Below are 43,675 nucleotides of genomic sequence, written 5' to 3' on the forward strand. Positions count from 1 at the left end.
TAAAGTTAGGGTCGTCTGGGGCATCAATAACCGCTTGTTCGAGCTGATCAAGCGCAGGCACCAGAATTTGGGGCACGTACTGACCACCAAATTCGCCAAAATACGGGTTAAGCTTGCTCATAATTATCCTTTTACGTCTTTAACTGGGGCCGAGATACGTTGACTGTCTTGGTGACATCTATCCTCTCAGCTAAATCAACTATCTCGAAAAATCAATAGCGGCGAAGAGCGCGGAACGCCGCATTTAACTTGTTGGCATCCTTCACCCCAGGCGCATGCTCGACACCGGAGTTAAAATCCAGCCCAAGGCAACCTTGTTCGGCCGCTTTGGACGCATTCTCGGGGGTGAGCCCGCCGGCAATCATGACTTTGTCTTTGGCGGTTTTAGGGATCAGGTGCCAATCAAAGGTTTTGCCCGTGCCGCCAGATTGTTGGCCGACTCGGCTGTCGATAAGGTGACGGTCCGCATTCACGCCGTCTAAAGCCGGTGCGACATCAGAGACACCGTGCGCTTTCCAAATTTCACAGTGCTCAGGGAGCTTCTCACGCAATGCTTGTAGATACGCTGCATCTTCATCCCCATGCAGTTGCACCGCGTGAAGGCTGAGCTGTTGTGCGTACTCAGCCACGGTGTCTAGCGCATGATTTTGGAACACGCCGACATAGCGCAGCGGCGCACCTTGCTGGACGCGCTCGGCCACGGCGGGAGTCACCGCGCGCGGCGAGTGCTCAACAAAAATGAGTCCGCCGTAGACAGCGCCAGCGTTGAAGGCTGCGAGGGCATCGTCGGCGGTGGTGAGCCCGCAGACTTTATTCTCTCCTAAGATCACTTTACGTAGCGCGAGGGTAAGATCGGGCTCTGCCATTAATGCACTGCCAATCAAAAAGCCATCCGCATGGTGGGCAAGATCGCGCACATGACGATGACTATGAATGCCACTTTCTGAAATCACGATCGCTTTTTCGGCCACTTGTGGTGCTAAGCGTTTGGTGCGGTCGCGATCGATGCTTAAATCGCGCAAATTCCGGTTGTTAATCCCAATTACCACCGCCCCTAAGGCATTGGCACGTGCGAGCTCGTCTTCGGTGCTCACTTCAGTAAGCACGCCCAGCTTTAGCGACTCGGCTAAATCGGCCAGCTCGCGGTATTCGGCGTCGTCGAGTACCGATAGCATCAATAAGATTGCATCGGCTTGATAATGACGTGCGAGGTAAACCTGATACGGGTCGATAATAAAATCTTTACAAAGCACAGGCGCATCGACTTGTGCGCGCACGATCGGTAAGAAGTCAAAACTGCCTTGAAAGTGGTCCTCGTCCGTCAAAACCGAAATGGCCGCGGCAAAGGGTTGGTAAGCACGGGCGATACTGGCTGGATCGAAGTCTTCTCGGATCAGGCCTTTTGAAGGTGAGGCTTTTTTGCACTCCAAGATAAACTGTGACCCCGGCGCGGCCAGTGCAGCACGWAAATCGCGATCACTGAGCGTCAGTTGGTCGATAAAGCTATCCAGCGGCTGAGCACTTTTGCGCGCGGCTACCCAGCGTTTCTTGTCATCGACAATGCGGCCTAAAATGGTGTCGTTGAGGGCTGAGGTGGTCATACTGCGCTCCTTTGTGCTAACGCTTGCATGATGGTGTAAGGCTTGCCCGACGCCATCACGTCCAAGGCCTGTTGTGTGTTTGCTTTCAAGTCTTCTTGTCCGAATAAGCGTAGCAATAGTGCCACATTGACGGCCACCGCGGCTTGCTGGGCGTCGGTGCCTTTACCTTGCAAAATCGCGCGGATCATCGCGCAGTTTTGCTCCGGTGTGCCCCCAGCAATACTGTCCAGCGGGTGTTGGGATACACCAAAGTCGCTGGGGGTTAAGGTGTAATGCTCAATTTGGGTCGGGGTGATTTCTGCCACCGTTGTGGGGCCGTGGATAGCCACTTCATCCAGACCGTCTCCATGAACCACGGCTGCGCGCGTCATGTTGAGGTTTTGCATGGTTTGTGCAATCGGCGCAACTAGGGCTTGGTCGTACACGCCCATCAGCTCAATGCTAGGTTTCGCCGGATTAATTAACGGCCCAAGTAGATTAAAGRTGGTGCGTGTTTTCATTGCTTGGCGCACGGGCATCGCGTGTCGTACGCCGGTGTGGTATTGCGGCGCGAATAAAAAGCAAACGCCCAGATTATCCAAGGCCTCGCGGGCGTGGTCGGCAGGCATCGCCAAATCAATGCCAAAGGCGGCGAGTAAATCCGATGAGCCCGATTTGCTCGACACCCCGCGGTTACCGTGTTTGGCCACTTTCACGCCACAGGCGGCGGCGACAAAGGCGGCCGTGGTTGAAATATTAATGGTGTTCGCGCCATCGCCTCCCGTGCCGACGATATCGGCAAACGGATAACTGGGGCGGGGGAAAGGTTCGGCGTTGTCAGTCAGTGCTTTTGCCGCGCCTGCGATTTCTTCAGGCGTTTCCCCTTTAATCTTCAATGCGGTTAATGCAGCCGCTAATCGCGCTGGCTCGAGCTCGCCCTGAATGATCGCACTAAACAGCTGCTCGCTTTGCGCTTGGCTGAGTGACTGTTGTTGGTAGAGCGTCTCTAGTAGTTGATCCATCACTGTACTTAACCTCGGTATTTGTCTGTTCGAGCTCCGTGCTTATCTGGCACGTGTTGTTGTAAGCGCTGATAATAGCCACTGGCCCAATCGATGGTGTGGGTGAGCAGGGCAGCACCTTGTGCGGTCAAAATAGATTCTGGGTGGAATTGATAACCGACCACGTAGTCGGTATTACTCACCACGGCCATCACTTTTTGCGCGTCACCATCCAAGGTCGTGGCGATGACATCCAAGCTGGCCGGCACCTCAGTCGCCACCAGCGAGTGGTAACGGGCCACGGTGAGTGGGGATGCCAATGGGCCAAATACCGCATGTTGCTGGTGGTGCATGGCTGAGGCTTTGCCGTGCATGATGGTGCCAGCTCCGGCGACTGTGCCGCCGTAGGCTTCGACGATCGCTTGCTGACCCAGGCAAATCCCTAGCATCGGCACTTGGCCGCGCAGCCTTTCAATCAACGCGGGCATACAGCCGGCATCGGAAGGCGCACCCGGGCCAGGGGAGAGCACCAGTAGCGGCTGGGGCAGGGAGCGAATATGACGAACAATCGCCTCGGCCTCTAAATGATTGCGGAACACCGTGACCGGGTAACCCAGTGCGCGAAATTGATCCACCAAGTTGTAGGTAAAGGAGTCCATGTTATCGAGCAGCACGATGTCCATTTGCGGGGTACTCATGATTGGCCTCCTTGGTGGGCGGTTTGAATCGCATGGATCACCGCTTGAGCTTTGCCGCGGGTTTCGTCCGCTTCGGCTTGAGGGTCAGAATCAAACACCACGCCCGCGCCGGCTTGCACGGTGGCAAGGCCGTTTTCAACGTAGGCAGAGCGGATCACAATGCAGGTATCCATCTCGCCTGATCCGGTAAAGTAGCCCACGGCCCCGCCATAACTGCCGCGTCGGCACTGTTCGGTGTCACGGATGAGCTGCATCGCGCGAAGCTTGGGCGCACCGGTAAGCGTGCCCATATTCATACAGGCTTGGTACGCATGTAGCGCGTCTAGATCAGGTTTCAGCTGACCCACCACCCGAGATACTAAATGCATCACATGGCTGTAGCGGTCGACTTTGAGCAAGTCGGCAACATGGCGGCTGCCGGGCGTGCTAATTCGCGCCACATCGTTGCGGGCCAAATCGACCAGCATCATGTGCTCGGCGTTTTCTTTTTCATCATTGCGCAGCTCAAGCTCAATGCGGCTATCCAAGTCGTGATCAATGTCGCCTTGGGCGGTTTTTCCGCGTCGGCGTGTGCCCGCGATGGGATAAATCTCAACCTGATTGGTCGCTTGGGTGTATTTAAGGGCGCTTTCTGGCGAGGCGCCAAACAAGCTAAATTGGCTATCGCGCAGATAAAACATATACGGGCTAGGGTTGCCACGCTTCAACGCTCGATAAGCATTGAGCGGTGACGGACATGCGAGGGTAAAGCGGCGCGATGGCACCACTTGAAACACATCACCGGCAATCACGTGCTTTTTCAACGCCTCAACCTGCTGACAAAAGTCTGAATCGGAGACAGAAACCGCGACGCTGTGATCAGTGACCACGGGCGCTTCTGGAAGTGGTGCAGGCGATAAGCAGGCTTCTTTGATGCTCTGCAAGCGACGCGATAAATCCACATAGTGAGCGCGGGCGTTATCACCCCCAAATAAGGTGCCTTGTAAGCGCGCTTGGCGGTGCTGGTGGTCAATCACCAGTAAGCTTTCTGCAACATAAAAAAGGTAGTCGGGGCAGTGCTCGGTGCCCTCCACCGCTGGCAGGGTTTCAGTGCTAGCCACTAAATCATAGGCAAAAAGGCCACCGACAAAGAGGGCATCGTCAGGTTGGTTATCCAACGCGACACTTTGTTTGATAACACGCAGGGCATCAAACACCGACGCTTGGCGTAGACGGGCGTCTTCATCTAACAGCGCGCCATTGTCGTTAGGATGGCGGAACGTCAACGTTAGGGCGGGGAAGTCTCCTTCGTTGGCCTGCGCTACCTCACAGGCGAGGACTTTCAGCGCTGCGCTCTGGGCGATGCTCTCCAGCAAATGACTGCCATTATGGGTGAGCGCTTGTAAGGTGACGCGCTGCCCGCGGCATTCAATGCGCACGGCGGCATCGATCAGCATCAGGCTTTTAAGGTTGCGTTTGGAGTCAATCTCTGCCGACTCCAACAGCATGCTATAAGGCTTATCTTGGCACACGGCGGCATACAACTCGGTCGGGTCAGCCACATAAGGCACCGAGAGTTGGAGCGTATCGAGCTCGCCATGTTGGGGATCATGAGTGTTCACAGCTTTCTCCCTGCCGCTTGCACAAAGGGGGTGAGTTCTTGCATTAGCTGCGCGAACATATCGCCGGTTAAGGCTTGGTGACCGTCTGACAGTGCTTCGCTTGGGTTTAAGTGGCTCTCCACAATGATGCCATCCGCGCCCACGGCCGCGGCGGCGCGTGATAGTGGCGTCACCAGCTCTCGCACGCCCGTTCYGTGGCTTGGGTCGACCAACACTGGCAAATGGCTGCGCTGCTTCATCAAGGCCACAGCATTTAAATCCAAGGTGTTACGTGTGGCGGTTTCGTAAGTGCGAATACCGCGTTCACATAAAATCACATTGGGGTTACCCGCATCGACAATATATTCCGCTGCCAGCAAACATTCTTCGATAGTGGCGGAAAGCCCACGTTTTAACAAGACAGGTTTGCCAGTTTCGCCTACCGCTTTGAGTAAGCCATAGTTTTGCATGTTACGTGCGCCAATTTGCAAGCAATCAATGTACTCGCACACGGCGTCGACTTGGCTAATTTCCATCACTTCTGACACGGTTGGCATGCCAGTCAGCTCACTGGCTTGTTTGAGTAGCTTTAGCCCCTCAACTCCCATGCCTTGGAAATCATAAGGGCTGGTGCGTGGTTTAAAGGCACCGCCCCGCAATACACGTGCACCATGAGTTTTAACGCGCTCCGCCACGGATAGCAATTGAGACTCCGACTCCACCGAGCAGGGGCCTGCCATGACCACGAAGTGTTGACCGCCTACAGGTACATTGCCGATATGCACCACGCTGTCGTGCGGCTGCACATCACGGCTCACGCGTTTGTACTTGGTTAAAATCGGCTTGACTTCCTCAACCAGTGGGTTGGCCTCAAAATGGCATTGTTGCAACACACGTTCATCACCCAGTGCGCCCAATACAATGCGTTCCACACCCGGCATATAAAGCGGTTTTAACCCGCATTGTTCAATTTGATTGAGGAGGACGTTGGCATCCTGCTCGGTGGCTTGGGGTTTAAGTACAATAATCATCAAATATCCTTATCAACTATGTTGCGGGTTACCGTGACTGAATGCGTAGTGGCACGATAACGCGTGATGGCAAAACTGAGAGACAAAAACGCCCGCATCAGTGGCGGGCGTTGTGAATAAGGTTGCTGTTTATACAGCGCGTCACACAGCCCGTGAGGAGCCGTGCCACCAAATAAGCGCAACAGAGGTCATGGATGTCGCCAACACACTCACGGCCTGTTCGGCAGTGGGTGCAGTGTGAATCGAATGTGATCTAGACGCGGCGTTGAAATACATGCTGCGAGACTCCGTCGTGACTGTTACCCTTAGCGCCATATTGCTCCCCGAGACTGAGAAGTGGTGCGCGTTAACTTGTGTACTAGTAAACTGATATTTTGCTTCTGTGTCAACGGGGAATTCAAAAAGAATGCAGAAAAAGTGCGGAATAAGCACACGATAATAAACAACAAAGATATTCACCGTGCCCGCCGAGCGCTGATTAACTTGGCGCATTCGCATCGACAGAGCTCGCATGGCGCGTACTTAGCCTCAGGCTGATAAGACACAAACCGACAGTGCTAGAGCGCGAGCGCATTAAGGAAACCCGATACACCATGATCATTGACTTACATAGCCATACCACTGCCTCCGACGGCCGCCTATCACCAAAAGATTTGGTGCAGCGCGCGGTCGAGCGTCGCGTGGGCGTGTTGGCGATTACCGACCACGACACCACCGCTGGGCTGGTGGAGGCGCAAGCAGAAATCGACCATCAAAACTTGCCCCTTACGCTGGTCAACGGCATTGAAATTTCGACCTTGTGGCAGAATTTTGATATCCACATTGTGGGATTAAATGTCGACCCCCAGCATCCGGCATTAACCGCATTGATTGCCGAACAAGCTGAGCGACGGCAACAACGTGCTGAGCTGATTGCTGAGCGGTTAGAGCGCTCGCATTACACAGGGGCCCTTGCAGGTGCGCGTGAACTGGCTGGTGATGCACCGCTGACCCGCGCCCATTTTGCACGTTGGTTAGTCGAACAAGGTCACGCGAAAACCATGCAGGCCTGTTTCAAGCGCTTTTTAACCCGAGGGAATACCGGCTATGCACCGCCTAATTGGTGTTCGATTGCAGATGCGGTTGCAGCGATCCATGAGGCCGGCGGGCAGGCGGTGCTTGCTCACCCAGGCCGATACAAGCTCAAAGCCAAGTGGTTGAAACGATTACTGGCTGCATTTTCTGAAGCCAATGGCGATGCTATCGAAGTCGCTCTTCCTCAGCAGTCGCAACAAGAGCGTCGTTTGCTGGCCGATTACGCGCGAGATTATGGATTGTTGGCCTCGCTGGGATCGGATTTTCATTATCCTTCTCCGTGGACAGAGCTGGGCCGCAATTTATGGCTATCCAAAGACAGTCAGCCGGTTTGGCATGATTGGACATGGTTAGACGCGGCTGAACAAAAATGGCAATCAGTAAATCAACTAGATAGCGACAAGCCAGACGCGTTACAATAGACGTATAAGAAGGATTATCCGGCGCGCTAGCCACCAACGCTGGATCGCGGTTGAGCATCCTAAAGTGGCAGAGCTAAAGCAGGAGGAACCATGAGTCAGTTTTTTTACGTCCACCCAGAGAACCCGCAAGCGCGGTTGATTAATCAAGCGGTGGCGATTATCCGAAATGGTGGGGTTATTATTTATCCGACCGATTCGGGCTATGCATTAGGCTGCCAACTAGAAAACAAACAGGCGCTGGAACGCATTTGCCGGATTCGTGATCTCGACAAAGACCATAACTTTACGTTGCTATGTCGTGATTTATCCGAGTTATCGCTTTACGCTCGGGTGGATAATACCGCGTTTCGCTTGATTCGAAATAACACCCCCGGTGCTTACACCTTCATTTTGAAGGCGACGAAAGAAGTGCCGCGCCGATTAATGAACCCGAAGCGTAAGACCATTGGTATTCGCGTACCGGATAACCGCATCGCGCTTGATTTGCTCGAGGCGTTGGGCGAACCCTTGATGTCGACGTCATTGATTTTGCCGGGCAATGATTTTACCGAATCAGACCCTGAGGCAATTCGTGATCATCTCGAACACAGTGTGGATTTGATTATGCACGGTGGCGTATTGGGTGAGCATCCCACCACAGTGGTTGATTTTAGTGAAGGCAACCCAGAAATTCGCCGCCACGGCAGTGGTGATCCACAACCATTTGAATAAAAAATGAACCAAGTGTCACCATGAGCCGTAACTACTCATACAGTGCAATTGCATTGTGACAATGTGCTAGTTCTGATGTTGTGTCAGCGTCATGTTGACCTTCCATTCCCGCCCAGCCGCCTTGCTGGGCGTTTTTTTATTTTAAAAAGTCAGAGCCAGCCGAAACTGTTTCTCTATCCCCTAGGTTCTTGGTATTATTCGCCTCCTGATGACGAAAACCGTCAGCAAACCAATTAATGCCAACCGTGACAGTGATGACGCCTGTGAAGGCGACAGTAAGGTAAGACAAACATGAGCGAAAAATTGCAGAAGGTGCTAGCGCGTGCTGGCGTAGGTTCACGTCGTGAGATGGAAAGCTATATCCAATCAGGGCGAGTGAGTGTGAACGGTGTGGTTGCCAAGCTTGGCGATCGTCTTGATGATCCGAGTGCGCTGGTGCGTGTAGACGGTCATCCTGTTCAGCTAAGTGCGCCTTCTGAGTCTGTGTGTCGAGTCCTCGCATACAACAAACCGGAAGGCGAATTGTGTACGCGTAGCGACCCAGAAGGTCGCCGCACTGTCTTCGATCGTCTTCCTAAGTTAAGAGACGCCCGTTGGGTTGCTGTCGGTCGTCTGGATGCAAACACCTCAGGCTTGTTGCTATTTACCACTGATGGTGAATTAGCAAACCGACTAATGCACCCAAGCCGCCAAGTGCAGCGTGAATACATGGTACGTGTATTTGGTGAGGTGAACGAAGACATGGTGCGTAATCTTGTCTCTGGTGTTGAGCTAGAAGACGGCGTAGCGCGTTTTGAGGACGTTGTTTACGCGGGTGGCGAAGGCATGAATCATACCTTCTATGTGGTGATCACCGAGGGACGCAACCGTGAGGTGCGCCGTTTGTGGGAAACCCAAGGGGTGACGGTGAGCCGTCTGAAGCGTGTTCGTTATGGCGATATCTATCTCGAGAAAGACTTGCCACGTGGTGGCTGGCGCGAGATGGAGCTGAAAGAAGTGAACTACTTGCGAGAAATGGTTGAAATGAAACCAGAATCGCAAACAGTGATCACCCCAGAGGATCAGAAGCGCAAAAAATCGCGCCAGAAGATTCGCCGTGCTGTTCGCCGCTATGAAGAACGTATTGATTCCGATAGCAAACCGAAAAAAGCGCGCCAAGCGCGTCGTGGTAACGCACCCGCTGGTGGGCCGAAAGGCAGTGGACCTAAGCCTAAACAAGGCAACTCTCGAGCAGGCGCGCCGCGTGGCAAAGGTAAACCGCGCACCCGCAAATGACGTTTTATAGAGCGGCATTTTAAAAAGCGTAACCTGAAGCCCGGCACCTGCCGGGTTTTTTATGCGCTGTTTTTACCTTTCTTCAACCTGCATTGCCTCTCATTCTATCTTCATCCACATGATAACGATTCTTGTTTGTGATAATGTGCTACTTATCGTTTTATTAGTAAATGGATGTGATGAAAGCGGCCGAGCAGCACATCGCCACACGTTTTAACCGAATCGAACGTGTGTTGGCGTATATTCATGCCAACCTTGACCAACCCTTAAATGTGGCAGACCTAGCCGCGTTAAGTTGCTGGTCACGTTGGCAGTTGCAGCGAGTTTTTTCGGAACAAACTGGGGTCAATGTTGCGCACTACGTACGAGAGCTAAAACTTGGGCAAGCGGCGCAACAGCTTGTCATGGGTCAAAGCCGTGTCATTGATATTGCGTTGATGTATGGCTTTGGCTCCGAGGCGAGCTTCTCGCGTGCATTTCGGCAATATTTTGGTATGACCCCGCGTCACTATCGGCAGCGCGGCGTGATGGATGGTATTCGCACACCGATGCATATTGCTAGTCTGACAACCTCTCAACCATCTTGGCTGTCTGTGCATATTCAAACGCGAGAGCCAATGCACCTAGTAGGCCAGCTTGGCTATATTCGAGGATTATTTTCATCACAGCCCGACTTTACCCATGTCGTGCCTGAGCTTTGGCAACACGTCCATCAGTCATTATGGTACGCCGGTGAGTGTGAAAGTATTGGCGCGATTAACGTTACCCAAGCGGAGACACTGGGTGAGCCTTTACCCTATTTAGCCGGTCAAGTCACAATGCATCCGCCTGAAGACAATGCAATTACTCACTGGATAATCCCTGCCACAACCTATGCGGTGATCACACATACTGGCCCGGTGAGTGCATTGCCGGAAACGCTTAAGGCTTTTATCTACCACTGGCTGCCTCAATCTGGCTACACATGTACCGACGGGGTTGAGTTAGAGGTTTATCCTCCACACTATCAGCCTGCCGATAAGCACGCTGTGATGCACTATTGGGTGCCGCTCGACACCGCACACATTGCACCAAATTGAACAGTTTTTATCAGTCCTGCCCTTACAATGCGAATGATTTCGTTTTCCATTTAAGTTGTTTGAGTTGTAAGAAGGACGTTTTAATGCAGGCACCAACATCTCGCGTATTCGCCAATGGTTGGCGACGCTCGCCGTTAGCACTTATTATCATGGGGACACTTACCAGCGCGTTGGCCCATGCTGAGAATGAACAGAGTGATATTGAAACCATTCACGTGCTGGGCGATACCTACCGAAATACTGCCACTAAAACAGTACTGGCACCAGAAGAGACGCCTCAAGCGGTTACCGTCATCGACCGAGACACTATCGAGCAACGCCAAGCCAGCTCATTAAGTGAAGTAGTGCGCTACACCCCCGGCGTTAATACGGAGTTGCGAGGTGGGGCAGTGACGCGCCTCGATTTGTTTAATATTCGGGGCTTTATTAACTATCAAAACTTCTTTGATGGTCTCGCAGTGCCATACAACACGTGGAATTTGCAGCCGCAAATCGATCCGATTGCCATCGAACAAGTCGAAGTTTTTAAAGGGCCGACGTCGGTGTTATACGGGAATATTCCACCGGGTGGCATGGTGAATATGATCGCCAAAACGCCGCAACAGCAAGCTGCACATCGCGTGGCGGTGAGTACCGATTCGGACGCGTTGCGTGAAGTGTCGGTCGGCAGTACGGGGGCAATATCAGATACCTCACTGGCTTATCGAATGGTGGCACTGGCTCGGCAAAAAGACGGTCAGGCGGGTGACTCGGAAGAAGAGCGGTATGTGGTTGCCCCATCGTTAGATTGGCGGGCGTCGCCAGATACCTTGGTGAACGTTAACCTTTATTACCAAGCGGATCCGGCGGCGGGGATTTATACTTCATTACCCGCTAAAGGCTCGGTATTGCACAGTGACAAAGGCCGTTTATCAAGCGACAGCTTCTCCGGTGATAATCATTGGAACACCTACGACCGAGAATTCTTGATGCTCGGGTACAAGGTGCAGCATCAGCTTTCTGCCGATTGGTCATTGCTTCACACAGCACGCTACACGGATGCAGATTTACTACAAAAAAACATGTATCACCAGAAGAGCAGTGATGGTCAGCACTACCCGCGCAATGCCTATCTTACCGACGAATCTATGACGTCTTGGGTTGTCGACACCCAGCTATCAGGAGATTTGCGTTGGGGGAAAGCGCAACATTACACCTTATTTGGGCTCGACTATCAGAATATGTCTTCTGATGTTAGCTATGACGACACGCTAGCGGGTGTCGTGCCGGATATTGATATTTTTCACCCCAATAACCATCAGGTTGACCCAAGCGCCCTGACCTTCGTTTATCAAGATCAGCACGATATCGAGGTGGCGCAGACAGGCATCTATGCTCAGGATCAAATCCTTTGGAAACAATGGGTTTTACTTGCCGGTGCGCGGTACGATGAATATGAGTTAAAAGACGATCAACGTACCCTGTATGCGGGGACACCCAGTGGTTCAGATAAAACAATTCGCCACTACAATTTAGCATTTCGTGCTGGGGCAATGTATCAATTCAACAACGGTATATCGCCTTATCTCAGCTACTCAGAAAGTTTTGAACCCACGGATATGGATAATCGCGGTAACGTATTTGACCCATCCACGGGAAAACAATGGGAAGCGGGGCTTAAATATCTTTCACTAGATGGCACGACGGGATTCAATTTGGCGCTGTTTGAGCTCAAAAAACAGGATGCCTTGGTCAATGATCCCAACGACTCCTATGCGAAAATTCAAACCGGTGAAATTCGATCTCGTGGGATAGAAGTCTCCCTCGATCACGCGCTGAGTGTGGACACAGACGTGTCACTGACTTACGGCTACATGGATATGGAAATTACGGACGACCCTAATCTTGAGGGAAAAACGCCTGTTTGGGTGCCAGAGCAAACTGCCAGTGCATGGCTGAATCATCAAGTCAGTGCGGGGACTCGAGTCAGTGTTGGTGTGCGTTATGTCGGTGAGTCACAGGGTAACGCCAACAATACCTTTACCGTGCCGGATTATACGGTGTTTGACACCGCGATTCGCTATGACTTATCGCAGCTTTCCTCGTCGCTTTCTGGGGCAAATGTGTCGCTATCTGCAACGAACTTGTTCGATAAGACCACATATAGCTGTTTTGATGAGTTGAACTGTTGGTATGGCGATGAGCGAAATATCAAGGCCAAGCTCAGCGTCGATTTTTAACCAGTGAAGCACGAAAAGCGCCCCAGTCTTGGGGCGTTATCGATTAGCGTTTCGGTTGCGCATCAATACACTGACCGTGCTCGTTAATACCTTCTGGCGCCATCAGGTAAATATACAGCGGCATAATATCGAGCGGGGTTTTCAGTGTTTGTGGATCCTCGCCGGGGAACGCGCTGGCTCGCATGCTGGTGCGGGTGCCACCCGGGTTGATAGCATTAACACGGACCTTGGTGTCAGACATCTCATCCGCCAGTACTTGCATCATACCTTCGGTTGCAAACTTAGATATCGCATAACTGCCCCAATAAGCACGACCTTGGTGGCCTACCGTTGATGTGGTAAATACAATGCGCGCGTCATCCGACTTTTTCAGCAACGGGAGTAGGGCTTGTGTCATTAGCATGGTCGCTTTGACGTTCACCTGCATGACATCATCGTGCGACTTCTCATCAATTTGGTCGAAAGGGCTGAGTACGCCAAGTAGCCCCGCGTTATGCAATACGCCATCTAAGCGACCAAACTGTTGCTCGATGGTATCGGCCATATCCATGTAATGCTGACGCGTAGCGCCGAGCATATCCAATGGGATAATGGCTGGCTGTGGCGCGCCCATCGCATCAATCTCGTCGTATACGGCTTCAAGCTTTTTCACAGTACGGCCCAGCAAAATAACCGTTGCGCCTTTTTCGGCGTAACTTAATGCGGCTTGACGGCCAATACCTGCGCCTGCACCGGTCACTAAAATGACGCGACCTGCTAGGGCATTTGAGGTAACTTGATATTCCACGATACAAATCCTTATTTATTGTTAAACGTAGATTATTGTAAGGTTGCGGGTGATGTGTGACAACCAAGCGCGTGATGCGCTGTATTAAGGCATTGCCACCAAAGCGAGACAAAGAGGATACAACATTGGAATTTATTGCGGATTATGGGCTGTTTTTGGCCAAAGTCATCACCTTTTTAGTGGCTGCAGTGGTACTGGTTGCCCTGGTTCGTGCCGCGAACGACAAGGGCGGACAAAAGGGGAGCCTGAAGATCACCGATCTGACTGAGAGCTTTAAGCATCATCGTGAAGCACTGGAACACCACCTTTACAATGAGGCTGAGCTAAAGGCGCGTGATAAGGCAGAGAAAAAAGCCAAGAAGGCGGAAAAGAAAGCCCAAAAAGCCGCGGCGAAGAAAGACAGCGAGCACAATCCGTCACGTGAGCCGCGATTGTTTGTACTGACCTTTAAGGGCAGTATCGATGCCCGTGAAGTGGAAGGGTTACGCGAAGAAATTTCTGCCATTCTCGCGGTGGCGACATCTGACGATGAAGTGTTAGTGCGTCTAGAAAGTGGCGGGGGCATGGTGCATGGCTATGGTCTTGCCGCTTCGCAGTTAGCAAGAATTCGGAAAGCGGGCGTGCGTTTGACCATTTCGGTCGATAAAGTCGCCGCCAGCGGTGGCTATATGATGGCGTGTGTGGCGGATAAAATCATTGCAGCACCGTTTGCCATCATCGGGTCAATTGGTGTGATTGCGCAATTACCAAACTTTAATAAGTTACTGAAGAAGAACGATATCGAGTTTGAGCAACTGACCGCCGGTGAATTTAAGCGCACCCTGACGATGTTTGGTGAAAATACGGATAAAGCACGTGAAAAATTCCAAACCGAGTTAGAAGAAACCCACGACCTTTTCAAAGGGTTTATCACTGAGCATCGTCCGACATTAAATGTGGATGCCGTGGCAACGGGTGAGCATTGGTTCGGTAATCAAGCCATTGATTTGGGTCTTATCGATGCGGTGAGCACCAGCGATGAATATTTATTTGAGGCGGCAAACAGCGAGCGTCATATCCTTGCGGTGAGCTATCATCAGCGTAAAAACATCGCAGAAAAGCTTGCAGGCGCCTCAGCAGAGGTTGCTGATCGCGTGTTACTTAAATGGATCAGCCGCGGCCAGCGTCCCTTGATTTAACGCTTGTTTGGCATCACACCATCACGTTTCACCGTGATGGTGTGGTTTCAACCGTGGAGTGAGCAAAATCTTGGCTATGATTGGAGTCAAAACACACAAATATTGTGAGCCAAGCCAAAAATTATCGTTTCTGTTTGGCTATTTATCGGGTCGCAATGGTAATGATTAGCGCGTTTTTTCCCGAATCTGTCTTTAAAAGATGGACCACAATAAATGATCACAATTAACTAACAATTGTGGAAGGGACAAGCAATCAGCGTGTTTTACTGCGAATTTAGTTGATATTCGGTCAGACTCGCTCAATATTGTAAAACAGAAAGCGTCTTACTCACTATCATGAGTTTGCAACGCAACGAATTATCGACAGTTTTTAGCGCAAAGGGCGTACATTAGGTCATTATGGGCAAATCTCTCGTCATCGTGGAGTCCCCAGCAAAGGCGAAAACGATCAACAAATACCTCGGCAAAGACTTCATCGTGAAGTCGAGTGTCGGGCATGTTCGTGACCTGCCAACTGGTTCGACGCAGGGCGGCAAAAAAGCCGCTCCAGTGTCAACGAAAGGGCTCAGCGCCGAAGAAAAAGCGCGAATCAAGAAAGAAAAAGAAAAGAAGGCGCTCATCAACAAGATGGGCGTCGATCCTTACAATGGCTGGCAAGCGAAATACCAAGTCCTGCCGGGTAAGGAGAAAGTGGTTGCCGAACTCAAGCAGCTAGCGGAAAAAGCGGATCACGTTTATCTCGCAACGGATTTGGACCGCGAAGGGGAAGCCATTGCTTGGCACCTGCGGGAACTGATCGGTGGCGACCATGATCGCTTCAAACGCGTGGTGTTTAACGAAATCACCAAAAATGCGATTACACAAGCCTTTGAAACACCGGGCGATGTCAATATTGATGGCGTCAATGCGCAGCAAGCTCGCCGTTTCCTCGATCGTGTCGTCGGGTTTATGGTCTCACCGTTGCTGTGGAAAAAAGTTGCACGTGGCCTATCGGCGGGTCGTGTTCAGTCGGTGGCGGTAAAACTGCTGGTTGAACGCGAGCATGAGATTAAAGCCTTTATTCCAGAGGAATTCTGGGATGTGCATGCGGATACCCTAACGCCGAACGCACAGGCACTTCGTTTGCTGGTGGCACAACAAAACGGCAAGGCGTTCAAGCCGAAGAACAAAGATCAGGCCATGGCGGCGGTGTCAGCGCTTGAGCATGCAAGCTTTGTGGTACGCGATCGCGAAGATCGTCCGTCAACCAGCAAGCCGTCTGCGCCTTATATCACCTCGACATTGCAGCAGGCGGCCAGTACTCGCTTGGGCTTTGGGGTGAAAAAGACCATGATGCTGGCTCAGCGTTTGTATGAAGCCGGTTACATCACCTACATGCGTACCGATTCGACCAACCTCAGCAAAGAAGCGGTCGAAGCGGCCCGTGGCCATATTGCGAGTGAATATGGCGAGCAATATTTGCCAGAGTCTGCGAATGTGTATGGTGCGAAGGCGAATGCACAGGAAGCGCACGAAGCGATTCGTCCCTCTGATGTGGGTGTGAGCGCGAATGATCTGCAAGGCATGGACCCAGACGCCCATCGTCTGTATGACTTGATTTGGCGCCAGTTTGTTGCCTGTCAAATGATGCCAGCGAAGTATGATTCAACCACACTGACCGTCGCAGCCGGTGATTTCTCGCTGAAAGCGAAGGGACGTACGCTGCGCTTTGATGGTTGGACACGCGTTCAACGCCCATCGGGTAAGAACGAGGATCAAACCTTACCGGCTGTTGATGTGGGTGAAACCCTCAAGTTAGAGCAGCTTGATCCTAAGCAGCACTTTACCAAGCCACCGGCACGTTTTACTGAGGCCGCACTGGTAAAAGAGCTTGAAAAGAGAGGGATCGGTCGACCATCGACCTATGCGTCTATCATTTCCACCATTCAAGACCGCGGGTATGTGCGGGTTGAAAACCGTCGCTTTTACGCTGAGAAGATGGGCGAAATTGTGACCGATCGACTCAACCATAGCTTTGCTGATCTGATGGATTATGATTTTACCGCGCGGATGGAAGCGTCGTTAGACAAAATTGCCGTCGGTGATATCGATTGGAAGGCAGTGCTCGATAACTTCTTTGCCGACTTTACGTCGGAGTTGGAAACCGCAGAGCAAGACGAAGACGACGGTGGGATGAAGCCCAACTACATGGTGATGACAGATATCGACTGTCCAACCTGTGGCCGTAAAATGGGTATTCGTACCGCGTCGACAGGGGTATTCCTTGGTTGTTCAGGCTACGCGTTACCACCGAAAGAGCGTTGTAAAACCACCATCAACCTGATGGATGAAGATGGTATTGTCAACGTGCTTGAGGAAGACGTTGAAACGGCCGATCTTCGAGCAATGAAGCGTTGTCCGATTTGCGAAACCGCCATGGATTCTTACCTAATCGACCAGCACCGAAAACTGCACGTTTGTGGTAATAACCCAAGCTGTGAAGGTTATGTGGTCGAAAAAGGTGAATTCAAGCCAAAAGGCTACGATGGCCCGGTCGTTGAGTGCGACAAGTGTGGTAGCGATATGGTGCTGAAAAATGGCCGTTTCGGTAAATACATGGGTTGTACTAACGAGGAATGTAAGAACACGCGTAAGATCCTCAAAAATGGTGAGATTGCTCCACCGAAAGAAGATCCCGTGCATTTCCCCGAGTTACCGTGTGAAACCTCGGATGCGTATTTCGTATTGCGTGATGGTGCATCGGGCCTATTTATGGCCGCGAGTAATTTTCCGAAATCTCGTGAAACGCGCGCACCTTTGGTTGAAGAGCTTCACCGCTTTAAAGACCGTATTTCTGATAAGTTCAAATACTTAGCAGATGCGCCGCAGGAAGATCCGGACGGACGTCCGACAGTGGTTCGCTTTGCGCGCAAAACAAAAGAAAACTATGTGCGCAGTGAAGAAGACGGAAAACCGACAGGTTGGTCAGCGTTCTTTGTTGATGGTCAGTGGGAAGTCACCGACAAACGTAAGAAAAAAACCAAGGCTGACTAAGCCATAGCGCTTGTGATTCAAACCCGCCAGTACGGCGGGTTTTTTCGTTGTAGGCATGAGTGAACCTTTGCTTGATCCGTCCCAATATCTTGTCGATACCAATTGCTAAAATGCCGCCTTTCATTTCTTCTCTGAGGCCATATGGAGCTTCATCAATTAGTCAATACACTGGGCCAAGACTTAAAATATCGTTATGGCGAACGTGTTCATAAGCTCACATTGCATGGCGGTTTTAGCTGTCCCAATCGTGATGGCACACTTGGGCGAGGCGGGTGCACATTTTGCAATGTGGCTTCGTTTGCCGATGAGCAGGCTCAGCATGGCTCGGTAAGCCAGCAATTGCAGCAACGGGCTAAAGAAGTTGATCGCGCTCGACGCTACCTTGCCTATTTTCAGGCCTATACCAGTACTTACGACGAAGTCACACGCTTAAAAGCCTTGTACGAGCAAGCACTCGCGCGGGAAAACATGGTGGGGCTTTGTGTCGGTACACGCCCTGATTGTGTGCCACAGGCCGTATTGGCGTTGTTGGCAGATTATCACCAACAAGGGTTTGAGGTCTGGTTAGAGCTTGGCTTACAAACCGCTCACGATAAAACCCTAAAGCGCATTAATCGCGGCCATGATGTTGCCGTCTATGAAGCTGTTACCCAGCAGGCGCGCGCGTTGGGGATAAAAGTCTGTACCCATTTGATCGTGGGTTTGCCAGGCGAAGACTTGGCGGCACACCAGCAAACCATTGATCGGGTCGTGGGTGTCGGGACGGATGGGGTTAAGCTCCACCCATTGCATATTGTTGAAGGCAGTACCATGGCGAAGGCGTGGCGAGCAGGGCGTCAGTTTGCGATGTCTTTAGACGACTATGTACGCAGCGCGACCATGATGATCCAGCGAACTCCGCCAGAGGTGGTATATCATCGTGTGTCTGCCAGTGCCCGTCCACCCACACTGCTGGCCCCTTTATGGTGCGAGAACCGCTGGCTCGCGATGACGGCAATCGCGAACCAGCTGGACAGTTCAGGCGCGCAAGGCGCAGCACTCGGCCGGCCATTTATGCCTCGCTAGCGTGATGACGCTTGGGGAGCAAACGCGCCGCAAGACGGCGAAAAAGGTGGCCAATGTCTTGTAGAATAAGATACAAGCATGGGACCAAGAATAGCGTCAGTAGGGTCGCAAACATCACTGCAAAACCGAGCGCGACCGCCATGGGGATCACGAACCGTGCCTGCAGGCTGGTTTCAAACATGATGGGGAGTACCCCTGCAAAGGTGSTGATAGAGGTAAGCGTAATGGCACGAAAACGCGCACAACCGGCTTCTATTACCGCTTGTTTTATCGCAACTCCCGCTTCTCGAGCATGATTGATGTAATCCGTCATCACTAAGGAGTCATTCACCACCACACCTGCAGCTGCGATCAGACCAAATGTCGACATCAAGCTCAGATCGATATCAAACCAATAGTGCCCCCATATGGCGCCGGTTAAACTAAAGGGGATCACGGACATAATGATCAACGGCTGCGTGTAGCTTTTTAGCGGCACCGCGAGCAGGGCATACACCACTATCATCCCCGCAATAAAGAACAAGATTTGCTCGTTTTGCTGTGCTTGCTGCTCTTCTATTGAGCCGCTTAGCTCGGTGGTGACATCGGGATAACGCGCCAGAATATCGGGAATAATGTCCTGATCGATGGTGTCGATAATCGCGCCAGGCTCCACTTGCTCTTCGTCGATCGCGCCATACACATACACGGTACGGAATCCTGCCTCTCGTCGTAAACTGTTCACGCCCGGCTGTTGTTTTAGCGCCACCACATCCCCCAACATCACTTGTTGACCTGATGGTGTAGTGATGATGGCATAACGCAGTGATGAGAAGGCTTCACGGGTGAGTTTGGGGTAACGTACCATCACTTTCACCTCTTCGCCGTCGCGGATCATCCGTTGCGCTTCGCCGCCATAGAAGCTTCCTCCCACCTGCGTGGCAATGGTGGTCAGATCGAGCCCGAGATCATAAGCGACGGGTGTAAGTGAGATGAGCACCTCTTGACTCCCTGAGTCAATTGACGAGGAGATATCGTAAAGGCCCGGCTGCTGATTAAGTCGAGACATCAGTGCAAGCCCCGCTTGATTCAAGGTAGTGATATCGGGTCCGAACAGGAGGTAGCCAAACTCGTCGCCGTCTTCACCGCCATTAACATCATCCTGAATCGTGAGTGTTTTCACGCCGGGAATATCTGGCATTGCTTCGCGCCAACGACGAGACAGCTCAAAGGTGGTGAAAGGACGAACGTCGTCATCGACCAAGGGGATCACCAACTCGCCAGATGTGCGTCCATCGTTAAATACGAGGGTATCTTTAATGATGTGCTGCCCAGTTTCTAACGCGATTTGGTCATCAACGCGATATACCATGCTCTCGATAGCTTTGAGGGCGTCAATGGTTTGTTCACTGGATGCATTGTTATTCATGGTCAGATTGATGCTGGGAAAGTCATGCGGGACTTTAGGTGTTGGCACCATACGCACATGGTTCGCAGTAACCAGACCAATCGCAATCGTCAGCAGGGTGATAAAGGAGGCAAGTACCGACCAGCGCCAATGCACGCAGAATGTGACTGCTCGTTGGTAAGGGCCACGGATAAAACGTTGGAACTGTTGATTGAATCGCTCCCTTATACTGTGGTGCTTGGGGGGCGTAAAATGGGTGTGTGCAAGGTGAGCCGGTAAAATCAGCTTAGATTCAATTAAGCTAAACACCAGACACAACATAACGATCGATGCGATACCGAAGAAAAAGGCGCGCTCTGGGCCGCTGGACATGATAAAGGGAGCGAACACCGCAATGGTGGTGAGTACGCCGAATGTGGCGGGTGTCGCGACGCGTTGTGCCCCTTTAACCACGTTATCCACGCCACCGCCGACTTTTTCAACTTGGGTGTAGACACTTTCACCGATCACGATGGCATCGTCGACAACAATCCCCAACACCATAATAAATGCGAAGAGCGAGACAATATTGATGCTCACGCCAATCAATGGCATTAACATCACGGCACCTAAAAAGCACACCGGTAGGCCAATCATTACCCACATCGCGAGCTTGAAACGCAAGAAAACGGTAAGCAATAGCGCAACCAATACCGCCCCTTGAAGCAGGTTTTTAAGCATCATATCGAGGCGAGCGTTTAGGTAGTAGGTCATATCAACGACCGACTTTAGCTTTAACCCTGGCGGTAAGGTCTGGTTTTTGGCGTCAATGTATTGGCTCACCGCGTCGGCGACCGTCACCATATTTTCGGACGCTGTCGCTTGTACATTTAAGAAAATGGCATTTTGCCCTGAGTATTTAAAATACAGCTCGCCTTCGGTGAAGCCGTCTTTGATAGTGGCAATATCTTGAAGCAGCAAACGGCTGCCATTGGGGCCAATTTTGATCGGAATCGAGCGGAATTCGTCGCCACGATAACGTTGGTTTTCAACCCGAATGGAGATCATGCCATTGTTGGTGCGCACTTCACCCGCAGAGAAGTTCGCAGAATAACGGGCGATAGCATCACTGACCTGATTCAAGGTCAGATTGTATTTCTGCAGTACCTGTGGAGGGACTTCAATCGCAATTTCATAGGTAGGAGCGCTGAGTTCAACCAGTGTTACGTCTTCAAGTTGGAGCAGTTCATCTTCAATTTTCTGCGCCACAGGCTTAAGCGCGGTGAGGGGTTTATCTCCTACCACCGCCATGCTTATCACGGTTTGTCGAAACTCAACTTGCGCGACAGTCAGTGGTTCCATATTGCCGGGTAAGTTAGATAGGGCATCGACTTTTTGTTTGACTCTATCAAGGACAAGGTTGAGATCTTCGCCGACATCGACTTCAATCGCGACGCGGCCATAGCCTCGTCTTGCCGTAGAAACCACCGACTCAATGCCGCTGACATCTTTGATGGCTTCCTCCACTTTGACCAAGATACTCTCTTCGACTTCTTGTGGTGAGGCGCCAGGGTAGTCGGCGGTGATATGGATATAATTGATTTCAATGTTGGGGAACATCTGACGCTGGATAAAAAAGTAGCTAGCGACCCCCATCACAATAATAAAAATCATGATCAGGTTAGCGGCGACCGGGTTATGGGCAAAGTAGGCGATCAGGCCACGTGATTGTGTCGAATCACTCATCATTGGCCTCCGCTACCTGAGAGGCGAGGCGCACCGTCATTCCCTTTTCTGGAAATTCCGGTAGGGTGACGACCAACCTGTCGTTTGGCTCTAGACCTTGGTCGGCAAACATAAATTCGCCTTCCGTACGGACGACTCGTATCGTCCGTGGCATCAGTTCATTGTTATCGTTTACCACCCAAACTTGTCGATTCTGAATTAACTCCTGAGGTAATTTAAAAACGTTACTCAGTGTGGTGCCCGTAAACGTGACTTCGACATAGCTACCGAACGGAAGAGGTATTGCGTCGCTATTGATCCCATAAGGGTCATCAAGCCTTACGACCACTTGCATCATTCGGGTGCGTTTTTCAACCACCCCTAAATCTCTAACGACCTTTCCTTGCCGAGAAACGGGTTGAGCACTGTTACGTGTAATAGTGGCCCCGATACCAGCCAACTGCGTCGGCAGAAAAGCACTGTCAAAGCCGGGAATGGGGAGATGAATCTCCGCTGATTCAATATTGTTGAGTGTCGCGACAGGCGTGCCGATGTTGATGTATTGGCCAACCCCGATTTCGCGAGACACCACTAAGGCATCATAAGGTGCTGTCACCTGACAGTTAGCAAGATCGCGCTGTGCGCGTTTGAGCGCAGCCTGTGCGGATTTGACGCGCGCTTGTGCACTGAGAACTTGAGGCTTTCTCAAGTATAAATCTGTCACTTGTGAGGCGGGGAGTGTCTTTGCTTGTCGCTGAGCGACAGCGGCTTGCGCTTGTTCTTCAATCAGCGCGGCTTTGGCACTGGCGAGATCCGCTTCAGCGCTTAGCACAGCAGCCTCATAATTATCCGGTTCGATGGCAAAAAGGATTTCTCCACGCTTCACAATACCGCCAGCGACAAAGTTTGGATGCCAACTGACCACTTCACCTGATACCTGAGCCGCGATTTGAGTGGCCTCAACCGGCATTACTTCACCGTGTGCTCGGAGGACAACTTGGTGTTGCATCGGAGAAATGACTTGGGTTTCTACCACTGGCGCGGCTTGTGAAACAACGTCTGCCTTAGTTTGAGGTTCAGTCGCAGCGATTGCCGTATAGGCGAGGTAGCCAAGGGCAAGAATAAGCGGTGGCGCAACCCAACGAAGTCCTTTCATTTACAGTGGATCCCTTTTTAGCTGGTTGACGTTACATGCGACGTGTCTGATTTCTCTGTTAAGTATTGACCAACTTATCACGCAACACCGCTTGACGGACTACGTTCGCCATGAACCTTTGATGATGGTCTTGTTTTTTATGGTTTAATTCGTTTTGTCTGTCATCCGTAATGTGTTCATGCCCATCGCCATGTTTAGCGATACGTCTCAATTAAGCGGACGATCCTTATTATCGTCTGTTGCTCATGGTTGGACGGTTTTGATTAGTTGTACTTATTTTTCGTTTTAAAATTTCATGTTTCATCAATTAGTGCGGGTGATCACGGCTAAAAAGCGTCATTAAATAATTTATGTTGTAAATTAACAGAGTTCTAGAGCGTTTTAATAAGCCATTTATTTGTAACGTTAAACAAGTTGTGAGGTTTTACGTCAGTTTTTACTGGGTTTTTTGTCAGTTAAGCGGTGAGACGTTGAAGGCTATGCATTAAAATCCTGAGGTTATGATGACACGCTCTCAGGAGCGTGAACCCTATGTCATGTTGGCCGTAAATTTATTTTTTGTTATCTAAATCAGTTATTTATATTGTTATCAGTGGTTTCATTGAAAGTAAGATCTATGTCATGAAACTGTCAGAATCTTGCCCTCCATCATATTATTCGTATCAAAAAATAAGATTATGTTGATGTTTTTCTCTGCGTATTTAGTCTGGAGATGTGGTTACACGAAATGTGTAAGCAGCGGGGCGAAAACACGGGCGACAAGCTCGGTTTTCAAATCGGTTTTGAACTCTAAAACACTAAATAACGCACAGAGACAAAACCAAAAATCTTGGAGGCAGCAGGAGTTTTCCATGAATAAGATTTTTAAATTATCCGCATTAGCTGCGGCAGTACTCTCTGCTGGCGTGGCAATGCCAGCACTCTCACAGGAAGCAACAGCAGATTATTCGACAAGTACCTCTCCTTTTTTCTCTGATGCGACGATTAGTGGCAATCTCAACTTTTGGATGCGAGCCCGTGATCGCGCAGGTACAGATGCCAATGGCAACGATACTGCCAAAGAAACCAACCTTGACCACGGCTCTATCTACGCAAATCTTGCCTTTAACTCAGGCTACGCGGCGGAAGTGGTTGGCCTTGATCTGATGGCCTTTAGTACATTTGATATGTGGCAAAACAGTAACCCAGACCACGAAATGAACTTTTGGGGCGTGAATAACCCCTACGACAAGCAGCCAGATGATAGCGAATGTACGGGCGCATGGGACGAGGAATGTACGGATAATGGCGTATCACTGGCTACCGCGGCGGCTAAATTTAAGTTTGGTGACAATGTAACGGCGAAGCTTGGTTATTTTCAGCCCTCTGTGCCAAGCACAATTGGTGTTAACTGGTCTTTTGCGCCGGGCACTCATGTAGGTGGTGAGTTAGGCCTGAAGTTCGATAATCTTAATATGGGCCTTGTCGTTTCTGAGCGCTATAAGGCGCCTTGGTTTAAAGAAACCTATGAATTTCAAACCACCAACGGAGAAGATGCTGGCACAGCGTATTCACTTGGTGCTGTTTATACTTTGGATAACGGTATTTCTATTGATGCAGCATATGGTGCATTAACTGATGGTGACCGCTGGAATGCGCACGTTAAAGTGAAAGGCACGACCGAAGGTGGCGTGTATTGGTCGCCGCAACTTTATGTGGTCGATGATGATGAACAATATGATAGCACGGCATTCCAACTCGCTATGCTTACTAGTGTGTCATCAGGTCAGTACTCGTATCGAGCGGAAGCAACTTATACCGAAGCCGATTCAGGAGACCCTGCTAAGGTACAAAATCTAGCGTATCGTTTGACGAGTCAATATGGCGGCTCTAATGGTGCTTATGATATTTGGTGGAATAACCGCTCGGATTTTAACCATGATGAAGAACTGGCGCTATTTGGGTCGTTATCGCGTGATTTCTCGGATATTGGGGCTAAAGGCTTTAGTGCAGGCTTTAACGGTGCTTATGGCTTTGGATCATCCGCCAAAGGGTATGATGATCTAAAAGAGTACTCCTACAGTCTGTTTGCAAATTATGCGATTCAAAATGGTGCACTTAAAGATGCGAAGGTCAGTTTTTACTTCACGCAGTACTTCAATGATACCGATGCACCAAGCTGGAATGGCTACACCAATCTATTCCAAGATGAGGACGATTTTAAATTAACCTTAGCAATTCCTTTCTCCATTAAATAAGGTCTTTTTGGTACTGTCTTTTAGCTGAGCCTAGCGCTCAGCTTTTTTTATGTGCTGTGCAATCAAATCACATAAGGTTGCCAGCGCATTTTTATGTGAATGATCGAGCGGGTAAGAGGCATTCAATCGAAAGCAATGGGCAAACTGTGCGTGTGTCGCAAACATATTACCCGGCGCGATACTGATATGGTGTTTGAGCGCAAGGTGGTAAAGTGCGGTGGTATCACTGCCTTTGGGCAAAGTTATCCATAAAAAATACCCTCCTTGGCTGTTAATGACACTAACGCCTTGCGGTAAATGGGCGATCAGAAACTGATAGGTCACTTTTTTTCGTTCAGCCAGTGTGCGACGCAGCTGCTTTAGGTGGTGTTCATAGTTGCGGTTATGAAGATAATGCGCGACGGCAAGTTGAATGGGGACGCTGGTGGTCACTGTGCTCATTAGCTGCAGCTTTTGTAGTTTCTGGGCTTGATCACCGGCTGCCACCCAACCAAGGCGAAAGGCATCGACCAAGGTTTTTGAGAAAGACGAGCAGTGCAAAACATGACCGCTGTTATCGAACGCTTTAGTCGGGTGCGGTTTGTGTTCGCCATCATAGAGTTCGCCATAGACATCGTCTTCGATTAAATACACCTGATAGCGTTTGACGAGTTCGGCAAGGCGTGCTTTTTTTGCGTCTGACAGCGAATATCCCAACGGATTTTGATGATTGCTCATCAGCCAACAAGCGCGGATTGGATGCGTTTGCAAGGCGCGTTCAAGTGCATCAAGATCAATCCCTTCCGTCGGATGTGTTCGGATCGCCATCGCTTTGAGCCCCCGGTTTTCAAGGGCTTGTAGCGCACCGTAAAACGCCGGACTTTCAACAGCGACCCAATCCCCAGGTTGTGTGACCGCGCGTAAGCTCAGGTTAAGCGCATCCAACCCGCCCGCGGTGATCACGATTTCATCGGGAGAAACCTGCATCCCCTGCGCTGCATAGCGTTGGGCAATCAGGTGACGTAGTTGGGCATTACCCGGGGGAAGATTGTCGACCACACTATGAATCGACATAAAGCGCACCGCAGTGGTGAGCGAGCGGTTTACTTGATGGCGAGGGGCGAGCAGGGGATCAACATAGGCATGCCCGTAGCTTGCCATACCCGGCGAGCGGCTGGCTTGCAACACATCGAAAATATAGTCATTGATATCGACAGATTCTGCAGGGTGAATCGCACTGTCTGGCTTGTTATCGTCGAGTTCGGCATGGGGAGCGACGCGGTAACCTGAGCGAGACTGAGAAACAATCCACCCTTGGCTTTCTAGCAGTTGGTAGGCTTGGAGTACCGTCATGACACTCAACCCTGAATAAGCGGCCTGTTTTCTCAGCGAGGGAAGCTTTTCTCCCACATGCCAAATGCCGGCTTGAATTTGTTGTTTGATCTGCTCGCTAAGCTGCTGATACTTAGACATCTTCCTACCATAATCGCCGCTAAGTGAACCAGACTATAACACTGAAAACATCAAACTGTTATAGGTTAATCTGAGTCGTCTGTGTATGGGCACATTAAAAATGGGCTTCTACCATGCGTGTTGGTCTAATTACTAAAGTGGACTTCACGTATGTTTGGTCTTGATGCCTTTATGTTGGCCCGTATTCAATTCGCGTTTACGGTTTCTTTTCACATTATCTTTCCTGCAATTACTGTCGGCCTTGCCTGCTACCTTGCGGTGCTTGAGGGGCTATGGCTTAAAACTCGCGAGCAGGAGTACAAAACCCTTTATCTTTTCTGGTCAAAAATTTTCGCGGTCAACTTCGGGATGGGCGTGGTGTCTGGGTTGGTGATGGCATATCAATTTGGCACTAACTGGAGTGGCTTTTCCGAGTTTGCGGGCAGTATCACTGGCCCACTACTGACTTATGAGGTACTCACCGCTTTCTTTTTAGAAGCCGGCTTTCTTGGTGTGATGCTGTTTGGTTGGCAGCGTGTCGGTGATCGCTTGCACTTTTTCGCCACGTCCATGGTCGCGTTGGGCACCGTGATTTCTGCCTTTTGGATTTTAGCCTCCAACAGTTGGATGCACACGCCACAAGGGCATGAAGTGGTCAATGGTCAAGTAGTACCTGTAGATTGGTTCGCGGTGGTGTTTAATCCCTCTTTCCCTTATCGCTTAGCGCACATGGTGGTCGCGGCGTTTTTATCCAGTGCCTTATTTGTTGGTGCGTCGGCGGCGTGGCACCTGCTCAAAGGGCAGCGCAGCCCAGCCGTGAAGCGGATGTTTTCGATGTCGATGTGGATGCTGTTGTTCACCGCGCCTATTCAAGCGTTTATTGGCGATTTACATGGCCTGAACACCTTGGAATATCAACCTGCCAAAATAGCAGCGATGGAAGGGCATTGGGATAACAGCCATGGTGAACCCACGCCGCTTATTTTATTTGGCTTACCGGACATGGAAGCGGAAACCACCCGCTACAAAGTAGAAATTCCCTATTTGGGGAGTCTGATCTTAAAACATAGTTTGACCGAGCAAATCCCAGCGCTAAACGAATTCTCTGCGGAAGATAGACCCAATTCGCCCGTGGTCTTCTGGGCGTTTCGTCTGATGGTGGGCTTAGGGCTATTGATGATCACACTTGGACTAGTGGCGGCGTGGCAGCGCTATAAAGGACGTCTGTTTGAACACCAAGGGATGCTCCGTTTTGCTTTCTATATGGGGCCGGCGGGGTTGGTCGCGATTCTAGCTGGCTGGGTAACCACTGAGGTAGGGCGCCAGCCTTGGGTCGTGCATGGCCTTTTACGCACCCAAGATGCGGTGTCTGCCCACGGTGACTTGCACATGAGTATTAGCTTAATCAGCTTCTTTGTGGTGTACGGCTTGGTCTTTGGGTTGGGGTACATCTATATGATCCATCAAATTAAATTAGGTCCGGATCAGCATGATGATACACCGCATGAACCGTTAACTGTCTCTGGCCGTGTGTAAGGGGGAAACATGGATTTAGCAATGATTTAGTTTGGCATCATCGTGTTTGCCACTTTAATGTACATCGTGATGGACGGATTTGACTTGGGGATCGGAATCCTGATGCCGTTTATTACTGAGCGCGAAGAGCGCGATTTGATGGTTAACAGTGTCGCGCCGGTATGGGATGGCAATGAAACTTGGTTGGTCCTGGGTGGGGCGGCATTATTTGGTGCTTTCCCCTTGGCATATGCCGTGATTGTCGATGCGTTAACAATCCCGCTCACTTTGATGTTGGTGGCGCTTATTTTTCGTGGTGTGGCGTTTGAGTTCCGTTTCAAAGCGTTGCCCGGGCATCATGGCTTTTGGGATACCGCCTTTATGGCGGGGTCTATTTTTGCCACCTTTTTCCAAGGGGTGACTGTGGGTGCGGTGATTGAAGGCTTTCCTGTCGAGGGCCGCGCTTTTGCCGGTGGCGGCCTCGATTGGTTGGCACCGTTTCCTCTCTTTTGCGGTATAGGACTGATCATTGCGTACGGTTTACTGGGAACCACTTGGCTGATCATGAAAACGGAGCATGCGTTGCAAATGCGTATGTACCACTTGAGCCGTCGACTGGTTGTGTTGATGGCGATAAGTATTGCGATAGTCAGTGTCTGGACGCCATTTGCGTATCCGGGAGTTGCCGACCGTTGGTTTAGTCTGCCAAATTTGCTCATTCTCTCCCCAGTTCCTTTATTGACCGCTCTTTGTTTGCTCCGTCTTTGGCGTACCCGTCCTTATCAGGCTCACCATCGTCCATTTATTATGGCGTTGTGTGTCACCCTGCTCGGGTTTATTGGCCTCGGCATCAGCATTTGGCCACATATCATTCCACCCAGTATCACAATTTGGCAGGCTGCTTCACCACAACAAAGCTTGCAATTTATGCTGATTGGCGCGGTATTTATCATCCCGGTTATTTTGATGTACACCTATTGGAGTTACCGTGTCTTTAGTGGCAAAGTGAATCCGGACGAGGCCTATCACTGATGGCTGGTATGACAAAACCGACTTGGCAGCGTTGGCTTTGGTTAATCGCTATCTGGGGAGTCAGTGTAGCGGCATTGGGGGCAGTCTCTTGGCTATTTAAGCTTTTGATGCACGCAGCGGGTTTGCAAAGCTAACCGCCTTCTATTGTGTAAGAAATCAGTGATAAGGCTCCCAAGCTGATGATAAAACAGTCAGATGTCTTATCACTGACATGGTCCTAACGGCGTTCCTCATTCTAAGATACGTATTATCGGCYTTATTGCTAAAAGGTGATTAACGTATGGAATGGTATTTAAAAGTATTGCGCCAGTACGCTACATTTTCTGGACGTGCGCACCGCCAGGAATACTGGATGTTTTTTCTGGTTAACTTTTGTATCTCGTTGGCGATCAATATTGTCGCTGAGTTCTCGGGATTCGTTGTGTTGAGCATGGTGTATTCATTAGCCTTGCTGCTGCCAACCTTAGCGGTGACATCAAGACGGCTACATGACACAGGACGTTCAGCGTGGTGGCTACTGCTTTTGTTCATACCTCTGCTTGGAATGGCAGTCATACTGGTACTCTGCGCCCTAGAAGGCGATCAAAACAGCAATCAATACGGCTCTAATCCTAAGCTCGTGGAAGGCGTCTAGCACGGAGGTGTGATTTGTTTGCATGGGAACTGCTGGTACGATAAACACCATCGTCTGATGGCAGTCGATAGGCTGCTTGGCGAGTTACTCGTATTTATCTGCATCCCTCTTTCCAGCAAGGTGCCACATGATCACATTCGAGCCCTACCAATTAGTTGACGCCAGTTTTTCTCCGTGGCGTCCTATTTATTTAGACGTTGCCCAAACCTTGTCTGACCACATCTCGACACCTCGTATTGAGGTACTACATTTTGGCTCTACGTCTGCCAAAGTGGGAGGGAAGGGGATTATTGATTTATCCATTCTCTATCGTTCTGGCGAGCGTGACGATGCTGTCGCTCACCTCTATGCCCTCGGTTWTCAAGATCAGCACAGCGATCAACCTTTTCCCGAATACCGCCCTCGCAAAGATGCCTCTGTAATCTATCAAGGTGAGCGTTTTCTGGTGCACGCCCACGTGATTGAAAAAGACAGTGATGAGCATCACCGTCAAATTGCGTACAAACAGTATTTGCTCGATAACCCTGGTGTGCGCGCTGAATACGAAAACGAAAAGCGCGCCATACTCGCTCAAGGTGTGCGTGATCAAGATGTTTACGTTAAGCACAAAGCCCCCTTTGTGAAAGGGGTGCTGGCGAACTTGTAAAAACACCGCTCCACGATCACGTTAGCCTGCTCATCATAATCACATACTTTGGTCTTATAAACGTTCATACGCTTGTAGATGAACTACAGTTACTGTGGACGTTTTAGGCAGCCTAGCGTTATCTTTAACAAGTTATGTCAGGCTGCAGACGAGAGTGTTGCACTTCGCAGTTGAATCCGTGGTTACGTAAAGATCAAATCATCGAATGATGCCGCCATGCTTGAAGCCGTTGAATGAACTTATCCAGGCCTTGGATATACGAAATGTGCAGATGGGTACACGGTTACACCATTTGTGATGCATGAGTGTTTATTGATCGCTGACGACGAAACGTCCTTCTCTGTCTGCTTTTCAACCACCTGAATCAAAAAGAATAAAAGGGCTATTGACCTCGGGTTAAATTTCATTAAAGTACAGTCTCGTTCGCAGCGCAGTCTGCGGACTATGGTGCTACCACGCATAACTGCGTTGCCCTGGTGGTGGAATTGGTAGACACAAGGGATTTAAAATCCCTCGGCGTTCGCGCTGTGCCGGTTCAAGTCCGGCCCGGGGCACCATAGCACTCTCATTATCCTATCTATTCTTTACTTCCATCTTTTATTCGCGTCTTTTAAGTGCCTGTTTTAATATTTTGAAACCTTTCAATCCAATTCCCCTGTTCTGAATAGGGTTGAATAATGGCATATATGTATAGAAATGTAGGGTAAATGTGCTGATCTTCTAGATGATACCCTTCCTTTTTCTCAGTGATCTCACCAAAGCACCAAATATTATGTCGTTTGTCATTAACCCGTCATGCTTGTCTAGTTTGCTGACTAATATTGATATGTTGGTTAGTAATGATAATAAAAAGGACGGCGTATGCGTTGGCAAACTCTTTCAATCAGAAAGCGAATTTATATTGTTCTTTCGACTATCTTAGTGCTCAGCACCTTGATTGCGATGGTGCAGCAAGCGATGTTGTCGGCAAACAAGCAGCTCGATGATCTCAAAAATATTATATTACCCAGTCAGCTGAGGGGGCTGGCGTTTGAAATTAGTAATGAGCTACAACCTGCGATCACCGGTTCTAACTTTCTTGCCCATCACTCTGGACTGATTGATTGGGTGGATAATGGCGGCGATCTGACCAATCTCGCGCCAATTCATCAAGCGCTGTCGAATGCCAAGACGCGTTTGGGGGCAGACAACGCATTTGCAACGCTCGATAGCAGCCAAGGGAAGTATATTTTTACTTATGATGGCGAGCATCGCAGCGCCTCAATGACTACCTATCCGTTCAAAGACTTTTACCCGAATTTTCTGAGTAAGAATCAGCCCTATGAGCTGAACATGAACAAAGATCCCAATGGCAATCAGTATGTGATTTTTATTAACTATCGTAGCGTGCCAGAAAACCCTGCGACGGGTCAGCCGTATGTGGTAGCGGGAGTAGGGTTTAATGTCAGTAGCTTAGTGAATCTGGTACAGGGGTTTCGCATTGGTGAGCAGGGAAGAGCCATGCTTGCCGCGCGCGACGGCAGTGTGCAGGTCGCACCGACAGATTCGGCACTGAATGCGGACAATGCGAGCGCATTTCGCCAAGCGGTAACCAAGGGGACGGATAAGCCGGTGATCAGCGAAGTGACCATCGGTGGTGAAGCGTTTCTGCTGGGGTCTTATTGGCTCGCAGACTTGGACCGTTTCGTGGTGGTTGAGATCCCCAAAGCTCAAATCACAGGGCCTATCCTGAATCAATTCATTCAGTCTCTATTAGTGACCTTGGTGTTTATTGCTATTGCACTCCTTGTTACCCATTGGGTGATCAGTAGTTTGACGCAGCCGATAAAAAAGCTTTCCGCCGAGGTCGATGAAATTGCTAGTCGACTCGACTTGAGCCACCAGATAGCGGTGAATGATCAAGCGGAAGTCGGTCGATTGGCAAATAAAATCAATGGCTTGCTAGCGCGTATTCGAGATGCATTGCAAGCGGTAAACCAGACGGTGGACGAGTCACAGTCTGCATTTGGTGTCCTCAAGCAGCAAGCTCATGAGGTGAACCAAGCCGGTATGGTGCAGCAGCAATCGCTACAAACGATCTCTGCCGCGAGCCAAGATATCACCGAAATCACCACCGAGGTAACGGATTCGGCCAATCACGCCGGCGAGCTGTCTCAGGCTGGGAATGCGGCGCTTAAAGAGGCTTTAAATGGCATGAATACCAGCCTACGGCATATTGAGCAACTGGGTGAAAACATGGCCTCGAGTCAGAGCAGTTTGGAGGAGTTGAATCACCATATCGAGAATATTCTTCGCGTGCTTGAGGTGATTAGCACCATCTCGGAACAAACCAATTTACTCGCACTAAACGCGGCGATTGAGGCAGCGCGAGCGGGCGAACATGGTCGTGGCTTTGCGGTAGTTGCTGATGAAGTGCGCTCGTTGTCGCAGCGCACCGGTGAGTCGACCAGTGAGATCCAAGAAATTATCAATCAGCTGCGCTCGGCATCGGATAATGTGACCGGGCAAATCAACCAAGTCAGTCAGGATAGCCAGCATAGTCTCGACACTCACCAACAAGCGGTAGAAAATATGCGCACCTTGGATAGCCATTTGCAGCAATTGTTTGAGCATAATGGGCGGATTGCCGAGGGGGCGAATACGCAAAGCGGCGCGGTGAATGAAATCAATCAGAGCATTGAAGAGCTTGCTCAGCAGGGTACCCGCACTCAAGAAGTGTTTGAGCAAAGTGAACAGGCGGTGAGTGGGTTTGATTTACGCATGAAAGAACTCACTAAAAAAGTCAGCGCGTTTAAAGGGTTGAATGCGTAATCGCCGCGCGTCCAAGAGCGCTGACAAGCGGTAATAGCGCTTTGTGTCTTTGCCGCACTCCGGTAGGATAGCGAGAGGAGGGCGGCATGAATCTAACCCAAATTGATGCGTTTTGTGCAGTCGCAGAGACCGGCTCAGTGTCTGAAGCTGCACGTCAGCTGGATGTGAATCGTTCACGATTGAGTATGGCGATTAAAGCGCTAGAACAATCACTTAACGCCGAATTGTTTTATCGCACCGGTAACCGTCTAACCCTGTCGGAAATCGGCAAAGCTGTGTACAAAGATTTCGAGAGCATATCGGTCACGGCGGCACGTATTCGTCGTACGTGCGAGCAAGCGAATGCGGGCTTTAATGCTGAAGTGTGGATTGCGCGTGATGATGCGATCCCCGATCAACTTTGGCAGGACTGGGCGCACCAGCTAAACAAGCGCTTTACGGCGACGTCCTTCAACCTCGTGTTAGCGTCGAGCGGTGACCTGGCCAATTTGGTTGAAACGCAACAAGTCGATTTTGCCTTTGGAGTAGACTACGAGCGGATTGACGATCCGCGTATCAACTATCAACCGCTGGGTAAAATTCGCATGATGTCGGTGTGCAACAGTGAGCACCCGTTGAGTCGATTGCGTCGAGTCAGTGATGATCAATTGCGTAATGCCATGCAAGCGGTCATGGTCTATCTCAATGAAAAAGACAATCCCGAGCTTCAACCTTTCTCGCGCCGCTACATTGGCTTTTCGAGCTTTGAATATATGCTCAATACCATCTTACAAGAAGAAGCGTGGGGCGTGTTGCCTGAGCCGCTGATCCGGCAATACTTACGAGAACAGCGCTTAGCAGTGATCAAACATACCTATGGTTTGACCCAAGAAGACTATTGTCTATTCACCGCCTCAGGGATGGCCGAGCATCCGGGAATCCAATGGCTGAGTGATAGCATTACCAACTACTTGTTTGATTTCTAAATACGCGGCTCGATAAGTGGTTTTTCAATAGGTTGCCATATAGGTTAAGCAAAACTTAACCTAGGTTAAAAAGTTTAAGATTTTCTGAACACCTACCGAGCGCTACAATGCCGTCACTGATTTTTACTGAGCATCATTATGACCGCATACACGCGTTATCTTCCTTTTTCATTGGCTGTGTTAGCCTGTTTAACTCCTTGGGTAAGCTCGCCGATCGCTCTGGTGCTGGGCTTTTTGTTAACCTCCTTGGGCTGGGTACCAAGCGCAATCCCCCTCACCAAAATCACCAAAAAATTGCTGGCTTATTCGATTGTGGGTCTAGGGTTTGGTATCCCACTGCAAGAGGCGCTCGCCGTGACAGGCGATGGGATAGGGCTGATTATTGCCACCATTGCAGGCACGCTGGTTTTTGGCACATTACTGGCCAAACTTATGGGACTGGATAAAAAGACGGGTCACCTGATTGCCTCAGGTACTGCGATTTGTGGCGGCAGTGCAATCGCAGCTGTCTCGCCCGCTATCAACGCGGATGATAAACAAATTGGTCTGGCGTTAGGCACGGTGTTTGTGTTGAATTCATTGGCGCTGTTTGTGTTTCCTATGGTAGGACATGCGCTGGGGTTAGATCAGCACACGTTTGGAACCTGGGCGGCGATCGCGATTCATGATACGTCATCGGTGGTGGGCGCGGCGTCCGCTTATGGTGAGCAAGCACTAACGACCGCGACCACCCTCAAACTTGCGCGCGCATTATGGATTGTGCCTGTGGCGTTTGTCAGCGCACTCATGTTTCGCAGCCACGCCAAAAAAATCACGATTCCGTACTTTATCGTTTTCTATTGTTTGGCGATTGGTATCAGTGATGTCTTTGTCCAAGCGCAACCTATCTATGAAGTGATTTTCGCCATTTCAAAGCAAGTATTAGTGGTGTGTTTATTCTTAATCGGCTGCAGTATTTCTATCACCCAGCTACGCACGGCAGGCCCTAAGCCTTTACTGTTTGGTGTTGCGCTGTGGGTGATTATCTCCTGTACATCGCTTGCTTGGCTGCTGCTCGCTGCCTAGTCTCCATCGTTGCCTCAGGTTCACTCATGCGGCGTGTCCTGAGGTAAACGTAATACCGCGACCAACAGAAACGCACTGAGTGCCGCACCAAACTGCCACCATCCTGTGCTGGTTATCGCGAGGAAAAGCTGCAAGCCAATTGCCGCGAGTAACACGCCTTTTCTCATCTTCTTAGTCCATAAAGAATCTAAATTTATATTTAGTATGCGTAAAAGTTATATATAAGCAAAATGCGATTTAGCGCTATCTCATAACTAAAATTTGTTTAGAACACTCACTGTCAGAAATATTGACAGTTATTTTTTCTTGTAAGTGATTGAAATGATATGGCTTTTATTGAACTCTTTACAGAGTGATGAAAATGTCAGCAAGTTCGTGTTTGTAAAGCGGCGCAGTAGCACCAAGAATATGTGCGTGTTTTCTACTTTTGGTGTTTTATGTCTCCTCAAAACGTGATCAATGAAAAGTCAGTATTAGTGTTTTCGGCCCTTCTCGCATTGGGGTTTGCCATCGTCGGCCTTGCCGTTGGATGGATTGCTGGCTCTTTAGTGATTATGTTCGACGGTATCTACTCGTTGATTAGTCTAGTGTTAACTTTGTTGTCACTGGGAGCGTCATGGTATATCCACTCGCGTTACGCACGGCCGATCACACGTGCGCTGCTTACTCCGCTTGTTGTCGCCATCAAAGGCGCTGTGATTATGTTGTTGGTGAGTTATTCTCTGTATGAAGCGCTCTCCTCCTTGGTCGAAGGCGGACGTGCGGTTAACCCGTCATTGGCGGTGCTATTTGGTATTGTCAACGTTGTGGGTTGTGGCTACGGATGGTGGATGATTGCACGTAAAAACCAAGCAGGGCAAAGCCAGTTAGTAGAGGCGGAATCGCGCCAGTGGCAAATGGACACCTTATTAAGTCTGGCGGTCACCTTAGGCTTTTTAGGTGCTTGGTTAGTGGCGCATTCACCTTGGTCGGATTATGCGGTTTATGCAGATCCTATGATGATGGTGTTGATGTCGTTCTACTTCATCAAAGTGCCATTTGTCATGGTGCGTAACGCGTTAAAAGAGCTCGCACCTGTCACGGTAAAGTGGTATCGCACCCGCTCCATGGCGTAATCGGAACATGACGCAATATGGACCTAGCCAAACGATCCTATATCCTCGCAGGGGTCGGTATATACTGAGGCGGCGTTTAGCCGCCTTATTTATGTCAACTTATGCACTATAACTTTTTTACTGGCTTTCATATCAACCTAGATACTGTGAACGATTTCAACGTAGTGTGACGGTATACATTTTGTTCTTTATGCTCGTCTGTTGAGGTGTTGACAGCAGAACGTCGCGACGGCGCTTACACTGAAAAGTAACCATAGCGCTGTAGTAGAGAGAGAATGTTGCATATAGCAAAAGCGGAGTTAAATGATCTAGACGCCCTCATGGTGTTATTTGACCAGTACCAGCGCTGGCTTGCGATTCGTCCGCCGCTCAGTCAAACAAGGGCGTTTACTGAGCAGCGGTTGCATGAGCAAGACACGTGTATACTGACTGCATCTCACCAGTCCTCCTTGGTGGGATTTGTCCACCTAACGCCTTTGTATTCATTGGCGAGGGCGCGCCGTGGCTTAATTATTAACGATTTGTACGTGCAGCCGGATTCACGGCGACAAGGTGTCGCGCGGGCGTTAATCTCGCACGCTCTCAAGGAGGCTCGTGCCCGCCAAGCCGCTTGCTTATTGCTACAAACCCATCAAAGCAACCATGCCGCTCATCATCTTTTTGAATCTTTTGGTTTTATTTACGACGTTAGCCAGTATTATTTTCTGGACGTGACCGATTAACGGGTGACGAAAGGAGTAGCTAATGGCGTACGATTTTGTGGTCGTTGGGGGCGGTATCGTCGGCGTAGCCACCGCTTGGCAGTTGCAACAGCGATATCCAAACAAACGCACTCTATTGATAGAAAAAGAGCCTGCTTTGGCCCAACATCAAACGGGCCATAATAGCGGCGTAATCCATGCTGGCGTGTATTATCCGCCCGGTAGTTTGAAAGCGGATTTTTGTAAGCGTGGCGCTGCTGCCACCAAAGCGTTTTGTGAGCAAGAGGGCATTCCTTATAAGCAGTGTGGCAAGTTAATCGTCGCGACCACAGAGACAGAGCTGGCGAGGATGCATGATTTGTATCAACGTTGTTTGCTTAATGAGATCGAGTGTGAGTGTTGGGATGCCCAACAACTCGCCAGCGCTGAACCGAATGTGCGTGGTTTAGGCGCGATCTATGTCAAAGCGACCAGTGTTGTGGATTACGCTCAAGTCACAGAAAAAATGGCCGGACGCTTTGTCGCAGCTGGTGGGCACCTTGTGCTAAATACTCAAGTGACGAAGCTACACGAAGACCACGGCGGTGTGCTGATTGATACCCAATCACAGGGAGAGTCGCACCGTTATCACGCGGAATTTTTAGTTGTTTGTGCCGGTTTGATGGCTGATCGCATGGCGAAGCTGCAAGGGTTAGCGACATCGTTTCAAATCATCCCCTATCGCGGCGAATATTATCAACTAGCGGAAAAGCATCGGGAGTTAGTGTCGCATTTGATCTATCCAGTACCGGATCCAGATTTGCCTTTCTTGGGCGTCCATGTCACGCGGATGGTTGATGGTGGTTTGACGGTAGGCCCAAATGCCGTTCAGGGCTGGAAACGCGAGGGGTATGCCACATACAATTTTAGTTGGCGTGATACGCTTGATATGCTGCGTTTTCGCGGATTTTGGCGAGTCACTGCAGCGAATCTGCGCACTGGTATAAAAGAATGGTGGAATGCGCATTATAAATCGGGATACCTCAAGCAGGTTCATAAGTATTGCCCGTCAATTCAATTGGATGATTTACACCCTTATCCAGCCGGTATTCGTGCCCAAGCGGTGTTGAATAGCGGTGAGCTGGTGGGCGATTTCCTCTTCGTTCGATCTGCACGCAGTCTCCATGTGTGTAACGCCCCATCGCCAGCCGCGACCTCAGCCATGCCAATTGCCGAACACATTTGTCAGACTATCAGTACGCCACCCAGCGATTAATCGACGGAGTATTGTGACTGTCTCGTCCTGATGATTTAATGCTAGGGAGATTAAATATCAAGGAAGACAAGATGTTATTGCCACCACCTCTCAAAAAAGGCGAGACAATTGGCTTTTTCTCGCCATCATCTCCTGCCACCGTATTTGCGCCCCAACGATTTGAACGCGCGGTGGACTATGTCAAAGCACAAGGTTTTGATCTGAAGGCGGGGGTATTGACCGGACAATCGGATCACTATCGCTCAGGCTCGATCAAGGCGCGTGCGGAAGAGCTCAACCAGCTGATCCGTGATCCGAATGTGCGCTGCATCATGTCGACGATTGGTGGAATGAACAGCAATGCTTTACTTCCCTACATCGATTACGCCGCCTTGGCTGATGATCCTAAGATCATCGTGGGTTATTCGGACCTCACTGCTTTACTGCTCGGTATCTATGCCAAAACGGGATTAATCACGTTTTACGGGCCAGCATTAGTGGCATCTTTAGGGGAGTTCCCGCCACTGGTCGATGAAACCTTTGACGCGTTTCGAGCGGTAACAACTGAGAATGTAACGCTGCCGATGATCTATAAGATGCCTGTCCAATGGACGGATGTCATGATCGATTGGGGCGAGCAGACAGAGGCAAAACCGACCTATAAGAATGCATGGCAGTTTATGGGTAAAGGTCAGGTAAATGGCCGCATTATCGGTGGCAATCTCAATACGCTGAGTGGGATCTGGGGAACACCTTATATGCCAGCGATTAAGACAGGCGATATTCTGCTGATTGAGGACTCTTTGTTGGATATTGCCACGGTTGAGCGCTCACTCGCACACCTAAAACTGGCTGGGGTGTTTGATACGGTAGGCGCGGTGTTACTTGGTAAACACGAGCTATTTGATGACAAAGGAACGGGACGTTTAACCTATGACGTTCTTGAAGAAATACTCGATGGGAAGCCGCTCGCTGTGGTTGATGGTTTTGACAGTTGCCATACGCATCCGATGTTAACCACACCTTTGGGGGCCCAAGCCTGTATTGATTTTGATGCCCAGACGGTCTCACTCACGCAACCTTGGTTGGCGGGTGAGCACGCTGGGCAATGAGCTTGGATTAGTAAGCCACACCGATACGTTGGCGACGGTGGGCGCCACTTTCCAGTTCGTCGATCATCGCGATAGCATAGTCAGCAACGCTGATTTTGCTGTCACCATGGTCATCGGTAAGCAAGGTATCCGCGCCAACGCGATAGCGGCCTATTTTGTCGCCCGGGAAAATCTCTGCGGCAGGGCTGACGAACGTCCAATCTAGGGTATGGGCGTGCTCACGGAATACCTTCAAAGCGTCGCCTTGAGCGAGCGCTTCTGCTTTATAAGCGTCAGGGAAGTCGGGCAGGCTAACCAGCTCGACTCCCGGTGAAACTTCTAGCGAGCCAGCACCGCCGACCCAAAGTAAACGTTTGACGTTAGCGGCGGGTAATTCGTCAATTAAGCGCTTAGCGCTGTTTGCCACCATCTCATGGTTGCCTGCAGCGCGCCCGCCCACGGCGGCAATGACTGCGTCAGCGTCAGCAACGGCCTGTTGTACAGAGTGATGGTTATTCAGCAAGTCGAATTGACGCACCTCGACATCGTCGCGGGTCACTTTTTCTGGCTGACGGACAAGAGCGATAACCTCATGCCCACGATGACGCGCTTCTTCGACGATTTGGCTACCGATCCAACCTGTTGCACCAATAATTGCGATTTTCATATTGTCTTCCTCATGCTGTGATTGCTTGGATGGATGTAGCTTATTAGCTTTCATTTATTGGATAAACAATCATAATAGATACAGTTTGTATCAATTAAAGAGACAATATGGATAGGCTTACGGCAATACGTAGTTTTGTAGAAGTGGCCAATTGCAAAAGCTTTACGCGGGCGGCCGAACAACTTGGGCTAACGCGTTTGCAAGTTTCAAGGCATGTGCAAGAGGTCGAGCAATGGCTTGCGCAGCGTCTGTTGCATCGGACAACGCGTAAAGTCAGCTTAACGTATGCCGGTGAGCAAGCCTATGGTCATTGCCAGCGTATTTTGGACGAAGCGGCGGCGTTAACGTTGACGACTGGACGATTACACGGCGCCTTAACCGGTCGTATTCGAGTCGCTGCGCCAATCGGCTTAGCGCAAGGGATCCTTGTTGCGCCAGTAACGCAATTTACCGATGCGCATCCAGAGGTCGTGATTGAAGTGATTGCCTCCGACCAATTTACGCCCTTAGTGGATGAGCGGGTCGATATTGCGCTGCGCTTCACACCTCAGCCGGATGAACATTTAATTGCCCGCAAACTCATGGCCATCGATTCTATCGTGTGTGCGTCACCGGCATATATAGCCCACGCGTCCCAGCCTAATCACCCGAGCGATCTCATTGATCACCCGTGCTTGATTCATGTCAGCGGTGATCATTGGCAGTTTATTAAAGACAGTCGCCGAGAAGAGATAAGAGTGAGTGGGCCGATTCACGCCAACGACTTAGGCACCTTGGTCAATGCGGCGCGAATGGGAAAAGGGATTGTCCGTGTGCCATGTGATTTAGCCAATCCCTATGTGAAGCAAGGGGAATTGATACCCTTGCTGACCGATTATCGCTTACCGCCCAGCGCACTGTGGGCGGTCTATTTATCGCGTAGTTATCAACAGCCTGTCGTGCGCCACTTTATCGATCACTTGGCAAGCTGCTGGCAGCATGATATCCAAGCTCCCATTGATGGGTCAGATGCAGCGCATCAATAAAGGCATCGTCATGGCTGACCAATATATAGGCACCTTGATAATGATTAAGCGCGTCGACCAGTGCGTGTTTGGCTGAGATGTCGAGGTGATTGTCCGGCTCATCCAACAGTAACAGTGGCTGGGCGTGCTGGTGGGCTACCGCTAACATCGCCACTTTCATCTTTTCGCCACCGCTTAAACTATCAACCGTTTGATAAACGCGATCGCCACGTAACCCTAAGCTAGCAAGGCAGGTTCGAGCATCCGACTCTGACAAGTCGCTATGATGGCGCAAACAAGATAGCAGTGTTTGTTTGGGAGCCAGTAGTGAGAAGTGTTGATCTAGATACACACAGTCACCGACAACGTCGATTGAGCCGCTGACAGGCGCGTGATGACCCATTAATGTCCGCAGTAACGTGGATTTTCCTGCACCGTTTCTCCCTGTTAGTAGCCAATGCTCCCCCGCGTAGACAGACCAATCAAGCGGTTCAGTGTGTCCGAATGGTAACTGACACTGGGTGGCTTTTATAAGCCGTCGCCGTTTCATTGGCTCTGAGTGATGCATATACAGCGTTGGGTTGTTTTCCGGAAGCTGCGTATCCAACGCGTCGAGTTGCTTTTGGGAACGCTTAAGTTGCTGAGAAAATTGTGTTTTCGCTCGAGACTTAGCGTCTTGCGCACTTTCTTTTTGTCCATCCAGAATCGACTTTGCCTGACTTGATTTCTTACGTAACTGTTTGCCTTTTGCTTCGCGTTTCTGTGCCTTTTCAGCGCTTTGCTGCTGTTGACGTAATACCTGTTTATGCTGTTGATTCAGGTGCGTGCGTTTCGCGATGAGTGCATCCTGTTCTTGCCTTTGTGTGCGAATGAAGTCGTCATAGTTGCCCGTGTATTTTGCGATACCTTGTGGTGTTAAAGCATAGATAGCTCGCATATGGCGAAGTAACTGTTGGTCGTGACTCACTGTGATCACTAACCCAGGATAGTTTTCGATCCAGCTTACGAGCTTATGTCGTGCAGCGCGATCTAGATGATTACTTGGTTCATCGAGTAATACGATATGCGCTTGGGAGTGAAAAACGCGATACAAACTCAACAAGGTCAATTGGCCACCGCTAAGCACATGCAAAGGCGCTGACAAAGCGGCATCAATACCTAACTGGGTCAGTGTTGCTTGATAGCGTTCGGCGATATCCCAGTCATCATTTACTTGCTCATAATGTGTTGGGTCGACGCTTCCAGCCTCAATGGCCGCCAACGCATGAAGCTGTTCGGCAATGCCAAGTACTTCAGCCAATGTTTGTGTCTTTGGCGCGGTAGTATGCTGTGATAGGTAAGCAATATCGCCATCGCGCTGTACATGGCCTGAATAATGAACTCCTTGCGCGGATGGCAACGTATGACCTGCCAACAGCGCGAGGAGGAGTGATTTTCCGGTGCCATTATCTCCCACAAGGCCAATGGGGCCGTGCTCAAAGGTGATAGAGACAGGTTCAAACAATACTCGTCCATCGGGCAGCGTCACGCTGAGATCATGTGTAATAAGGTAAGGCATAAGGCCTCCTTTATGTAAAGCAACACAAAGGGGCGGCGGTATGTGCTACACAGAAAACCTGCGTAGAGACCGTTTAGCTACAGAGAAAACGTAAGCCCAGTGACCATGAATACCGACTAACCCCAAGATACCGAATATAAAAACGGTGTAATGAGTGTTAGTTGTTCATTGGCACAGACTCCGCTAAAGAAAGGAAACAGAACTATATAATAGGCGACTGGGCGTCTGCAACCCCAGCCGCTCGTGTACTACAACGCGAGTTTAGTGAGGTAGTGATGGCTTAACGTCAGTGAGCGTGCCAGCGGCTTGGGCAGGGTGTCGATTTCGAGGCTATCAAGCAGGTTTTTCACATGCAGCCCAAGTTCGGTATCACCACTGATACTGAGTTGGCGCTGGAAAAACAGCGTATCCGGATCGCAATAGTGGGTCGCCATTTTTAAAAATGCTAACCAATCTCCCTCGATACTGGCGTCTTCTTCCCCAGACAAGCGCACCAATAATTGGTTGTCTTCGTTCAGCGACACGAACCAATTCGCGTTGAGATCGCGCAATCCAATGCGAATAGTACGGCCAGCAAGAAAGTCGAACTCGTCCTCTGCCAGCGGCACCGCAAAAGCGGTATTCATGACTTTGGTCAGCACCTGAGCTTGCAGCCCATATGGTAATTGAGTGATCGCTTTTAGCCCTGGTGTAATCAGGTTGGGCTGAGGCAGTGGCAGGGCAAGGGGTTGTTGGGTGATTGGGTTAACGAGCATTTGGCTTTCCTTTGGTGCCAATGGTTGAATGCCACTAGAGTAGCGAGATTGAATGCTCCGCCATTGGATCAGAGTCAAAAATGAGGGGGGTTTTCTTCATTGATTCGCGTTTTCCTGGCAAGGCTTGCTTTTGCTTGTGCCGTTGACATGGCATTGCTATTTAATATTGATTCAAATGAAAACGCGCGCTAGAACGCCAATTTTGGCGTTAAAAACGCTTAGAATATTACACAC

General features: G+C 50.2%; 34 protein-coding genes, 1 tRNA gene, 2 pseudogenes and 1 other annotated feature. Of the genes and pseudogenes, 23 read left to right on the forward strand and 14 right to left on the reverse strand.

Annotation, left to right across the window (positions count from 1 at the left end):
• The 6 genes and pseudogenes from BZJ18_RS17090 to aroF all read right to left on the reverse strand — a co-directional run.
• Positions 1 to 121: pseudogene (locus BZJ18_RS17090) on the reverse strand (tryptophan synthase subunit beta); the annotation flags it as partial.
• A gap of 91 nt (positions 122 to 212) precedes the next feature.
• The gene (gene trpCF / locus BZJ18_RS11110; protein ID WP_077456742.1) at positions 213 to 1,601 is read right to left on the reverse strand and encodes a bifunctional indole-3-glycerol-phosphate synthase TrpC/phosphoribosylanthranilate isomerase TrpF; all 1,389 of its coding nucleotides are present in this window, start codon (positions 1,599 to 1,601) and stop codon (positions 213 to 215) included.
• Entirely contained in the window at positions 1,598 to 2,602 is a 1,005-nt protein-coding gene (trpD, locus tag BZJ18_RS11115; protein WP_077456744.1) for an anthranilate phosphoribosyltransferase, read from the reverse strand. Before trpD ends, trpCF begins: the two co-directional genes overlap by 4 nt.
• 8 nt (positions 2,603 to 2,610) lie before the next feature.
• Positions 2,611 to 3,279: an aminodeoxychorismate/anthranilate synthase component II gene (locus BZJ18_RS11120; protein ID WP_077456746.1), complete on the reverse strand. Its 669-nt coding sequence runs from the start codon at positions 3,277 to 3,279 to the stop codon at positions 2,611 to 2,613.
• Positions 3,276 to 4,880, reverse strand: a complete 1,605-nt coding sequence (locus BZJ18_RS11125; RefSeq protein ID WP_077456748.1) for an anthranilate synthase component 1 — start codon at positions 4,878 to 4,880, stop codon at positions 3,276 to 3,278. Before BZJ18_RS11125 ends, BZJ18_RS11120 begins: the two co-directional genes overlap by 4 nt.
• Positions 4,877 to 5,890: a 3-deoxy-7-phosphoheptulonate synthase gene (gene aroF, locus BZJ18_RS11130; protein ID WP_077456750.1), complete on the reverse strand. Its 1,014-nt coding sequence runs from the start codon at positions 5,888 to 5,890 to the stop codon at positions 4,877 to 4,879. The genes BZJ18_RS11125 and aroF overlap by 4 nt, the downstream gene beginning before the upstream one ends.
• Positions 5,891 to 5,972: 82 nt before the next feature.
• Positions 5,973 to 6,067 (reverse strand) — a sequence feature (Trp leader region).
• Between the two features lie 416 nt (positions 6,068 to 6,483).
• Here aroF and rnm point away from each other — a divergent pair.
• The 5 genes from rnm to BZJ18_RS11155 all read left to right on the forward strand — a co-directional run bounded on the left by rnm (position 6,484) and on the right by BZJ18_RS11155 (position 12,670).
• On the forward strand, positions 6,484 to 7,386 hold the full coding sequence (rnm, locus tag BZJ18_RS11135; protein WP_077456752.1) for an RNase RNM: 903 nt from the start codon (positions 6,484 to 6,486) through the stop codon (positions 7,384 to 7,386).
• A gap of 90 nt (positions 7,387 to 7,476) precedes the next feature.
• On the forward strand, positions 7,477 to 8,097 hold the full coding sequence (locus tag BZJ18_RS11140) for an L-threonylcarbamoyladenylate synthase (RefSeq protein ID WP_069590125.1): 621 nt from the start codon (positions 7,477 to 7,479) through the stop codon (positions 8,095 to 8,097).
• Between the two features lie 291 nt (positions 8,098 to 8,388).
• Complete coding sequence (gene rluB / locus BZJ18_RS11145; RefSeq protein WP_077456754.1) at positions 8,389 to 9,372, forward strand: 23S rRNA pseudouridine(2605) synthase RluB; 984 nt, start codon at positions 8,389 to 8,391, stop codon at positions 9,370 to 9,372.
• A 179-nt stretch (positions 9,373 to 9,551) separates the two neighbouring features.
• A complete protein-coding gene (locus BZJ18_RS11150; RefSeq protein WP_241824951.1) occupies positions 9,552 to 10,451 on the forward strand; it encodes an AraC family transcriptional regulator in 900 nt (299 codons plus the stop codon).
• Between the two features lie 83 nt (positions 10,452 to 10,534).
• Entirely contained in the window at positions 10,535 to 12,670 is a 2,136-nt protein-coding gene (locus tag BZJ18_RS11155; protein ID WP_077456758.1) for a TonB-dependent siderophore receptor, read from the forward strand.
• 43 nt (positions 12,671 to 12,713) lie between these two features.
• On the opposite strand, the gene BZJ18_RS11160 is transcribed toward BZJ18_RS11155, so the two are convergent.
• A complete protein-coding gene (locus BZJ18_RS11160) occupies positions 12,714 to 13,457 on the reverse strand; it encodes a YciK family oxidoreductase (protein ID WP_069590141.1) in 744 nt (247 codons plus the stop codon).
• Positions 13,458 to 13,582: 125 nt separating this feature from the next.
• Between BZJ18_RS11160 and sohB the strand changes: the two genes are divergently transcribed.
• The 3 genes from sohB (at position 13,583) to BZJ18_RS11175 (ending at position 18,733) form a co-directional block, all read left to right on the forward strand.
• Positions 13,583 to 14,635, forward strand: a complete 1,053-nt coding sequence (gene sohB, locus BZJ18_RS11165) for a protease SohB (RefSeq protein ID WP_077456796.1) — start codon at positions 13,583 to 13,585, stop codon at positions 14,633 to 14,635.
• A 399-nt stretch (positions 14,636 to 15,034) separates the two neighbouring features.
• On the forward strand, positions 15,035 to 17,668 hold the full coding sequence (gene topA / locus BZJ18_RS11170) for a type I DNA topoisomerase (protein WP_077456760.1): 2,634 nt from the start codon (positions 15,035 to 15,037) through the stop codon (positions 17,666 to 17,668).
• Positions 17,669 to 17,809: 141 nt separating this feature from the next.
• A complete protein-coding gene (locus tag BZJ18_RS11175) occupies positions 17,810 to 18,733 on the forward strand; it encodes a TIGR01212 family radical SAM protein (protein WP_077456762.1) in 924 nt (307 codons plus the stop codon).
• Here BZJ18_RS11175 and BZJ18_RS11180 read toward each other — a convergent pair.
• Positions 18,720 to 21,845, reverse strand: coding sequence for an efflux RND transporter permease subunit (locus BZJ18_RS11180; RefSeq protein ID WP_077456764.1), 3,126 nt, complete (start codon positions 21,843 to 21,845; stop codon positions 18,720 to 18,722). The genes BZJ18_RS11175 and BZJ18_RS11180 overlap by 14 nt on opposite strands.
• Positions 21,838 to 22,980: an efflux RND transporter periplasmic adaptor subunit gene (locus tag BZJ18_RS11185; protein ID WP_077456766.1), complete on the reverse strand. Its 1,143-nt coding sequence runs from the start codon at positions 22,978 to 22,980 to the stop codon at positions 21,838 to 21,840. The genes BZJ18_RS11180 and BZJ18_RS11185 overlap by 8 nt, the downstream gene beginning before the upstream one ends.
• 851 nt (positions 22,981 to 23,831) lie before the next feature.
• Here BZJ18_RS11185 and BZJ18_RS11190 point away from each other — a divergent pair.
• A complete protein-coding gene (locus BZJ18_RS11190; protein WP_077456768.1) occupies positions 23,832 to 25,217 on the forward strand; it encodes a multidrug transporter in 1,386 nt (461 codons plus the stop codon).
• 30 nt (positions 25,218 to 25,247) lie between these two features.
• Here the strand turns inward: BZJ18_RS11190 and BZJ18_RS11195 are convergent, their stop codons facing one another.
• Positions 25,248 to 26,669, reverse strand: a complete 1,422-nt coding sequence (locus BZJ18_RS11195) for an aminotransferase-like domain-containing protein (protein ID WP_077456770.1) — start codon at positions 26,667 to 26,669, stop codon at positions 25,248 to 25,250.
• Between the two features lie 150 nt (positions 26,670 to 26,819).
• Between BZJ18_RS11195 and BZJ18_RS11200 the strand changes: the two genes are divergently transcribed.
• From BZJ18_RS11200 to BZJ18_RS11240, 9 genes are all read left to right on the forward strand, one after another.
• Positions 26,820 to 28,184, forward strand: coding sequence for a cytochrome ubiquinol oxidase subunit I (locus tag BZJ18_RS11200; protein WP_077456772.1), 1,365 nt, complete (start codon positions 26,820 to 26,822; stop codon positions 28,182 to 28,184).
• Positions 28,185 to 28,220: 36 nt separating this feature from the next.
• Positions 28,221 to 29,195: a cytochrome d ubiquinol oxidase subunit II gene (cydB, locus tag BZJ18_RS11205; RefSeq protein WP_443216507.1), complete on the forward strand. Its 975-nt coding sequence runs from the start codon at positions 28,221 to 28,223 to the stop codon at positions 29,193 to 29,195.
• A gap of 8 nt (positions 29,196 to 29,203) precedes the next feature.
• Positions 29,204 to 29,329, forward strand: a complete 126-nt coding sequence (locus BZJ18_RS11210; RefSeq protein ID WP_077456798.1) for a DUF2474 domain-containing protein — start codon at positions 29,204 to 29,206, stop codon at positions 29,327 to 29,329.
• A 146-nt stretch (positions 29,330 to 29,475) separates the two neighbouring features.
• Complete coding sequence (locus BZJ18_RS11215) at positions 29,476 to 29,829, forward strand: DUF805 domain-containing protein (RefSeq protein WP_077456774.1); 354 nt, start codon at positions 29,476 to 29,478, stop codon at positions 29,827 to 29,829.
• A gap of 127 nt (positions 29,830 to 29,956) precedes the next feature.
• On the forward strand, positions 29,957 to 30,475 hold the full coding sequence (locus BZJ18_RS11220) for a GrpB family protein (RefSeq protein WP_077456776.1): 519 nt from the start codon (positions 29,957 to 29,959) through the stop codon (positions 30,473 to 30,475).
• A gap of 470 nt (positions 30,476 to 30,945) precedes the next feature.
• A tRNA-Leu gene (locus BZJ18_RS11225) sits at positions 30,946 to 31,032 on the forward strand.
• Between the two features lie 304 nt (positions 31,033 to 31,336).
• Positions 31,337 to 33,286, forward strand: coding sequence for a methyl-accepting chemotaxis protein (locus BZJ18_RS11230; RefSeq protein ID WP_077456778.1), 1,950 nt, complete (start codon positions 31,337 to 31,339; stop codon positions 33,284 to 33,286).
• Positions 33,287 to 33,372: 86 nt separating this feature from the next.
• Positions 33,373 to 34,251, forward strand: a complete 879-nt coding sequence (locus BZJ18_RS11235; protein ID WP_069590163.1) for a LysR family transcriptional regulator — start codon at positions 33,373 to 33,375, stop codon at positions 34,249 to 34,251.
• Positions 34,252 to 34,389: 138 nt separating this feature from the next.
• On the forward strand, positions 34,390 to 35,316 hold the full coding sequence (locus tag BZJ18_RS11240) for a YeiH family protein (RefSeq protein ID WP_077456780.1): 927 nt from the start codon (positions 34,390 to 34,392) through the stop codon (positions 35,314 to 35,316).
• Between the two features lie 20 nt (positions 35,317 to 35,336).
• Here the strand turns inward: BZJ18_RS11240 and BZJ18_RS17295 are convergent, their stop codons facing one another.
• Positions 35,337 to 35,483 carry a hypothetical protein gene (locus BZJ18_RS17295; protein ID WP_158011282.1) on the reverse strand — a complete coding sequence of 49 codons (147 nt, stop codon included), beginning with the start codon at positions 35,481 to 35,483 and terminating at the stop codon, positions 35,337 to 35,339.
• Between the two features lie 270 nt (positions 35,484 to 35,753).
• Between BZJ18_RS17295 and BZJ18_RS11245 the strand changes: the two are divergent.
• The 4 genes and pseudogenes from BZJ18_RS11245 to BZJ18_RS11260 all read left to right on the forward strand — a co-directional run.
• A pseudogene (locus BZJ18_RS11245) lies at positions 35,754 to 36,386 on the forward strand (cation transporter); the annotation flags it as partial.
• Between the two features lie 320 nt (positions 36,387 to 36,706).
• Positions 36,707 to 37,153 (forward strand): GNAT family N-acetyltransferase, encoded by a 447-nt coding sequence (locus BZJ18_RS11250; RefSeq protein ID WP_077456784.1) that lies wholly within the window; start codon positions 36,707 to 36,709, stop codon positions 37,151 to 37,153.
• Positions 37,154 to 37,175: 22 nt separating this feature from the next.
• Entirely contained in the window at positions 37,176 to 38,387 is a 1,212-nt protein-coding gene (lhgO, locus tag BZJ18_RS11255; RefSeq protein WP_077456786.1) for an L-2-hydroxyglutarate oxidase, read from the forward strand.
• 71 nt (positions 38,388 to 38,458) lie between these two features.
• Entirely contained in the window at positions 38,459 to 39,478 is a 1,020-nt protein-coding gene (locus BZJ18_RS11260; protein ID WP_077456788.1) for a S66 family peptidase, read from the forward strand.
• Positions 39,479 to 39,485: 7 nt separating this feature from the next.
• Here the strand turns inward: BZJ18_RS11260 and BZJ18_RS11265 are convergent, their stop codons facing one another.
• Positions 39,486 to 40,124, reverse strand: a complete 639-nt coding sequence (locus tag BZJ18_RS11265) for an NAD(P)-dependent oxidoreductase (protein ID WP_069362583.1) — start codon at positions 40,122 to 40,124, stop codon at positions 39,486 to 39,488.
• A 107-nt stretch (positions 40,125 to 40,231) separates the two neighbouring features.
• Between BZJ18_RS11265 and BZJ18_RS11270 the strand changes: the two genes are divergently transcribed.
• Positions 40,232 to 41,149, forward strand: coding sequence for a LysR family transcriptional regulator (locus BZJ18_RS11270; RefSeq protein ID WP_077456790.1), 918 nt, complete (start codon positions 40,232 to 40,234; stop codon positions 41,147 to 41,149).
• Here BZJ18_RS11270 and BZJ18_RS11275 read toward each other — a convergent pair.
• On the reverse strand, positions 41,073 to 42,686 hold the full coding sequence (locus BZJ18_RS11275) for an ABC-F family ATP-binding cassette domain-containing protein (RefSeq protein ID WP_077456792.1): 1,614 nt from the start codon (positions 42,684 to 42,686) through the stop codon (positions 41,073 to 41,075). The two genes, BZJ18_RS11270 and BZJ18_RS11275, sit on opposite strands and share 77 nt — an antisense overlap.
• Before the next feature lie 248 nt (positions 42,687 to 42,934).
• A complete protein-coding gene (ubiT, locus tag BZJ18_RS11280) occupies positions 42,935 to 43,441 on the reverse strand; it encodes a ubiquinone anaerobic biosynthesis accessory factor UbiT (protein ID WP_077456794.1) in 507 nt (168 codons plus the stop codon).
• Positions 43,442 to 43,675 lie beyond the last annotated feature (234 nt).

The organism is Salinivibrio sp. IB872 (assembly GCF_001995345.1).
Classification (GTDB): Bacteria; Pseudomonadota; Gammaproteobacteria; order Enterobacterales; family Vibrionaceae; genus Salinivibrio; species Salinivibrio proteolyticus.

Bases quoted from the DNA above. Each gene is read 5' to 3' on its own strand.
- BZJ18_RS11250 (WP_077456784.1), top strand. From the start codon at position 36,707: ATGTTGCATATAGCAAAAGCGGAGTTAAATGATCTAGACGCCCTCATG.
- BZJ18_RS11200 (WP_077456772.1), top strand. From the start codon at position 26,820: ATGTTTGGTCTTGATGCCTTTATGTTGGCCCGTATTCAATTCGCGTTT.
- lhgO (WP_077456786.1), top strand. From the start codon at position 37,176: ATGGCGTACGATTTTGTGGTCGTTGGGGGCGGTATCGTCGGCGTAGCC.
- BZJ18_RS11195 (WP_077456770.1), bottom strand. From the start codon at position 26,669: ATGTCTAAGTATCAGCAGCTTAGCGAGCAGATCAAACAACAAATTCAA.
- BZJ18_RS11230 (WP_077456778.1), top strand. From the start codon at position 31,337: ATGCGTTGGCAAACTCTTTCAATCAGAAAGCGAATTTATATTGTTCTT.
- BZJ18_RS11260 (WP_077456788.1), top strand. From the start codon at position 38,459: ATGTTATTGCCACCACCTCTCAAAAAAGGCGAGACAATTGGCTTTTTC.
- BZJ18_RS11240 (WP_077456780.1), top strand. From the start codon at position 34,390: ATGACCGCATACACGCGTTATCTTCCTTTTTCATTGGCTGTGTTAGCC.
- BZJ18_RS11120 (WP_077456746.1), bottom strand. From the start codon at position 3,279: ATGAGTACCCCGCAAATGGACATCGTGCTGCTCGATAACATGGACTCC.
- BZJ18_RS11190 (WP_077456768.1), top strand. From the start codon at position 23,832: ATGAATAAGATTTTTAAATTATCCGCATTAGCTGCGGCAGTACTCTCT.
- BZJ18_RS11270 (WP_077456790.1), top strand. From the start codon at position 40,232: ATGGATAGGCTTACGGCAATACGTAGTTTTGTAGAAGTGGCCAATTGC.
- rnm (WP_077456752.1), top strand. From the start codon at position 6,484: ATGATCATTGACTTACATAGCCATACCACTGCCTCCGACGGCCGCCTA.
- BZJ18_RS11215 (WP_077456774.1), top strand. From the start codon at position 29,476: ATGGAATGGTATTTAAAAGTATTGCGCCAGTACGCTACATTTTCTGGA.
- BZJ18_RS11155 (WP_077456758.1), top strand. From the start codon at position 10,535: ATGCAGGCACCAACATCTCGCGTATTCGCCAATGGTTGGCGACGCTCG.
- BZJ18_RS11210 (WP_077456798.1), top strand. From the start codon at position 29,204: ATGACAAAACCGACTTGGCAGCGTTGGCTTTGGTTAATCGCTATCTGG.
- BZJ18_RS17295 (WP_158011282.1), bottom strand. From the start codon at position 35,483: ATGAGAAAAGGCGTGTTACTCGCGGCAATTGGCTTGCAGCTTTTCCTC.
- BZJ18_RS11175 (WP_077456762.1), top strand. From the start codon at position 17,810: ATGGAGCTTCATCAATTAGTCAATACACTGGGCCAAGACTTAAAATAT.
- BZJ18_RS11150 (WP_241824951.1), top strand. From the start codon at position 9,552: ATGAAAGCGGCCGAGCAGCACATCGCCACACGTTTTAACCGAATCGAA.
- BZJ18_RS11185 (WP_077456766.1), bottom strand. From the start codon at position 22,980: ATGAAAGGACTTCGTTGGGTTGCGCCACCGCTTATTCTTGCCCTTGGC.
- BZJ18_RS11235 (WP_069590163.1), top strand. From the start codon at position 33,373: ATGAATCTAACCCAAATTGATGCGTTTTGTGCAGTCGCAGAGACCGGC.
- BZJ18_RS11140 (WP_069590125.1), top strand. From the start codon at position 7,477: ATGAGTCAGTTTTTTTACGTCCACCCAGAGAACCCGCAAGCGCGGTTG.
- BZJ18_RS11265 (WP_069362583.1), bottom strand. From the start codon at position 40,124: ATGAAAATCGCAATTATTGGTGCAACAGGTTGGATCGGTAGCCAAATC.
- ubiT (WP_077456794.1), bottom strand. From the start codon at position 43,441: ATGCTCGTTAACCCAATCACCCAACAACCCCTTGCCCTGCCACTGCCT.
- rluB (WP_077456754.1), top strand. From the start codon at position 8,389: ATGAGCGAAAAATTGCAGAAGGTGCTAGCGCGTGCTGGCGTAGGTTCA.
- BZJ18_RS11275 (WP_077456792.1), bottom strand. From the start codon at position 42,686: ATGCCTTACCTTATTACACATGATCTCAGCGTGACGCTGCCCGATGGA.
- topA (WP_077456760.1), top strand. From the start codon at position 15,035: ATGGGCAAATCTCTCGTCATCGTGGAGTCCCCAGCAAAGGCGAAAACG.